The 57,171-nt window shown below is 68.1% G+C and carries 46 protein-coding genes, 3 tRNA genes, 2 pseudogenes and 1 CRISPR repeat array (1 of these 52 only partly in view); of the genes and pseudogenes, 23 read left to right on the forward strand and 28 right to left on the reverse strand.

Annotation, left to right across the window (positions count from 1 at the left end; genetic code table 11):
• Window positions 1-385: 385 nt before the first annotated feature.
• Window positions 386-1,546, forward strand: a complete 1,161-nt coding sequence (locus tag HNR28_RS14450) for a methyl-accepting chemotaxis protein (RefSeq protein ID WP_052355609.1) — start codon at window positions 386-388, stop codon at window positions 1,544-1,546.
• 248 nt (window positions 1,547-1,794) lie between these two features.
• On the opposite strand, the gene gnd is transcribed toward HNR28_RS14450, so the two are convergent.
• From gnd to csy1, 5 genes are all read right to left on the reverse strand, one after another.
• On the reverse strand, window positions 1,795-2,862 hold the full coding sequence (gene gnd, locus HNR28_RS14455; RefSeq protein ID WP_151023780.1) for a phosphogluconate dehydrogenase (NAD(+)-dependent, decarboxylating): 1,068 nt from the start codon (window positions 2,860-2,862) through the stop codon (window positions 1,795-1,797).
• 201 nt (window positions 2,863-3,063) lie between these two features.
• Window positions 3,064-6,455: direct repeats of the CRISPR family, unit length 28 nt; unit sequence TTTCTCAGCTGCCTGCGCGGCAGCGAAC.
• A gap of 130 nt (window positions 6,456-6,585) precedes the next feature.
• The gene (gene cas6f, locus HNR28_RS14460; RefSeq protein WP_151023779.1) at window positions 6,586-7,152 is read right to left on the reverse strand and encodes a type I-F CRISPR-associated endoribonuclease Cas6/Csy4; all 567 of its coding nucleotides are present in this window, start codon (window positions 7,150-7,152) and stop codon (window positions 6,586-6,588) included.
• Window positions 7,153-7,157: 5 nt separating this feature from the next.
• The gene (gene csy3 / locus HNR28_RS14465; protein ID WP_151023778.1) at window positions 7,158-8,186 is read right to left on the reverse strand and encodes a type I-F CRISPR-associated protein Csy3; all 1,029 of its coding nucleotides are present in this window, start codon (window positions 8,184-8,186) and stop codon (window positions 7,158-7,160) included.
• Between the two features lie 35 nt (window positions 8,187-8,221).
• Complete coding sequence (csy2, locus tag HNR28_RS14470) at window positions 8,222-9,265, reverse strand: type I-F CRISPR-associated protein Csy2 (protein WP_151023777.1); 1,044 nt, start codon at window positions 9,263-9,265, stop codon at window positions 8,222-8,224.
• Entirely contained in the window at window positions 9,262-10,635 is a 1,374-nt protein-coding gene (gene csy1 / locus HNR28_RS14475; protein ID WP_151023776.1) for a type I-F CRISPR-associated protein Csy1, read from the reverse strand. Before csy1 ends, csy2 begins: the two co-directional genes overlap by 4 nt.
• Before the next feature lie 179 nt (window positions 10,636-10,814).
• Here csy1 and HNR28_RS14480 point away from each other — a divergent pair.
• Both HNR28_RS14480 and HNR28_RS14485 read left to right on the forward strand, forming a co-directional pair.
• Window positions 10,815-11,097 (forward strand): annotated as a pseudogene (locus HNR28_RS14480) (type II toxin-antitoxin system RelE/ParE family toxin).
• Window positions 11,098-11,149: 52 nt separating this feature from the next.
• The gene (locus HNR28_RS14485) at window positions 11,150-11,461 is read left to right on the forward strand and encodes a HigA family addiction module antitoxin (RefSeq protein ID WP_043680630.1); all 312 of its coding nucleotides are present in this window, start codon (window positions 11,150-11,152) and stop codon (window positions 11,459-11,461) included.
• Between the two features lie 32 nt (window positions 11,462-11,493).
• Here HNR28_RS14485 and cas3f read toward each other — a convergent pair whose 3' ends face one another.
• The 3 genes from cas3f to HNR28_RS14500 form a co-directional block, all read right to left on the reverse strand.
• Window positions 11,494-14,889, reverse strand: coding sequence for a type I-F CRISPR-associated helicase Cas3f (gene cas3f, locus HNR28_RS14490; RefSeq protein WP_151023775.1), 3,396 nt, complete (start codon window positions 14,887-14,889; stop codon window positions 11,494-11,496).
• Window positions 14,886-15,893 (reverse strand): type I-F CRISPR-associated endonuclease Cas1f, encoded by a 1,008-nt coding sequence (gene cas1f / locus HNR28_RS14495; RefSeq protein ID WP_043680627.1) that lies wholly within the window; start codon window positions 15,891-15,893, stop codon window positions 14,886-14,888. Before cas1f ends, cas3f begins: the two co-directional genes overlap by 4 nt.
• A 114-nt stretch (window positions 15,894-16,007) precedes the next feature.
• Window positions 16,008-18,050 (reverse strand): OPT family oligopeptide transporter, encoded by a 2,043-nt coding sequence (locus tag HNR28_RS14500; protein WP_151023774.1) that lies wholly within the window; start codon window positions 18,048-18,050, stop codon window positions 16,008-16,010.
• Window positions 18,051-18,219: 169 nt separating this feature from the next.
• On the opposite strand from HNR28_RS14500, the gene HNR28_RS14505 reads away from it, so the two are divergent.
• The 7 genes from HNR28_RS14505 to cysG all read left to right on the forward strand — a co-directional run bounded on the left by HNR28_RS14505 (window position 18,220) and on the right by cysG (window position 28,208).
• Window positions 18,220-18,402 carry a type II toxin-antitoxin system HicA family toxin gene (locus HNR28_RS14505; RefSeq protein ID WP_084330515.1) on the forward strand — a complete coding sequence of 61 codons (183 nt, stop codon included), beginning with the start codon at window positions 18,220-18,222 and terminating at the stop codon, window positions 18,400-18,402.
• A gap of 24 nt (window positions 18,403-18,426) precedes the next feature.
• Complete coding sequence (locus HNR28_RS14510; RefSeq protein ID WP_043680621.1) at window positions 18,427-18,816, forward strand: type II toxin-antitoxin system HicB family antitoxin; 390 nt, start codon at window positions 18,427-18,429, stop codon at window positions 18,814-18,816.
• Window positions 18,817-19,103: 287 nt separating this feature from the next.
• Window positions 19,104-21,701, forward strand: coding sequence for a DNA mismatch repair protein MutS (gene mutS, locus HNR28_RS14515; RefSeq protein WP_151023773.1), 2,598 nt, complete (start codon window positions 19,104-19,106; stop codon window positions 21,699-21,701).
• A 103-nt stretch (window positions 21,702-21,804) separates the two neighbouring features.
• On the forward strand, window positions 21,805-23,016 hold the full coding sequence (locus HNR28_RS14520) for a cupin domain-containing protein (RefSeq protein WP_151023772.1): 1,212 nt from the start codon (window positions 21,805-21,807) through the stop codon (window positions 23,014-23,016).
• 146 nt (window positions 23,017-23,162) lie between these two features.
• A complete protein-coding gene (locus tag HNR28_RS14525; protein ID WP_043680615.1) occupies window positions 23,163-24,965 on the forward strand; it encodes an assimilatory sulfite reductase (NADPH) flavoprotein subunit in 1,803 nt (600 codons plus the stop codon).
• Window positions 24,966-25,041: 76 nt separating this feature from the next.
• Window positions 25,042-26,760 (forward strand): assimilatory sulfite reductase (NADPH) hemoprotein subunit, encoded by a 1,719-nt coding sequence (gene cysI, locus HNR28_RS14530; RefSeq protein ID WP_052355605.1) that lies wholly within the window; start codon window positions 25,042-25,044, stop codon window positions 26,758-26,760.
• Window positions 26,757-28,208: a siroheme synthase CysG gene (gene cysG / locus HNR28_RS14535; protein ID WP_052355604.1), complete on the forward strand. Its 1,452-nt coding sequence runs from the start codon at window positions 26,757-26,759 to the stop codon at window positions 28,206-28,208. Before cysI ends, cysG begins: the two co-directional genes overlap by 4 nt.
• Before the next feature lie 118 nt (window positions 28,209-28,326).
• Here the strand turns inward: cysG and HNR28_RS14540 are convergent.
• From HNR28_RS14540 to HNR28_RS14570, 7 genes and pseudogenes are all read right to left on the reverse strand, one after another.
• Window positions 28,327-28,537: pseudogene (locus tag HNR28_RS14540) on the reverse strand (BrnA antitoxin family protein).
• On the reverse strand, window positions 28,521-28,790 hold the full coding sequence (locus HNR28_RS14545) for a BrnT family toxin (RefSeq protein WP_043680612.1): 270 nt from the start codon (window positions 28,788-28,790) through the stop codon (window positions 28,521-28,523). Before HNR28_RS14545 ends, HNR28_RS14540 begins: the two are co-directional and overlap by 17 nt.
• Window positions 28,791-28,924: 134 nt before the next feature.
• Window positions 28,925-30,217 carry a methyl-accepting chemotaxis protein gene (locus tag HNR28_RS14550; RefSeq protein ID WP_151023771.1) on the reverse strand — a complete coding sequence of 431 codons (1,293 nt, stop codon included), beginning with the start codon at window positions 30,215-30,217 and terminating at the stop codon, window positions 28,925-28,927.
• Between the two features lie 135 nt (window positions 30,218-30,352).
• Complete coding sequence (bamC, locus tag HNR28_RS14555; protein WP_052356038.1) at window positions 30,353-31,468, reverse strand: outer membrane protein assembly factor BamC; 1,116 nt, start codon at window positions 31,466-31,468, stop codon at window positions 30,353-30,355.
• A gap of 11 nt (window positions 31,469-31,479) precedes the next feature.
• On the reverse strand, window positions 31,480-32,382 hold the full coding sequence (gene dapA, locus HNR28_RS14560) for a 4-hydroxy-tetrahydrodipicolinate synthase (protein WP_043680608.1): 903 nt from the start codon (window positions 32,380-32,382) through the stop codon (window positions 31,480-31,482).
• 81 nt (window positions 32,383-32,463) lie between these two features.
• The gene (locus tag HNR28_RS14565) at window positions 32,464-33,117 is read right to left on the reverse strand and encodes a site-2 protease family protein (RefSeq protein WP_043680606.1); all 654 of its coding nucleotides are present in this window, start codon (window positions 33,115-33,117) and stop codon (window positions 32,464-32,466) included.
• A gap of 102 nt (window positions 33,118-33,219) precedes the next feature.
• Entirely contained in the window at window positions 33,220-33,846 is a 627-nt protein-coding gene (locus tag HNR28_RS14570; RefSeq protein WP_043680603.1) for an L-threonylcarbamoyladenylate synthase, read from the reverse strand.
• Between the two features lie 194 nt (window positions 33,847-34,040).
• Here HNR28_RS14570 and HNR28_RS14575 point away from each other — a divergent pair.
• The 5 genes from HNR28_RS14575 (at window position 34,041) to HNR28_RS14595 (ending at window position 37,830) form a co-directional block, all read left to right on the forward strand.
• Window positions 34,041-34,116, forward strand: a tRNA-His gene (locus tag HNR28_RS14575).
• A gap of 169 nt (window positions 34,117-34,285) precedes the next feature.
• A complete protein-coding gene (locus HNR28_RS14580) occupies window positions 34,286-34,714 on the forward strand; it encodes a multidrug/biocide efflux PACE transporter (RefSeq protein WP_043680601.1) in 429 nt (142 codons plus the stop codon).
• Window positions 34,715-34,757: 43 nt separating this feature from the next.
• Complete coding sequence (locus HNR28_RS14585) at window positions 34,758-35,060, forward strand: hypothetical protein (RefSeq protein WP_244978318.1); 303 nt, start codon at window positions 34,758-34,760, stop codon at window positions 35,058-35,060.
• A 4-nt stretch (window positions 35,061-35,064) separates the two neighbouring features.
• The gene (locus HNR28_RS14590; protein WP_043680598.1) at window positions 35,065-36,519 is read left to right on the forward strand and encodes a phospholipase D-like domain-containing protein; all 1,455 of its coding nucleotides are present in this window, start codon (window positions 35,065-35,067) and stop codon (window positions 36,517-36,519) included.
• A 78-nt stretch (window positions 36,520-36,597) separates the two neighbouring features.
• Entirely contained in the window at window positions 36,598-37,830 is a 1,233-nt protein-coding gene (locus tag HNR28_RS14595; protein ID WP_151023770.1) for a trans-sulfuration enzyme family protein, read from the forward strand.
• Between the two features lie 7 nt (window positions 37,831-37,837).
• Here HNR28_RS14595 and HNR28_RS14600 read toward each other — a convergent pair whose 3' ends face one another.
• A complete protein-coding gene (locus HNR28_RS14600) occupies window positions 37,838-38,335 on the reverse strand; it encodes a hypothetical protein (protein ID WP_170288405.1) in 498 nt (165 codons plus the stop codon).
• Window positions 38,336-38,477: 142 nt separating this feature from the next.
• Between HNR28_RS14600 and HNR28_RS14605 the strand changes: the two genes are divergently transcribed.
• Window positions 38,478-39,122 carry a hypothetical protein gene (locus tag HNR28_RS14605; RefSeq protein WP_184142992.1) on the forward strand — a complete coding sequence of 215 codons (645 nt, stop codon included), beginning with the start codon at window positions 38,478-38,480 and terminating at the stop codon, window positions 39,120-39,122.
• Here the strand turns inward: HNR28_RS14605 and HNR28_RS14610 are convergent.
• From HNR28_RS14610 to HNR28_RS14620, 3 genes are all read right to left on the reverse strand, one after another.
• Window positions 39,031-39,510 (reverse strand): carboxymuconolactone decarboxylase family protein, encoded by a 480-nt coding sequence (locus HNR28_RS14610; RefSeq protein ID WP_043680587.1) that lies wholly within the window; start codon window positions 39,508-39,510, stop codon window positions 39,031-39,033. The genes HNR28_RS14605 and HNR28_RS14610 overlap by 92 nt on opposite strands.
• A 500-nt stretch (window positions 39,511-40,010) precedes the next feature.
• Window positions 40,011-41,723 (reverse strand): cation acetate symporter, encoded by a 1,713-nt coding sequence (locus tag HNR28_RS14615; protein ID WP_409360328.1) that lies wholly within the window; start codon window positions 41,721-41,723, stop codon window positions 40,011-40,013.
• Window positions 41,724-41,728: 5 nt separating this feature from the next.
• Window positions 41,729-42,037, reverse strand: coding sequence for a DUF485 domain-containing protein (locus HNR28_RS14620; RefSeq protein ID WP_151023766.1), 309 nt, complete (start codon window positions 42,035-42,037; stop codon window positions 41,729-41,731).
• Between the two features lie 224 nt (window positions 42,038-42,261).
• Here HNR28_RS14620 and HNR28_RS14625 point away from each other — a divergent pair.
• Window positions 42,262-42,338, forward strand: a tRNA-Arg gene (locus HNR28_RS14625).
• An 86-nt stretch (window positions 42,339-42,424) separates the two neighbouring features.
• Window positions 42,425-43,195, forward strand: coding sequence for a trans-aconitate 2-methyltransferase (tam, locus tag HNR28_RS14630; RefSeq protein ID WP_151023765.1), 771 nt, complete (start codon window positions 42,425-42,427; stop codon window positions 43,193-43,195).
• A 150-nt stretch (window positions 43,196-43,345) separates the two neighbouring features.
• Here the strand turns inward: tam and HNR28_RS14635 are convergent, their stop codons facing one another.
• From HNR28_RS14635 to HNR28_RS14650, 4 genes are all read right to left on the reverse strand, one after another.
• A complete protein-coding gene (locus tag HNR28_RS14635; protein WP_151023764.1) occupies window positions 43,346-44,503 on the reverse strand; it encodes a YncE family protein in 1,158 nt (385 codons plus the stop codon).
• A 112-nt stretch (window positions 44,504-44,615) separates the two neighbouring features.
• Entirely contained in the window at window positions 44,616-44,942 is a 327-nt protein-coding gene (locus tag HNR28_RS14640; protein WP_151023763.1) for a DUF3325 domain-containing protein, read from the reverse strand.
• A complete protein-coding gene (locus HNR28_RS14645; protein ID WP_151023762.1) occupies window positions 44,939-46,543 on the reverse strand; it encodes a PepSY-associated TM helix domain-containing protein in 1,605 nt (534 codons plus the stop codon). The genes HNR28_RS14640 and HNR28_RS14645 overlap by 4 nt, the downstream gene beginning before the upstream one ends.
• A gap of 149 nt (window positions 46,544-46,692) precedes the next feature.
• Window positions 46,693-46,974 carry a DUF3649 domain-containing protein gene (locus HNR28_RS14650; protein WP_151023761.1) on the reverse strand — a complete coding sequence of 94 codons (282 nt, stop codon included), beginning with the start codon at window positions 46,972-46,974 and terminating at the stop codon, window positions 46,693-46,695.
• A gap of 572 nt (window positions 46,975-47,546) precedes the next feature.
• Between HNR28_RS14650 and HNR28_RS14655 the strand changes: the two genes are divergently transcribed.
• The 4 genes from HNR28_RS14655 (at window position 47,547) to HNR28_RS14670 (ending at window position 51,213) form a co-directional block, all read left to right on the forward strand.
• The gene (locus HNR28_RS14655) at window positions 47,547-48,758 is read left to right on the forward strand and encodes a phospholipase A (RefSeq protein ID WP_244978319.1); all 1,212 of its coding nucleotides are present in this window, start codon (window positions 47,547-47,549) and stop codon (window positions 48,756-48,758) included.
• 12 nt (window positions 48,759-48,770) lie between these two features.
• On the forward strand, window positions 48,771-50,663 hold the full coding sequence (locus tag HNR28_RS14660) for an LTA synthase family protein (RefSeq protein WP_043680556.1): 1,893 nt from the start codon (window positions 48,771-48,773) through the stop codon (window positions 50,661-50,663).
• 41 nt (window positions 50,664-50,704) lie between these two features.
• Window positions 50,705-50,781, forward strand: a tRNA-Pro gene (locus HNR28_RS14665).
• Window positions 50,782-50,802: 21 nt separating this feature from the next.
• The gene (locus tag HNR28_RS14670; RefSeq protein ID WP_043680554.1) at window positions 50,803-51,213 is read left to right on the forward strand and encodes a DoxX family protein; all 411 of its coding nucleotides are present in this window, start codon (window positions 50,803-50,805) and stop codon (window positions 51,211-51,213) included.
• Between the two features lie 65 nt (window positions 51,214-51,278).
• On the opposite strand, the gene HNR28_RS14675 is transcribed toward HNR28_RS14670, so the two are convergent.
• From HNR28_RS14675 to HNR28_RS14685, 3 genes are read right to left on the reverse strand one after another with little or no spacing between them, the layout of a single operon-like run.
• A complete protein-coding gene (locus tag HNR28_RS14675) occupies window positions 51,279-52,643 on the reverse strand; it encodes an ATP-binding protein (protein ID WP_043680552.1) in 1,365 nt (454 codons plus the stop codon).
• Window positions 52,640-53,305: a response regulator transcription factor gene (locus HNR28_RS14680; RefSeq protein ID WP_043680550.1), complete on the reverse strand. Its 666-nt coding sequence runs from the start codon at window positions 53,303-53,305 to the stop codon at window positions 52,640-52,642. Before HNR28_RS14680 ends, HNR28_RS14675 begins: the two co-directional genes overlap by 4 nt.
• Window positions 53,302-53,724, reverse strand: a complete 423-nt coding sequence (locus HNR28_RS14685) for a PepSY domain-containing protein (protein ID WP_052355599.1) — start codon at window positions 53,722-53,724, stop codon at window positions 53,302-53,304. Before HNR28_RS14685 ends, HNR28_RS14680 begins: the two co-directional genes overlap by 4 nt.
• A gap of 159 nt (window positions 53,725-53,883) precedes the next feature.
• Between HNR28_RS14685 and HNR28_RS14690 the strand changes: the two genes are divergently transcribed.
• Complete coding sequence (locus tag HNR28_RS14690; RefSeq protein ID WP_184142995.1) at window positions 53,884-55,512, forward strand: acyl-CoA synthetase; 1,629 nt, start codon at window positions 53,884-53,886, stop codon at window positions 55,510-55,512.
• 108 nt (window positions 55,513-55,620) lie between these two features.
• On the opposite strand, the gene pstB is transcribed toward HNR28_RS14690, so the two are convergent.
• Window positions 55,621-56,409, reverse strand: a complete 789-nt coding sequence (gene pstB, locus HNR28_RS14695) for a phosphate ABC transporter ATP-binding protein PstB (protein WP_043680546.1) — start codon at window positions 56,407-56,409, stop codon at window positions 55,621-55,623.
• A 12-nt stretch (window positions 56,410-56,421) separates the two neighbouring features.
• On the reverse strand, window positions 56,422-57,171 hold the 3' portion of the coding sequence (pstA, locus tag HNR28_RS14700; RefSeq protein WP_052355598.1) for a phosphate ABC transporter permease PstA. 111 nt of this gene lie beyond the right edge of the window; the window shows 750 of its 861 coding nt (coding positions 112-861); its start codon lies off the right edge, out of view — the gene reads right to left on this strand; its stop codon occupies window positions 56,422-56,424.

Consider the following 57,171-nt stretch of genomic DNA (forward strand, 5'->3'; position numbering starts at 1 on the left):
TTGATCCGGTGGGCTGCCTGCCCTATCGAAATCCGTGGCCTCGGATCGCCGGAAATTCGGCCTGAAACAGGACAAATGAATTTTTCAGGGACGACCAATTCCATGGACAAACCCGGAGCATCTCGGGGTTTTCCCTGCGCCTCAAGCGCTTAGCGGCGGCGGTCGCAAATCGTCCAGGTGCGCCACAGCCTCCGGCTCTGCGGGGGGCCACCTTCCCGCCGCGTGATGATGAGTATTGACGCGCGGGAATGTCCGGCGGTCCGGCGGACCGATATAGTGGCTGCGCGCATCGCCCCCGGCGTCCGGCTCGCCGGCCCCCGTCCGGGCAAGCCCATAAATCGATAAAGACAGCGCCGGCCCGCGGGCCGCGTGCCGGAGACACGACATGAAGCACTTCTTTCTGACGCGCTCCCTGCGCGTCCGCCTGACGCTGTCCACGCTGACGCTGCTGCTGCCCGCCCTGCTGGCCGTCGGCGGCACCCTGTGGCTGGCGCCGCCGATGCCGGCCCCGCTGCGCGGCGGCCTGATCGGGCTGGGGCTGGCGGCCATCCTGCTCGCGGGGATGGTCTATCGCATCCTGCTGCGCATGATCCTCAATCCCCTGCTGGACGGCGGCCAGCTGCTGCACCGGATCGCCGCCGGGGACCTGACGTCCACCATCGAAGTCTGGACCCGGGACGAAATCGGACAGCTGTTCCAGAGCCTGAAGGACACGCAGGACAGCCTGCGGACCATGATCGCCATGGTGCTGGAGCGCACCGGCCACATGATCGAGGGCGCGCGCGAGATTGCGGCAGGCAACCAGGACCTGAGCGCGCGCACGGAGCAGCAGGCGGCCGCCTTGCAGCAGACCGCCGCCAGCATCGAGGAATTGGCCTGCACCACCCGGCAGAACGCGGACAACGCCCGCCAGGCCAACCAGCTGGCCGAAGAAGCCTCGGGCGTGGCCACGGATGGCGGGCACACCGTGGACGAGCTGGTCCAGACCATGGACGGCATCTCCGACAGCTCGCGGCGGATCGGCGAGATCGTCGGCGTGATCGACGGCATCGCCTTCCAGACCAACATCCTGGCCCTGAACGCCGCGGTGGAGGCCGCCCGCGCCGGCGAGGAAGGCCGCGGCTTCGCCGTCGTGGCCGCCGAAGTGCGGGCGCTGGCCCAGCGCAGCGCCGCCGCCGCGCGGGAAATCAAGACCCTGATCGAGCAATCCGCCCTGCGGATCGACGAAGGCTCGGCCCGCATGCAGCAGGCGGGCCAAACCATGCAGGAAATCGTCACGGCGGTCCGGAAGGTATCCGGCATCATGGGCGAGATCAGCGCCGCCACCGTGGAGCAGTCCGCCGGCATCGAGCAGATCCACCAGGCCATGTCGCAGATCGATGCCGTCACGCGGCACAACGCCCGGCTCGTGCAGCAGTCCGCCCGCGCCACCGGCCTGCAGGAGCGCATGGCCGACGAAGTGAAGGATTCCCTGGCCGTGTTCCGGCTGGGCGAACCGGTGGTGGAACGGGGGACGGGCTACCCCGCCCTGCCGGCGACGGCCTGAGAGCGGTTCCGGATGCCGCGGGCGCCCGGGCCGGAAATGACTGTTTTATCCACGCGGATTGTGGACAATCCCATGGACAAGTCCTGGGAGAGTCGTTTTCCTCTTTTCAGATCAATGGGATAGGTTCTCGGGCAGAAAAATGACCGTTCCATGACGAAGGCCGGCCGCGCGAAATTATCCACCCCGTCTGTGGATAAGCCCATGGACAAGCCCAGGGCTTTCCCCGATTCCAGCGGCGTGACAAAGGCTTACGATGGGTGGTTGATTTCCGTCCTCGGTTCCTCGTGGCCGCCAAAGCCCTTGCGCATCGCCGACAGGACCTTGTTTGCGAATTCCGCATTGCCGCGCGACTGGAAGCGCTCGAACAGCGCGGCGCTGAGCACCGGCACCGGCACGCCTTCGTCGATGGCCGCGTGCAGCGTCCAGCGCCCCTCGCCGGAATCGGACACCCGGCCCGCGTAGCCGTCCAGCCCCGGATCGGCCTGGAAGGCCCGCGCCGTCAAATCCAGCAGCCACGAACCGATCACGCTGCCGCGGCGCCAGAGCTCCGCGATCTCCGGCAGGTCCATGTCGTACTGATAGAGCTGCGGATCGCGCATCGGCGCCGTCTCCGCGTCGGCGGCATGGCTGCCCTTGCCCACGTTCGCGTGGCGCAGCAGATTGAAGCCCTCGGCGTAGGCCTGCATGATCCCGTACTCGATGCCGTTGTGCACCATCTTCACGAAATGCCCCGCTCCGGCCGGGCCGCAATGCAGATAGCCATGCTCCGCCGTGCCCGTGCCCGTACTCGTACTCGTGTCCGTACCCGCGCCGTTGCTGTTGCCGCGGCCCGGCGTGGGCGGGGCGGCGTCCCGGCCCGGCGCCAGCGCCGCGAACACCGGATCCAGCCGCCCGACCGCGGCGGCGTCGCCGCCGATCATCAGGCAATAGCCCCGGGCCTGGCCATGCACGCCGCCGCTGGTGCCGACGTCCAGATAATGAACACCCCGGTCCGCCAGCGCCTTCGCCCGCCGGATGTCGTCGTGATAGCAGGAATTGCCGCCATCGATCACGACGTCGTCCGCATCGAGCAGCGGCGCCAGCTGGTCCAGCACCCCGTCCACCAGGCTCGCCGGCACCATCAGCCACACCGCCCGGGGTCGCGGCAGCCGTTCGACCAGTTCGGCCAGCGAGGCCGCCCCGACGGCGCCGTCCGCCACCAGCCGGGCGACGGCGTCTTCCTGGGGGTCGTAGACAGCGCAACTCAGCCCCTTGTCCATGAGCCGCCGCGCCATCCCGGCGCCCATGCGTCCCAAACCTACCATGCCGATGTGCATTGGGTGGATCTCCGTGTTTCTCAGCTGCCTGCGCGGCAGCGTGCTTCTGCGAGATATTACCGTCATCGTCCAGGTTTTTCTTGGGAGGCCTGGGACCACGATGGGCGGGCGTCCAGCCAAGGAGGAGGGTGTTCCCGCTGTTCTGTGATTGCTTATGCGGGCGACGAGCTGATGGCAGCAGGGGTTCCGCTTCGGGCCAGGCTCTTCGGCTGCCTGCGCGGCAGTGAACCACGCCCAAGGGGTTTCAGCAGATGGGCGTCTGTTTCTCAACTGCCTGCGCGGCAGCGAACGATCTGTTCGAGCACGCCTGCGGCCGCCACCATTTCTCAGCTGCCTGCGCGGCAGCGAACCTCTGCCACGCGCGTCCGGTGAGCGCAGCCCATTTCTCAGCTGCCTGCGCGGCAGCGAACACCGAACGAGATCGTCTTGGGCACTCCGTCAATTTCTCAGCTGCCTGCGCGGCAGCGAACTTGCTGGCGGTTCACTGGTCCTCTCCGGGGTATTTCTCAGCTGCCTGCGCGGCAGCGAACTTCCCTTGCTGGCCATCGTGCTCACACTCGTCTTTCTCAGCTGCCTGCGCGGCAGCGAACAAGGCGAAAGCGCAGGCGCTGGCCCAGGCTTTTTTCTCAGCTGCCTGCGCGGCAGCGAACATGCATCGGGCCGGGAGCGGCACGTCGGCGAGTTTCTCAGCTGCCTGCGCGGCAGCGAACTGCACATACCTGCGCCACGCCCAAGACTTAGCTTTCTCAGCTGCCTGCGCGGCAGCGAACATAGCGCAGCGCATTGTTAACGGCGGCCAATTTTTCTCAGCTGCCTGCGCGGCAGCGAACTCTGTTCATGCTTATTTTGTTTTCATTGTCGATTTCTCAGCTGCCTGCGCGGCAGCGAACACCTTTTGCCTGCCTGGGCGCTGGCCGGGCTTTTTCTCAGCTGCCTGCGCGGCAGCGAACGGACCAGGGCAGCGGGCAGGCCTGGCGGATCATTTCTCAGCTGCCTGCGCGGCAGCGAACGATGGAGTGGGCGCGAATCTTAAACGGCGGCATTTCTCAGCTGCCTGCGCGGCAGCGAACGATGTCGGCCAGGTCATCATCAATTCTGCGAATTTCTCAGCTGCCTGCGCGGCAGCGAACCGGCAGGCGGCCGATGATGTCAGACATTGGCGTTTCTCAGCTGCCTGCGCGGCAGCGAACGTTGGTGCCCAGCATCGCCAGCATCGAATTGATTTCTCAGCTGCCTGCGCGGCAGCGAACGCCTTGGCCGCATTGTGCGACCTGGCCCACCATTTCTCAGCTGCCTGCGCGGCAGCGAACTTCCCAGTCCCTTCGTGAAAGGCGTAGCCGACATTTCTCAGCTGCCTGCGCGGCAGCGAACACAAACGCGCCTGAACGCCGGGCGGGCGAAGTTTTCTCAGCTGCCTGCGCGGCAGCGAACTCGATCCTGGGCTACGGCAGCGCGATCTTCGCTTTCTCAGCTGCCTGCGCGGCAGCGAACCCGTCAGCGCGTTATTCCAGCGTCGCGCATCTTTTCTCAGCTGCCTGCGCGGCAGCGAACGTATCGCGTGATCGATGAAGGTGGCCTCGCGTTTTCTCAGCTGCCTGCGCGGCAGCGAACCTGGACCCTGGGCGAAAAACGGAGATCGTCGCTTTCTCAGCTGCCTGCGCGGCAGCGAACGACGATGCACTGCTGGACGCCGACGCGTCGAATTTCTCAGCTGCCTGCGCGGCAGCGAACCTGCCATCCAGCAGCGTGACAGCAACGGGGAGTTTCTCAGCTGCCTGCGCGGCAGCGAACCTGCCATCCAGCAGCGTGACAGCAACGGGGAGTTTCTCAGCTGCCTGCGCGGCAGCGAACACCGGCCCGGCCGGTTTCGAGGGCGTGACAGGTTTCTCAGCTGCCTGCGCGGCAGCGAACCTGGGCACCAGCTACCAGCTTGCCGACGTCGATTTCTCAGCTGTCTGCGCGGCAGCGAACGCATCAGCGCAACCTGGAGGCCATCGACAAACTTTCTCAGCTGCCTGCGCGGCAGCGAACCGCATTGGCACGAGGATCATCTGGCGGGGCTTTTTCTCAGCTGCCTGCGCGGCAGCGAACTCCCTGCGTCTGCGTAACGCCGAACTCACGAATTTCTCAGCTGCCTGCGCGGCAGCGAACGGCGGCGTGATCGCGCTGACCTGGTTCGACGATTTCTCAGCTGCCTGCGCGGCAGCGAACCCAACGGTCGCTGGCTTCCAGCGTGTCCAGCGTTTCTCAGCTGCCTGCGCGGCAGCGAACCTCCCGCAGCGCATCACGCTCTGCCGCGTACTTTTCTCAGCTGCCTGCGCGGCAGCGAACGTGGCTGCGGCACGCGCATTGGCCGACACACATTTCTCAGCTGCCTGCGCGGCAGCGAACAAAAACGCGAAGCTGGGGCTCCTGCCCCGCATTTTCTCAGCTGCCTGCGCGGCAGCGAACACGCGGGGCTTTTGTTGGGAGCGACTATGCCATTTCTCAGCTGCCTGCGCGGCAGCGAACTGGTATTGGCGCAACTACCTGCTGTCCGATGATTTCTCAGCTGCCTGCGCGGCAGCGAACTCGAAGCCCGCATAAATATTGGGGTGACCGATTTTCTCAGCTGCCTGCGCGGCAGCGAACGGCTGTCCGGATCGATTCGTCCACAAATAGACTTTCTCAGCTGCCTGCGCGGCAGCGAACTATCCAGGTCGGCATTCCGGCGGACTGGGGTTTTTCTCAGCTGCCTGCGCGGCAGCGAACGTACTGGATCGCGGCGTCCTCGGCGGCGTCCAGTTTCTCAGCTGCCTGCGCGGCAGCGAACCGCCTCGGCCACGGCAGCGCCCCGCGCAGTCATTTCTCAGCTGCCTGCGCGGCAGCGAACGAAGCCAACGTTGACCCGTTCGATGGCTTCATTTTCTCAGCTGCCTGCGCGGCAGCGAACCCTTGGCTGTGCTCAAGCGCCGCGAGGGGCAATTTCTCAGCTGCCTGCGCGGCAGCGAACAGATGAAACGCGGCGCTGATCCACATCGCATATTTCTCAGCTGCCTGCGCGGCAGCGAACCCGCGTTCCTGGCGCAGGTGGGGCATGAGTCGTTTCTCAGCTGCCTGCGCGGCAGCGAACGGATCGCATCTTGACGTCCCCCCCGCCCTAAATTTCTCAGCTGCCTGCGCGGCAGCGAACGCCGCCTTACCCGACTGCCGAATAGCGAAAAATTTCTCAGCTGCCTGCGCGGCAGCGAACTGTCCGGGCTCGTCCATGGCTACATCCAAATATTTCTCAGCTGCCTGCGCGGCAGCGAACGGCCCAGCATGGGCTCATGCACTGATGTGTCGGTTTCTCAGCTGCCTGCGCGGCAGCGAACGGTTATGGGGTGGCGGGCGGGGTGCAGGACTGTTTCTCAGCTGCCTGCGCGGCAGCGAACCTACCGCGCGATGCGTATTCGTCGTCGGGACTTTTCTCAGCTGCCTGCGCGGCAGCGAACACGAAGCGTCGGATTTTTCGTAAGTGCGTCTCTTTCTCAGCTGCCTGCGCGGCAGCGAACCGGGATTTTCCTGGGCCGTGGGAGGAATGATGTTTCTCAGCTGCCTGCGCGGCAGCGAACTAGAAACAAAAACTCCTAACCTATTGATTTGTTAAAGATCTCCAGCAGGAAAGCACGAAACACCCAATTTCTTGAGTGTTTCGTAACCTACTGATTGATAAGGGGATCGCAAGAACTCCTCAGAAAAGGGTCAGAACCAGGGCAGTGTGGCCGTGCTGCTCAAGCCATAGGTATTGAACACACCGGCCACGGGCTGCGGTTCCGCGTCCCCCAAGGCCAGGAACAGGCAAAACCGCTGCGCCGTGCTGGCGCTGCGCAACTGCACATAGGGCAGGTCCGGCTGCCGTTCCACGCTGTCGGGGATGGCCTGCACCGCCTGCTCGTAGGTTTCCCCCTTTCTGCGCATTCGTCGATGACGGAGACGCTCCGCACTGGTCTTGAACTGGCGGCGCAGCAGACGGCGATGCTGGACATCCTGTGGCACGGCAGACAAAGCCCCCAACTCTACATGGTCACGCATCCCTCGCAGCCAGTCGGTGGACAGCAAGGTACTCAAGGCACTGTCGCTGCCATGCACCCGCATGATCCGCCCCAGGGTGCGCGGCTGCATGCTGTACTGAGGGAAACTGACTCCGATTGCATCTGCACCCAAGCCCACCAAGGCGCGGTGAAACTTGGCATACAAGGCCCCCAGCAGGTGGGCCTGGCTGAATTCGGGATCAGGCAGCAACCTGACGTCGATGTAGTGGGTGATCATGGGCATCACTTCCCGGCATCGCCGAACACGCCGCCCCGCACCAGCACCGCCATGACGAAATGCTGCTGCTCGATATCGGGGACCTTGTCCTTGAGCACCCAGTCATCGAACAGATTGTAGAAGTCGAGGCTCGGCTTGACCTTGGGCTGGCGATAAGCCTTGCCTTGCGTCGTGACGGAGCCATACGGCTCCACCGCGATGGGTCCCAGACCGTCCGCCCCGCTGTACCAATCATCGATGGTCCGGATGGCATTGCCCAGTTTCTGGGAATGGATGGCGGCTACGCCACCCACATCGTAGAGCGTCTTGCTCTTGTCACCCCGGCCCCGCTCCAGCACCAGTTCCTGGGAGGGGAAGACTTCCTGCCCCGCCCCGATCCGGGCGAAAGCCGTAACCTGCAGCAGGACATGACGCTTGCCCGCCAGACCGTCCGCGATCAAGGCCGCCACGGCATCCCGGTCCGCCTGCGCGCCACCCGCCTCGAAATTCCTCAGTCCCAAGGACAAGGCATCGAAAGTCCAGCTTTGCGTGACCCTCCCCCGCTCCAGCAGGGAGACGATCACGCTCACTTCTTCGGCACCGACCCGGTTGCGCCACAGGAAACGGCCATTGGCGAGGTTATGGGCATACCGGCGCGCCAGTTCGGTGAAGCCATTGGCCTCGATATAGCTACCTACCACCTGCGACAGTTTGGCCTCGTAATCCGCGTCATTGCAGGCCGAGGGCTTTCCGGTTCCCGGCAGCACGCGCAGCGTGAAGCTCACTTTCAGCGTATCGGCATCGGCCGGCAGAGCGGCCACGTCCACCGTCTGCGGATTCGGACTTTCAATCGCGGCATCCAGTTTGGCCTGATCCTGCTCGGCAGCCTTCAACCGATTGGAGATAGTGCCCCGCACGGACTTTTCTTTGATACCAACGGCAGGCCATTGCGCGGCAGCGTTGGCCTGATCGTCCCACGAGCCTGCGGCGAACAAGGCATCGGACGGGTCCAGCTTGCGCTCAAAAGCAAGGACGGAAGCGGTTTTCAACGGCATGGCAGTTCCTTTCCTGAGAAATTACTGGATTGCATTCAAAGGGTTTCCGCGCTCACCGGCGGATAAGAGGGAGATTCGTCGTCCCCATCCGCTGATGGAGACTCATAGCCACTGCAGCAGCGGTAGAGGCCGTCTTCATGGTGTTCGCCCCACCACAGCAGGTCCTGGACGCGCCGCAGTCGATGCGGACCGATCCACTGGCCAATGGAATACACGCCCTCCACGAACCGGAACGGTGTGGTCTGGTCGCGTGCATTGGCGACCTGCCCACCCGCGTATAGATCCGACAAAGCGGCATAGCCGACAGGTATGGGCACGATCCAGCCCGATCCCTCAGGCCGATCATGAGTCCAGATGACGCGATCTTTCTTGTCCCGACCACTACGGTAATTGAAACGTGACAGATCCAGCCAGGCGTCCAGCACGGTGACCTCCGGATCCTGCAGGCGCAGTTGCTCCAGACGCCGCTGCATCAGATCGTCCCGACCCACCAGGGTGAATCCCGGCAGCCACTGGCGACGCAAGCGCCGGAAAAGCGTGCGCTGATCCATTTCCTGATCCGGCCAGCCCATCAGCGCCGGCGTGACGCGGACGCCTGGCCCCGGTCTGGGCGGCAGCACCGTCCCCCCTGCAATCCGCATCGAGCCCACCAATTCCCGAATCATCCAGGCAGCTTTCCTGCGGAGGGATTCATCGCCGCAAAATAGCAGGTGGACCTCGCCTTCCTGCATGATCGCGCGAATCTGAAACACGAGGGTCAGTTCCAGATGGATGCGGCCTTCTTCAACGATGGCGGCCGTACTGCCATCCTTGGCCACCGGATTGCGGGTCAGGTGGAAGGTCCGGACATAGCCTTCCTGGACCTGCTCTTGATGCCAATGGCAGATCACCCCGATCTTTTCCAACTGCAATGGGATGTCCGCCGCCTTCAGTTTGCGGTTCAGCGCCCACATGAAGCCCAGGAAGGCCGTCATGGAAGGGAAACCATGCGTCAGGGGACTGGAAATCGCATTGGCATTCTGGACGCGCACGTGCGGTAGGACCAACAGCCCGTCAAATTCCCGATCTGCGAGGCTCATACGGTGCCCTCCCGCGTCGGAATGTAATGGGGCGCATCCAGATCGGTTCTCAGATCATGCAAGGCGCGCGCCCAGCCTGCTTCGCCCTCGTCGAGCAGCAGTTCCTTTTTCCAATAGCGCTGCTCGACCTCTCCCACGTACTTGAAATTCACCTCGAGCCGTTCATTCAGCCAGTTGCCAAAACGGTGACCGATACGGGCCGGCCAATCCATGTACAACCAGTCGCTGCGAAACTTGTCATCAGCCTCAGCACGCCAATGATCAAGCCAGAGCCGTTCCTCGTACACCAGCATACAGCGGGGGTCGGCTGTCCAGCCTTTGGGCTGGCCCCGACGGATTTCGCTGGCCATGGCCACCAGTTCGTCGATCAGATTGCCCACATAGGCATCCACTCGGTCACGGGTTTCCATATTGGATGGAGGATCCTTCTGCAAGAACCGCAGCAACGCCCTGACGTTCGCCCCCACATTCCCATACCTCATCAATACAGGGCCGAATACAGAGGTCACTCCCCAAAGTTGGCGAGGCACGTTCGGATCCCATTGAGGTGGCAGCGAACCCAGTAGGTAATTCATGCCATCACGCTTAGTATTTAAATAGGATACATTCTGTTTTTGTGCCCCGCCCAGTTTGCGCACAGCCAGCGCGGGATAGTGTCGAATGACGCTTTCGTGCTCCTTACCTTTCTGGCGCGCCTCGCGCGCCGCCTTGTTCGCATCACCAAGGTCTTCCTGCAAGGCTGTGTGGACGGACTGCGCCAATGACGTGGCATACAGGGGAGACAACAGATGGTACTGCGCATCATCGCCAGCATCCTCTCCCGTCAGCCAATACACCTGCTTGGCCAGTGCATGACTCGCCACCGTCTCTTCGCGCGCCTGTGTCAGGCCGATGAATGCCGACTGCCACTCGCACGCCTTGGCTTCGTCATCGCTCAGTGCCCGCACAGCAGCCGGGTCATCCTCTGACAACCAATCCAGCAGCGTACGGCCATCGACCTCCAGTTTCAGGAATTTATAGACATCCAGCGCCGCCGCATTGCCAACCACGTCGCTGGCAAACCCGGCTCCCAGCAAATGACTGCCCACCACCGCGTGAGGCTTCATCCCGGATGGCTCCACGAACAGGTTGGTGCCTCGCGCGTCGGGATGCACCGCCTTCAGGGCATGCGTTACCGCCTGGATCTGGCGGACACGCCGGGCGGCATCTTCCAGCCAGGTGACGGGCTGGTATTGGGCGATCAGGTCCTCCCGCTTGGGATCGTCCGTTGGCAACTTCGACAGTTTGGCTTCCAGGCGGTCTTGCAGAAAAGCCGCGATCACTTCACGGATGTGATGAATTTGTCTTGCGAGGTCTTGTGCTTTCGACATGAATCCCCCAACATAGAACTGTTTTAGGTACAATACCACTGTTTGTGAAACTTTTGAATAGGTAATCTACTGAGCAAGTAGCTGAGAAAACTGTTCGTGAGACTTTCTCGTAACAGTCATCCTTTCTGCCGCACAGGCAGCATCCCGAATCCCGGTAAACGGTATAAAATGGTGCACACATGACCATCCAATCCTTCCTCTGCGAGGAAAGCCGGAGTCTGTTCATGACTGGCAGCACCCGCCGCTTCGCCAACATCCAACGGGCGGCTGAACGCAAGCTGGCACAGTTGGACGCCGCGGCCACATTGGACTTTTTTGCGCAGCCCGCCCGGCAACCGCCTGGAAAGGTTGGCGGGAGATCGATTGGGGCGCTACAGCATCCGGATCAATGCCCAGTGGCGCATCTGCTTCATCTGGACAGACGAAGGCCCGGCAGAGGTCGAGATCGTGGACTATCACTGACGGAATACCTCGATGGCAAATGACACGTCGACAGGAACAGGAGGACTCCGACATGATCAAAAACGGCATGCGCCCCGTACATCCCGGCGAGGTCCTGCGCGAGGACTATCTGATCCCCCTGGGAATGAGCGCCAATGCGCTGGCTCGCCACCTGCTCGTCCCCGCCTCCCGCATCAACGACATCCTGCTCGAACGGCGCGGCATCACGGCAGATACCGCGCTGCGCCTGGCCCGTTATTTCGGCGGTGACGCGCAATCCTGGCTGAATCTCCAGGCCTCTTTCGATCTGCGAACCGCGGAACTGAACCCAGAGTTGCAGACGGCGCTGGCAACGCTCCGCCCCATGGAATCCGTTCCAGCATAAGCGGCGACCTGCCGATCCAGCTTCCAGTCCCGTCACCCCTTCACCGCAAACCCCAGCGCCGGATGCCAGAACCAGCCTTGCTCACTGGCGGGCAGCGTAGCGCGCGCATAGCGCTGGGCGAATGCGTCCAGGGACAGGCCCAGGGCCTCGGCCTGATCCGCCATGCAGCGCGCGAAATCCTCTTCCACACTCCAGCAACCGATCCCCTCGCCCCGAACCGCAGCGTCCGGCACATCCCAGCGCTGGCTGGCATCGATGCAAACATGAAGTTCCAGAAACCTCCGCTCGCCCTCCTCGACTCGGTACAGGCGGAGCACATCGTCCTCATCGGGCAACCAGACCACCTCCACATCGGGCTGGGGCTGATCACGGAACGGCTGCGCCTGCTGCAGGAAAGCGGTCAGCCGCGCATGGTCCCGCAACCAGAAGCTGGTGGCGTTCAATGCATGCACCCGCTCCGGCGGCAGCATCTGATGCTCCATCCGGACATGTTCGAGATCGACCAGATTACCGGCGGGCAGGCGATCCGATCCGGCGCGCGCAACGATTCGCGGCCGCGCGTCGATGGGCATGCGCTGATCGCCATCCAGCCAGGGCGCCAGCAGCGCCGTCAGACGGTGCGGCCGCAGGGGATAGTCCGGACTCTCGAAACCCGGTCGGCAGAAAGCAGGCTGGCCCGGCCTGTCGAAATGCTTCAGATTGCTGTCGCACACCAGCAGATTGGGCTGTGACACGGCCTTGTCACGGCGATGACGCCACACCCGGCCCGCGAGCTGAATCAGCGACCGCATCGAAGAGGGCTCGACCACGGCCCAGTCATAGTCATGATCGCGCCCGACTTCGGTCACGGGGGATCCCAGCACCACGAACAACTGATCCCGGGCCTCCACCGCGTCGATGCGCCGGCGCACGTCGGGCAGGTCGAACACGGCGGCCTCCTGACGCCGATCCAAGGCGGTATCCAACAAATGTTCGATCCGGGATCTCAGGAACAACGGAAACCGGGCGTGGTAGACGCACAGATGGACGTGCACTCCTGGAGGCGCCCCGAGGCGGAACAAAGCCAGGGCCACCTCGAACAACGGGTCGATATTCGCCATGCGGATCAGGCCGAAGCTGATCCGCTTGCCACTATGCGGGTCTTCGGTGCAATGCACGGCATGCAAATCCAAAGCGGCATCCCGCAGGAGGCCGGCAAAGGCGCCCCGACGGCTCGCCTGATCCAGCTTGCCCAATTCCCCAGGTAACGGCAGCAGGCGGACCATGCGACGTACCGCCTGCTCTCCCAGCCGCCGGGCACGGTCCGCAGCAAAAGTCTGGTGCGCCTGACCGAATCGTTCCGTATCCGGACAGTCCGCGTGGGTCTGCGCGAATTCATCGATCCAGAGGCAACACACGGAGGGCGCTTCCGACGGCCGGGCACCGCGATTGCGCTGGAACCAGCGGCGGCCCTCCAGGTAAGCCATAAACAAGCCCTGGATCAGTGCGGGCGGCAAGGTCGCCGAGGACACCAGGACACGCGCACCCAGCAAGCCCGCCCAGTGCACGAGACGAGCCAGCGCCGGCAGGTCGGACAGATCGAAGTCGTCCGGCTCATCCAGCACCAGGTCTCCCGTCATCAAACGCAGCATGGGCACGATCTGGCGGCCACCCCGCAAACCCTCCGTGGCCGGTGTCAGATGATCGACGGTGCAAACCAGCAGGGGCGCCGCCAGAAAGCGCCGGACCCCGGCATCCTTTCCCAGATGATCCAGCACCGGATGGCGGTCATCGCCGTCGTAGACGACATGGGTGGTCTCGTCCAGCAAGGATTGCCGGGAGGCGGAACCGCTGTCTTCGGCAAGCTGCGCGTAATACTCGAACAGCTCGCGGCTGGCCGCGCCCCCGACCCGGATGGCCAGTTCGTCATCCGGCAGGCCCAGGTCTTTCTGAAATACCCGGCCCGTCTGCAAGGTCAGGGTGCGCAGGCCGACGGCGAATGCGCAGCGCAGACCCAGCACGGGATCGGCCAGCGCATTCATGATCCGGGCGTTTCCCAGTGTCTTGCCGCAGCCGGTCGATGCCATGTTGACGATGAATGCACCCTGATCCGCCGCGCGCGAACGCACCCCGGCGGCGAGATCAGCCGCCTTGTCCTGCCAGCGGAACGCAGGATTCAGGCTGCGTTTTTTCAGCCCCTGGTGCCCGGCCAAATGGCGCAGATCCCGCGTCAGGACCGGCAGTGAATGCACGATCCGGCCCGCATGCAACTCGACGCCCAGCAGATGCTCGTCCAGCGGCTGCAACAATGCGCCGGTCTTGCGCCGGGTATTGGCGAACAAGGGAAAATCCTTCTCTCCCGTGGTTCGATCCTCTTCCGCTTCCAGGCTGGAATAGTGATGATCCCCCAGCATCAAGGCCAGGCGCGATACATGCATGATGTAGGGATCGCCCAGGCAGTCCTCGATCCCCGGCAAATCCCCCAGCAGATCCCGGGCGATGCGCGCGGCCCGCTTGCGCCATTTCAAGGTTCGCACCGGCAAGCCGTGGAGAAATTTCCAATAGGGTTCGATCTTCCTTTTGGATATTGCCGGCTGCTCGCCCCAAGGCTCGTTCCAGTCCGCGTCGATCTGGCTCAAGACGGCATCCAGGGTCCGGCCATTCACCCCTCGAGGTGATCGGCCATGCCATAAACGGGTCGACTCGAGGGACTCGCTTGCGCTGTACGGCAGGGCGGGCAGGCGGTGGTGCGTCAGCACCAGCCAGGCCACCGCCCGAGCCAGGGGAGGCAGACCCTTGTCCGATGAAGCGAACGGCTTGTTGTCGCGCGCAGCCGCATCCAGGCCGTCACGCAACAGGCGGCCTTTCCTATGATCCAGCCAGGGAGCCTCGAAACGCTCTCCGTCGACGTTTTCCCCGCCCCCATCGATCAAGCGCCGCAGCCACCCTGCGTCATCATCCTGGCCGACAAATGCCTGGAACAGGCGCACGGAGACCCACTCATGGCGATAGCGGTTCCTTTCCTGGGGTGCTTTGTGCTGCAAACGCTCTTGAAAGGACTGGGTCGCCTTGCCCAGGTCATGCAATAGCGCGGCCAGGGCGGCAATTCTGCGGATCGTCCGCAGGCTGTGCCAATCATTCTCGTCGTCGCGCCGCAGGACGTCGCTTGCGGTCGTGTTCGTCGGCACGGCGCCTTCGGCGTTGAACTGCCGGGCATCGCCGACGATCCACAGCAGTTCGCTATGATCCCGGCCCCGGATCCAGTGACAGGCCACGGCCGTGTTCTTGCGCGCCGTCTGGCGCAGCAGCTTCCTCAGGGTATCCAGACCTGCCCGGGTCATCGCGGTCTGCCAGGTCCGATCGCCCCGCCGCTCGGCAAATTGATCCAGGATCCGGCGTGTTTCCGTCAAAGCCCGCTTGCTGCATTGGGAAACCAGCAGGACATTCATGCCTTGCCTTCACGGCCCGAAGCGACTGGAGCAGCCTGGCGGGCGGCCGTCATGGCGATGTCCTTGACCGCATCGATCATGAAATCCAGGGACTCGCCGCGCGTCAGCGCCTCGATGCAGTTGCGGCGGAACTGCTGCTCATCATCGCCCCGCATGGCGGACAGGAAAGCCTGTGGCAGGATGCAGGCGTCCTTCACCAGATCCGCCACGTCGAACACCAGCCCACCGCGCCGTGTCTTGCCGTGCAGGACCGCCAGACCATGCGGCAAGCCCAGCACCCAGCATGCCGTGGCACCCAGCCCATAGGCAAGATAATTGCCATGATCCAGGAAACGGTTGGCGGGATCGACGCCGGACCCGCGTTTGGCGCGCGTAAAATCCTCGCCATAGCCAACCGCATCGACGGCCAGCTTGAACAGCGCCTTGGTCAGTCTGGCTTCCTCGGTCAGCAGATCGACTGTTTCACCGGCCTGATCCACACGCCGCGCGCTCTGCGCCAGCAAGCCGTCCAGCCGCTCGACATTCACATTGAAGCCGGACTCCCGCAAACCCGCCTGGCGCCACTCTGCGCCCAGACGTCGGATGCGGGCCTGCTGCAGAGCCTTGGCGGCGACCAGCCGACGGGCATCATCGAACCAGAATTCCACCCATGCCTGCAGGTATTCCGTCGGCCGGTATTCACTTTGCGGACTGAGCCAGGCGACCTCGACGTCGACTTCGTTGGCGGAGAACAAAGGCGTCCCGCCGCCTCCGCAGAAGCCCACCAGCACGCCGGCCTTGGCCAGTTCCCGCATCGCGGCCTGGGTGATGGAAGTCCCTGTTCCCAGCAAAATGCTGGTGGTGTTGGCGATCGGTATGTTCCAGTACAGGGAACGCTTGCCCGCGTCCGTCACATACTCGACGCGGCCTCCGTTGACCAGCACCCGGCAATGCTCCAGGCAGTAGATATTGGCCCGCTTGGAGTGCAGGATCGTCTTGAGGTCGGAAGCCGCGATATCATCCATGAATCCTTTTGTAACACAAAGGACGAGGGCCGCGTAGAAAACTCTGAGGGCCAGGCCATCCTGCAAGCGTCCGCGCAGCCTGCAGGCCAACGCGGCGTCCCTCCCTCCGACGCCTCACCCCCTCCCAACCGCCCCCGCCGCCCCCAGCACGCGCCGCACGAACACGACACACATGAGGACGAAAGCCAGCAGCCCGATGAGGGTGGCGATCGGCGCGAACCCGGGACCCGCCACGGCCAGTGGCGCATCGCCGCCGCCGGAGGCCATGGAACCGACGATCACGATGGCCAGCACCACGCCCACCAGGCTCTCGCCCACGATCAGCCCCGAGGCGAACAACGTCCCCGTGCGTTCGCTTGCCTGCTCGCAGCGGGCGCGGTCCGCACCGGCCTGCAGCGCCTGGGCGCGGACGCGGCCCCGCACGAACCACGAGATCAGGGCGCCGACGAACAGCGCCGTGGCCACCGTGGGCGGCAGGTAGACGCCCATGGCCACCGCCAGCGGCGGTACGCGAAACCGGCTGAACCGGCCGAGAATCCAGTCGAAGACGATCAGCGCGGCCCCCACCAGCACGCCGATGCGGATGTACGTCCAGTCGAGCGTATGGCTGAACAGGCCCTGCGCAATGGTGATCATGAGCGATGCCTGCGGCGCGGCCAGGGCCTGCGCGGGATCCATGCCCTCGCGCGGCAGGCTGCCGATGAAGCCGTACGCCTCGTAAAGCAGCCCCAGCACCGGCGGGATCGTCACCGCGCCGATCACGCAGCCGATGATCAGCGCCGCCTGCTGGCGCCACGGAGTCGCGTGCACCAGCCAGCCCGTCTTCAGGTCCTGCAGGTTGTCGTTGGAAATCGCCGCCACGGCCACGACGACCGAGGTGCAGAACAGCGCGAGCGCCGTCATGAACCGTACGGATTCCGGCCTGCCCAGCAGGTCCTGCGCCTGGCCGATGCCGATGAAGATCATGGACGAGGCCAGGATGGCGATCACGGCGATGCCGGAGATCGGGCTGGCCGACGACCCGACGAGGCCTGCCATGTAGCCGCAGGCGGCCGCCACCAGGAAGCCGAAGACGAAGGCGAGCACGACACCGGCCACGACCAGGGTCCAGGCGGCCAGCGTGGGCAGGCCCGAGTCCGCCACGAAGGACTGGAAGGTCGCGCCCAGCAGCAGGATCATGAGCAGCGTCAGCTTCAGCAGCAGCCTGGGCGGCAGGTCGGCGTCGGTGCGGTCCAGCCCCGACTCGCCCGGCCCTTGCTTGAACACCGACAGGGAAATCCGCATGCCCTCGACCATCGGCCGGATCAGCGTCAACAGCGTCCAGACGGCCGCCACGGCGATCATGCCTGCACCGATCAGGCGCACCTTGGAGACCCAGACGCCGGTGGCAAAACTGGCCAGGCTGGCGCCCTCGGGCACGGACGAAAGCCACGTCAGCCAGGGAACGGCCACGCCCCAGGCCAGCACCACGCCCAGCAGCATCGCCACGCCGCCGACGATGCCGACGAGATAGCCCGCCCCGACCAGCGCGAAGGACAGGCCCAGGGGCAACTGGAACACGGCGCGCCCGATGCTGAACCAATGGCTCACGCTGTCGCCAGCCACGCGCAGGCCGCTCGTCAGCAGGCTGAAGCCGCCCGCCAGCACTCCGCCCAGCATGATCTCGCGCAAGCCGCCGGCCGGCCGGGTTTCGCTGCCATCCTCACCGCCCGGCTTCTGCCCGACTTTCAGGATCTCGGCCGCGGCCACGCCTTCCGGATACGGCAGTTCGCTGTTGACCACCAGCGCGCGCCGCAGCGGCACGGTGAACACCACGCCCAGAATCCCGCCGCAGGCGCAGATCATGGCGGTCTGCAGCAAGGGGAACCCCGTCCAGTATCCCATCATCAGCAGCGCCGGCAGCACGAAAATGACGGCGGACAAGGTGCCCGCCGCGGACGCCTGCGTCTGGACGATGTTGTTCTCCAGGATATTGGAGTCCCGGAACGCCCGCAGGACCGCCATGGAAATCACCGCCGCCGGGATCGAGGACGCGAAGGTCAGGCCCACTTTCAGGCCCAGGTAGACGTTGGAGGCGGTGAACACCAGGGTGATCAAGGCGCCCAGGATCACCCCCCGCAGGGTGAGTTCCTTCAGCGATGCGTGCGACTTGGGCATGATGGTGTGCGATCCTCGGGGGAAAACAGTCATCCGCGCATTGTATCCACCCGCAGCAACCCGCTGTGAAACAGCCCTTTCAAACCGCCACCCGATCTTTGTTGAATACCGGCTTTCTCCAGTGCCTATCATCATTGTGTATTCTTGTGTGTTGTGTATAATTACACAAATGAACAGCACAGACCTTATCAAGCAACTGAAGGCCGACGGCTGGTATCTGGTGCATACCGTTGGGTCGCATCACCAGTTCAAGCATCCGACCAAGCCCGGCAAGGTCACGGTGCCCCACCCTAAGAAGGAACTGCCCCTACCGACACAACGCAGCATCCTCAAACAGGCCGGTCTCCGATAAACGACCCGGCCAGGAGAAACCCCCATGCTCTATCCGATCCACGTGCACAAGGACCGCGACAGTGCCTACGGCGCGTCCTTCCCCGACTTCCCCGGCTGCTTTGCCGGCGCCGACGAATTGCAGGATCTGCCCCGCGCCGCCCAGGAAGCCGTCGAGGCGCACTTCCATGGCGAAACCGAAGCGATCCCCGGGCCCAGCGCACCCGAAGCCTGGAAAGGTCACGAGGACTTCGAGGGCGGCTTTTGGATGATGGTGGATATCGACCTGTCCAAGGTCAACACCAAGGCCGTTCGCCTGAACATCAGCCTGCCGGAAAACCTGGTGCATCGCATCGATGCCATGGCCAAGGCCCAGCACTTATCGCGCTCCGCCTTCCTGGCAAAAGCAGCCGAGCGAGAAATGGCGGAAACTTGAAGTGAGGGCCCGAGTCCGGCACTCCTTCGCTGCTTGCGCAACAACGCACATTACCGCCACAACCAGCGCTGTCGCGCCCCCTGTTTTCTCAGCTGCCTGCGCGGCAGCAAACGGCATCATCCAGATTGCGGACGGCCTGGCGCATTTCTAAGCTGCCTGCGCGGCAGCAAACAAAGGGTCCCCGTGCCAGAACCATCGCTCACTGACACACCCCTCCCCCTGACACCCCCGCCCCATTGAACGATAATACGTACCTCCCCGTTCCACCCCCTGTCAGCATTCCGTCCATGTCCACCCCCGATCTCTCCGGCCACACCCCCATGATGCAGCAGTACCTCCAGCTGAAGGCCCAGGCCGGGTCGCATCTGCTGTTCTACCGCATGGGCGACTTCTACGAGATGTTCTACGACGACGCGGAACGCGGGGCGCGGCTGCTGAACCTGACGCTGACCAAGCGCGGCACGTCCAACGGCGCGCCGATCCCGATGGCGGGCGTGCCGCACCATGCCATGGAAAGCTACCTGGCGCGGCTAGTGGCGATGGGTGAATCCATCGCCATCTGCGAGCAGATCGGCGACCCGGGCGCCAGCAAGGGGCCGGTCGAACGCCGGATCGTGCGGGTGGTGACGCCCGGCACGCTGACCGACGACGCGCTGCTGCCGGCCGACGACGACCGCCGGATCGCGGCCCTGATCACGGGGCGCGGCCACGGGCGCGAGACCGTGGGGCTGGCCTGGATGAACCTGGCCAACGGCGACTTCAAGGCCTGCGAATCGACGCCGGAGCTGCTGGACGCGGAGCTGGGCCGCATCGCGCCCGCCGAGCTGGTCTGCGCGGAGCAGGCGGACACCGGGACGCTGGAGGCCTGCGGCCTGGACGCGGCGATCAGCCGGGTGCCGGACTGGCACTTCGAGGCCGACGGCGCGCGCGACACGCTGCTGCGCCATTTCGGCGTGAACGACGTGGGCGCCTTCGGACTGGACCACCTGCCGCTGGCGACGCGGGCGGCGGGCGCGCTGCTGCGGTACGTCGGGGCGACGCAGGCCCAGGCGCTCAACCATGTGCACAGCCTGGCGGCGGACGCGGGCGGCGACTACGTGGTGCTGGACCCGGCCACGCGGCGCAACCTGGAAATCACGGACACGCTGAACGGCGGCGACGGTCCGACGCTGTTCAGCACACTGGACCACGCCCGCACGCCCATGGGCAGCCGTCAGCTGCGCCGCTGGCTGCAGGCGCCGCTGCGCGACAACCCGCAGGCGCGCGCCCGACAGGACGTGATCACGCAGTTCCTGCGGGCGCCGGACGCCGATGGCGCGCTGCGCGCCCTGCGCGACGCGCTGCGGCCGCTGCCCGACCTGGAGCGCATGGCGACCCGCCTGGCGCTGGGCACGATCCGCCCGCGCGAACTCGCCAGCCTGCGCGAGGCGCTGGCGGGGCTGGACGCGCTGGCGCAGGCCACCGCATCCGCCTTCGGCGCCCGGGGGCTGCTGGCCGACTGCCTGCGCGACGTGCCCGTGGACCCGGCGCTGCACGCGCTGCTGGCGCGGGGCATCGCCGCCGAACCCGCCCCGATGGTGCGCGACGGCGGGGTGATCGCCCCGGGCTACGATGCCGAACTGGATGAACTGCGCCAGCTGGCGGGCGACAACGGCGCCTTCCTGCTGGAAGTCGAGGCCCGCGAGCGGGAGCGCACCGGCATCGCCAACCTGCGGGTGGAATACAACCGCGTTCACGGCTTCTTCATCGAGGTCACGCGCGGCCAGGCCGACAAGGTGCCCGACGACTACCGCCGCCGCCAGACGCTGAAGAACGCCGAGCGCTACATCACGCCGGAACTGAAGGCCTGGGAGGACAAGGTGCTGTCGGCCCGGGACCGCGGCCTGGCGCGCGAGAAACTGCTGTACGAGCGGATCCTGGCGCAGGCGGCGGAGCACGCCTCGGCCCTGGCGCGCAGTGCCGCCGCCCTGGCGCGGATCGACGCGCTGGCCGGGCTGGCCCACCACGCGCGCGCCCACGGCTGGGTGGCGCCGGAGCTGTCCGACGACGTCTGCCTGGACATCCAGGCGGGCCGCCATCCGGTGGTGGAACACAGCATCGAGTCCTTCACCCCGAACGACTGCCGCATGGACGAAGAGCGCCGCATGCTGCTCATCACGGGGCCGAACATGGGCGGCAAGTCCACCTACATGCGCCAGGTGGCGCTGATCGCGCTGCTGGCGCGCGCCGGCAGCTACGTGCCCGCCGCGCGGGCGCGCATCGGTCCGGTGGACCGCATCTTCACGCGCATCGGCGCGGCCGACGACCTGGCGGGCGGGCGCTCGACCTTCATGATGGAGATGATGGAGGCGGGCGTGATCCTGGGGGCGGCCACGCCGCGCAGCCTGGTGCTGATGGACGAGATCGGCCGGGGCACGTCCACCTACGACGGCCTGGCGCTGGCCTGGGCGATCGCCCACCGGCTGCTGACGCACAACCGCGCCCTGACGCTGTTCGCCACGCACTATTTCGAGATGACCCGGCTGCCGGAGACGGCCCACGGGGTGGTCAACGTCCACCTGGCGGCGGCCGACGCGCCCGACGGCGTGGTCTTCCTGCACGAGGTGCGCCCGGGGCCGGCCAGCCAGAGCTACGGCCTGCACGTGGCCCAGCGCGCGGGCATCCCGCCGGTGGTGATCCGCCACGCGCGCAAGGAACTGGCCGAACTGGAGGCCCGCAACCGGGCGGGTTCCCAGCTGGCGCTGTTCGTGCAGCAGGCCGAGGACGAGTCCGGCGGCGACCCGGACGCACCGCTGCGCGCCGCCTTGCAGGCGCTGGAGCCCGACAGCCTCAGCCCGCGCGAGGCGCTGGAGCTGATCTACCAGCTGCGCCGCGACTTTCTCTGATGGATACGCGCGCGGCCCGGACCGGAATCCAGTCCGCCGCGCATGCGCGGTGCCCGGTCCGCCGGCCCGCCCGCCCCCCGAGGACACCCCAGGACACCCCGCCATGCACACCCCGACCCCCGCTCCCGCGATCCCCGACATCGACCGGCCCACGCCGCTGCTGGGCGGCCTGACGCCGCAGGAATTCATGCGCGACTACTGGCAGAAGAAGCCCCTGCTGGTGCGCCAGGCCATCCCCGGCTTCCGGCCCCCGGTCACGATCCGCGACGTGCAGACGCTGGCCCGCCGAGAAGAGGTCGAGTCCCGCCTGATCACCCACGGCGAGCGCGGCTGGTCGCTGAAGCATGGGCCGTTTCGCCGGCTGCCCCCCGCCACGCAGCCGAACTGGACGCTGCTGGTGCAGAGCGTGGACCTGCACGACGACGCCTCGGCCGCGCTGATGCGGCAATTCCGCTTCATTTCCGACGCCCGGCTGGACGACCTGATGATCAGCATCGCCACCGACGGCGGCGGGGTCGGGCCCCATTACGACAGCTACGACGTGTTCCTGCTGCAGGGCCACGGCCGGCGCCGCTGGCGCACCAGCCGGCAGGCCGACCGCGCGCTGGTGCCGGGGCTGCCGCTGAAGATCCTGGCCGATTTCCAGCCGGACGCGGACGACGTCCTGGAACCGGGCGACATGCTGTACCTGCCCCCGCACGTCTGCCACGACGGCGTGGCCATCGGCAACGACTGCATGACGCTGTCCATCGGCTTCCGCGTCCCCAGCCAGGCCACCCTGGCCCGCGGCCTGCTGGAAGCGGCCGCCGACCAGATTTCGGCCCAGCACCTGGGCGACCCGGGGCTGTACGGGCACCCCTGCCTGCCCGGCCCGGACCTGGCCGCGCTCTACACCGACGCCGGCGCGCCCGCCACGCGCACTCCGGCGGCCCTGCCCGACTCGCTGGTGCAGGCCACGCTGGACACCCTGTCCAGGATCCGCCTGGACCACGCGGTGGCGGCCCGGTTCCTGGGCCAATGGCTCACCTCGCTGCCCGACAGCGCCCTGTTCGATCCGGCCGACGAACCCCTTTCGCTGAGCGCCGGGGTGCCCGCGGCGGGCCGGCTGGTCCTGGACCGCTGCACGCGGCTGATGTACTGCGACCGGCAGCTCTTCATCAACGGCGAGGTCGCGCCCCTGGCGGCCGCACCCGGCCTGGAGGCGCTCGCCGACCAGCGCGCGCTGGAGGCCGACGCGGTGCGCCGCCTGGCCCCCGGGACCCTGGCCCTGCTCGACGAATGGCTGGCGGAAGGCTGGCTCCACTGGGAAGCGTGAACCCGGTCCACGCCGCGCCTTGCAAGGCGCTCCTATTCGTCAGGCAATTTGCTTATGCCCGCATAAAAACATAAGCATCGGTTCGTTCACGATATGAAGGAAGCGTCCCAGAATGGACGCTTCCTTCATTTTCACAAGACCGTGCCATGCTCGCGCCGAACTACCTGCCCGAAGCCCATCATTCCCTGATCGCCGAACTGGCCGACACCCTGGAATCTTCCAGCCTGCACTGGCTCTCGGGCTATTTCGCGGGCGTCGCCCAGGCGCGCCAGCCCGCGCGGGAAACCGCGCCCCCGCTGGCGGTGGCCGCCGCCGCGCCCGACGCGGCGCAGCGCCTGACCATCCTCTACGGCAGCCAGACGGGCAATGCCAGGCGCATCGCCACCGCGCTGCACGAGCAGGTGCGCGCCCAGGGGCTGGAGGCGCGCCTGGTGCGGGCCGACCAGTACAAGACCAAGGAACTGAAGGACGAGCAGCTGCTCTACGTGGTCATGAGCACCCAGGGCGACGGCGATCCGCCGGACGATTCCATCGCCTGGGTCGAATTCCTGCTGGGCAAGCGCGCGCCGAAGCTGCCGCGGCTGAAATACGCCGTGCTGGGCCTGGGCGATTCCAGCTATCCCTCGTTCTGCGGCATCTCGCAGAAGATCGACGCGCGCCTGGCCGAACTGGGCGCGCAGCGCCTGCAGGACGCGGGCGCGGCCGACCTGGACATCGAGACGGTCGCCGCGCCCTGGCAGGCCCGCGCCCTGGAACAGGCGCGCGAGGTCCTGAAATCCGCCGCGCCGGCCGCCTCCCAGGCCACCGTGACGCCGCTGCGCCCCCAGGCCGAGAAGTTCACCCGCGACCATCCGTTCCAGGCGGAAGTCCTGCTGAACCAGCCCATCACCGGGCGCGACAGCGACAAGGACATCCGCCACCTGGAGCTGTCCCTGGACGGCAGCAAGCTGCAGTACGAGCCCGGCGACGCCCTGGGCGTCTGGCCCGTGCAGGACGACACCCTGGTCGCCCGCGTGCTGGAAGCCACCGGCCTGAACGCGATCGACCCCGTCGAGCACCAGGGCGTCCAGCGCCCGCTGGGCGAATGGCTGGGCCGCTACCGCGAACTGACGGTGCTGACCCGTCCCTTCCTGGCCGCCCTGGCGGAACGCGCGCAGAGCGGCGAGCTGGCGGCGCTGCTGGCGCCGGACGCCCGCGAGCGCCTGGCCGCCTACCTGGGCACGCACCAGTTGATCGACGCGCTGCGCCAGTGGCCGGCGCGCTGGACCGGGCAGGCCCTGGTGGCGGCCCTGCGCCCGCTGACCCCGCGCCTGTATTCCATCGCCTCCTGCGCGGCGGTGGCCGAGGACGAGGTCCACCTGACGCTCGGGCACGTCGCCTTCGAGCTGGAAGGCGAATCCCGCTGGGGCGTGGCCTCGCACTTCCTGGCCGAACGGGCCGAGGGCGACACGATCCCGGTCTTCATCGAGGAAAACACGCGCTTCCGCCTGCCGGCCGACGCCTCGCGCGACATCATCATGATCGGCGCCGGGACCGGGGTGGCGCCGTTTCGCGCCTTCGTCCAGGCCCGCGCCGAGGCGGACGCCCCGGGCCGCAACTGGCTGTTCTTCGGCAACCCGCACTTCACCAGCGATTTCCTCTACCAGGTCGAATGGCAGCAGGCGCTGAAGGACGGCCACCTGGATCGCATCGACCTGGCGTTCTCGCGCGACCAGGAGGAAAAGATCTACGTCCAGCACAAGCTGCTGGCCCAGGGCGCCGACGTGTACGACTGGATCCAGGCGGGCGCCCACGTCTACGTCTGCGGCGACGCCGACCGCATGGCCCGCGACGTGCACGCCGCCCTGCTGGAGATCGCCCGCGACCACGGCGGCCTGGACGAGGAAGGCGCCCGCCAGTGGCTGGACGACCTCGCCGCGCAAGGCCGCTACGCGCGCGACGTGTACTGAACGTCCCGCTCCCGTCCCATTCCCTGGCCGGGGTTCGCGCCCCGGCCAGTTTCCTATTCGACTCCGACACCACGACATGAGCATTTCCCCCCTGTCCCCCCTGGAAGACATCAAGACCCGCAGCCGGTTCCTGCGCGGCACCATCGCCAAGGAACTGGAAAACCCGGTCACCGGCGCCATCCCCGAAGCCGACACCAAGCTGCTGAAGTTCCACGGCAGCTACATGCAGGACGACCGCGACATCCGCGACGAGCGGCGCAAGCAGAAGCTGGAGCCGGCCTACGCCTTCATGGTGCGCGCGCGTCTGCCGGGCGGCGTGATCAGCCCCGACCAGTGGCTGGCGCTGGACGAACTGGCGCAGAAATACGCCACGCGCGGCCTGCGCATCACCACGCGCCAGACCTTCCAGTGGCATGGCATCCTGAAGCGCAACCTGCGCGCCTTCATGCAGGGCATCCACGACGCCCGCGCCACCACCATCGCCGCCTGCGGCGACGTCAACCGTCAGGTGATCAGCTCGGTCAACCCGCACCTGTCCAGCCAGCACGCGCTGACGCAAGCCTGGGTGCAGCGCCTGTCCGACCACTTCCTGCCGCGCACCAGCGCCTACGCCGAGATCTGGCTGGGCGGCGAGCAGGTCGGCGAAGCGGTCGACGAGGAGCCCATCTACGGCAACGATTCGGCCTACCTGCCGCGCAAGTTCAAGATCGGCATCGCCATCCCGCCGACCAACGACTGCGACGTCTTCGCCAACGACCTGGGGCTGGTCGCCATCATCGAGAACGGCGAACTGCAGGGCTTCAACGTCGCCGTGGGCGGCGGCATGGGCGCCACGGCGGGCGACCCGACCACCTACCCGCGCCTGGGCACGCTGATCGGCTTCACCCGGCCGGAACACGTGGTCGCCGTGGCCGAGGCCGTGGTCACCCTGCAGCGCGACCACGGCGACCGCAAGGAGCGCCAGCACGCGCGCCTGAAATACACCATCGACCGCCTGGGCGTGGACTGGTTCCGCGAACAGGTCGGCCTGCGCGCGGGCGTCCCCCTGGAGCCCCTGCGCCCCTATCGCTTCGCACACAACGGCGACCGTTACGGCTGGTCGCGCGGCGAGGACGGCCGCTGGCACCTGGGGCTGTACATCGCCTCCGGCCGCCTGTGGGACCAGGACGGCCTGCGCCTGCAGACCGGCATGCGCGAGATCGCCCGGGTGCTCCAGGGCGAATTCCGCCTGACCTGCAACCAGAACCTCGTGATCGCCAACGTGGACGAGGCCGACCGCGCCGCCATCGACGCCCTGGTCGAAGAATACGGGCTGGACGGCTACAAGGAACAGAGCGGCATCCGCCGCCACCACATCGCCTGCGTCGCCCTGCCCACCTGCGGCCTGGCCATGGCCGAGAGCGAGCGCTACGCCCCCGTCCTGCTGCCCAAGCTGGAGGCCCTGCTGGATGCGCACGGCCTGCGCGACGCGCCCATCCTGCTGCGCCTGTCGGGCTGCCCGAACGGCTGTTCGCGCCCCTACCTGGGCGAAATCGCCCTGGTGGGCCGCGCCCTGGGGCGCTACGACCTGCGCCTGGGCGCCGATTTCATCGGCGAGCGCCTGAACGTCCTGTACCGCGAAAACGTCGCCGAGGCGGAGATCCTGTCCAGCCTGGACGCCCTGTTCGGCCAGTACGCCCGCGAGCGCGTCGCGGACGAAGGCTTCGGCGACTTCCTGGTGCGCGTCGGCGTCATCCAGGCGGATCCGCGCGGCCCGCATGCCGCGGTTCCCGACCGCAAGGCGAGTGCCGCATGAACCACTTCCCGCTGTTCGCCGACCTGAAGGAGCGCACCGCCGTCGTCGTCGGCGCGGGCCTGGTGGCCGAGCGCAAGATCGCCCTGCTGCGCGCGGCCGGCGCCCGGGTGATCGTCAGCGCCCGCGCGGCCCATCCCCAGGTGCTGGCGCGCGCCCGCGCGGGCGAGATCGAGCTGCGCCTGGGGGAATTCGATCCCGCCCTGCTCGACGAGGCCTGGCTGGCCGTCGCGGCCACCAGCGACCGCGCGCAGAACCGGCGGGTGGCCGACGCCGCCGCGGCGCGGCGGCTGTTCTGCAACGTCGTGGACGATCCGGAGCTGTCCAGCGTCCAGGTGCCGGCCATCGTGGACCGGTCCCCCATCACCATCGCCATTTCCTCGGGGGGCGCGGCGCCGGTGATCGCCCGGCGCCTGCGCGAACGCATCGAATCGCTGTTCGACCCGGCCCTGGGCGCGCTGGCCGCGCTGGCCCAGCGCAAGCGGCCGGCCATCCGCCAGGCCCGGCCGCAGTTGCGGCCGCGCCGGGATTTCTACGACTGGCTGCTGGACGGTCCCGTCCTGGGCGCTCTGCGGCGCGGCCGCGCCGGCGAAGCGGAAGCCCTGCTGGACCAGGCCCTGGCCGCGCGCAATCCGCCCCCGGCGGGCAAGGTGCTGCTGGTCGGCGCCGGCCCCGGCGACCCGGGCCTGCTGACCCTGCGCGGCCTGCGCGCCCTGAACGAGGCCGACGTGATCCTGGCCGACCGGCTGGTGAGTCCCGCCGTCCTGGCGCTGGCGCGGCGCGACGCGCAGGTGATCGACGTGGGCAAGGCGCCCGGCGGCCCGCACGAATCCACCCAGGCGCGCATCCACGCCCTGATGGTGTCGCACGCCCGCCAGGGGCGCTGCGTGGTGCGCCTGAAGGGCGGCGACCCGATGGTCTTCGGGCGCGGCGGCGAAGAGCTGCAGCACCTGAAGCGCCACGGCATCGCCTACGAAGTCGTGCCCGGCATCACCGCCGCCCTGGCCTGCGGCGCCTACGCCGGCATCCCGCTGACGCACCGCGGCCACGCCCAGTCCCTGACCCTGGCCACGGCGCACCGGCAGGCGGGCGCATCCGGGCGGGACCGGCCCGCCGCTTCCGGGGACGGCGGCGACGGCCGGACCCGGGTGTACTACATGGGCGTGGAACGCCTGCCCGAGCTCAGCGCCCGGCTGCTGGCCGAAGGCCACGCCCCCGGCCTGCCCTGCGCCCTGGTGGAAAACGGCTCGCGCCCGGAACAGCGCACCCTGCACGCCACCCTGGGTTCGCTCGCGCACGCCGCGCAGCGCCACGCCATCCGGTCCCCCGCCCTGGTCATCGTCGGCGCAGTCGCCGCGCTGGGCCCGGACCTGGCGTGGTTCGGCGAAACCGTGCAGGCGGAGACGGCCTCGGCCGGCGATTCCGCCGCGCGGCAGCAGGCCGCCGCCTGAGCATTCTTCTTGTGGCACGGCCCGTAGAGGGCCGTGTCAGCCGTACGACGCGGGCTGGATCTTCGTAAAGCGATCCGTCAAATCCGGAAAGTTCGGGCTTTTTTCCACCGACCGCCGCCTACGCCCGTCCTTCGCCAGTCACGGCCTTCTTGAGAGCCTCATTCATCCTGGTCTGCCAGCCTGGGCCGCCCGCCTTGAAGGCATCGATCACCGCCTTGTCGTAGCGGATCGGTTCCCGGTTCGTAGGTATCCGGATCCGCGGCAATGCCGCGGTCGATCGCCGCGTCCTCCACGGACGTCGGCAGGATCAGCTTACGTTTGCTCGACATAGTTCCGTACCTCTCGTGAATCGGCCTTGCGCAGACTGATGACGTGCATCTTGTCTTCGCGCTGCGTGAACACCACGCAGTACAAGCGGTCGTCGATGACCGCATAGCCGATTTCCCGAACCTCGCCGTCATCCTGGCGCGTGTCGGGCTTGGCCATCACCTCCGGCCAGTCGATTCCCTGGGCCAGCGACAGCGAGATGCCATGCTTGCGCTGGTTGCTCTTGTCCTTGGCCGGATCGAAGGCGATTTCCATATTATTGTTGTTGTAGTTACGAAAAATATGACGGGCAAGCTATTTTTGTAGCTACGAATGCCTATTCGGGAACGGCGCAGGCGCGGCGGCGTCTTCCGGGTATCGAGGCTGAGGCATTGCATGGCGACCTCCGGCTACTTCAAGGCGTGCACCCCGGCCGCGGGCCGCCGACCCCGGGTTTTCCGGCCGCCGCGCTCGGCCTCTTCCAGGCCCGTCAGGGCCTGCTTGATCGCGCCGTAGGCGGGGCGCCCCTGCGCGGTGATCTTTTCCCGCACCGCCTCGAAGCGGCCGCGCCGCGCCAGGTCGAGGATCTCGCCGCGCACCACGCGGTAGTTCCGCAGGGCCTCGGCGAACCGCTCCCGCGCCGCCGGGTCTCCCGAACGGCGCAGGTAGCGCGCCCAGGTCTCGTCCATGAGCTGGTCGATCTCGCCGATGCGCTCGATCACGGGCTTGATTTCCTCGTGGCTGTCGGCGTTCTTGATAAGGATGTTGCAGGCCCGCATTTCCTCGGCGCAGGTCGTCAGCACGTCGAGCTCCCTGCGCCCGGGCAGCAGTTGCGCGGTGCCGCGCTTGAGCTGGCCGATCTGCCCCTGGACCAGGCGCAGGTCGACGTTGCTCTTGCCCACCCATTCGACGGACTGGCGCGCCGAGGCCGAGAGGGACTCGATGTCCTGGCCGATGCGGTGGCTCAGCCCGCTTTGCGTGCGCGCCGCTTCGGTCATCTGGCCGGAGGCTTCCAGCGTGCGGCTGGAATGCTGGCTGATGTCGGTCAGGGCCTGGCCGGCCTCCTGGGCGTGATCCACCCCCGCCTGGATGTCGGTCAGCACGGTGTCGAGGAATCCGCCGGCCTCGGCCGTGCTGGCCGAAATCGCCGAGATCATCTCGCGGATCTGCACGGTGGCCTCGTCGGTGCGGGCCGCCAGCTTGCGGACCTCGTCGGCCACGACGCCGAAGCCGCGCCCCTGCTCGCCCGCCCGGGCCGCCTCGACGGCCGCGTTCAGCGACAGCAGGTTGGTCTGCATGGCGACGTGCTGGATCAGCCCGAGGATGCCCTCGATCTCCTGGGTCCGGCGCACGACCTCGCGGAAGCGGTCGCTGAGGCTGTCGGCCGAACGCGCCAGCGCGGCGAGCCGCGCCGTGGTCTGGCCCAGCAGTTCGTCGCCCCGGCGCGCCAGCGCGTGCATGCTGTCCACGCCGTCGCGCGTGACCTCCGCCGACTGCACGACGGTCTCGACGCTGCGCGCCAGCGCGTCCATGCTTGCCCTCAGGCCGGCCAGGATGCCCGTCTGCTCGCGCGACAGGGTGACCACGTTGGTGAAGGAGGACATCATGCTGGCGTTGTTGACGGTGATGTCCAGCGCCTGCCGGTCCAGGCTCTGGATGTCCTGGGCGACGCGCCCGCTCATCCAGCGTATCCGCATGCTCATCTTCGTCTCCTGTGTTTTACTAACATATTAGCTTGAGAGACGGATGGCAACAAGTAAAAAAGCCTCGCCGGTCGGTGTTCCGGCGAGGCTCGCGTCGCGTGGCGGACGGGCGGGCGGAGCCCGCGAGGGTCCGGCCTACTCGGTTTCCTTCAGGTTTTTCGCCAGCACCGAGAGGATGCGGCGCGCCGTGGCGTCGGTCTTGGGCTGGCCGGCGGCGTCGCGCACGCTGACCTCGGTGCCGCCGCCCTGCTGGGCCAGGTGGATGCGCAGTTTCTGCGGCTCGGCGGTGTTGCGCGTGCCGAAGACGCGGCCGAAGAAGGTCTGCTGCTCGATCTGCTCGCCCGTGTCGGTGTCCAGGTAGCGGATGTAATAATCGCCCTGCTCTCGATTGCGGTCCTCGACCGTGAAGCGCGCCGCATCGATGGCCACGCCCACGCGGCGCCACGCCCGGTCGAAGGGTTCGGCCACGGTCAGCGAGGTCTGGTCCTGAGCGAGCTGGGCGGCGGCGACCGTGCCGGCGCCGGTCTCGGCGGCCTTGACCTTCTGCGCGGCCTGCTGCTGGTCGGTGCCCAGGTAGACCATCAGGCGGGCCAGCATGGCGGCGTTCAGGCCCGGATCTTCCTTGCCGAAGACCCACTTGAACGCGGTGCCGTCGCCCGTGGGGGTTTCTTCCATGTGCTGGTGGCTGATGTAGACCTCGGTCTTGCCGTTGACGCGCTCCAGGCGGGTCGTGAAGCGGTCGCGCTCGCCGCTGTCGAAGACCTGGTCGAGCACGCTGCCCAGGGCGCTGCGCAGCCAGCCCTCGGGGATCTTGGCGCGGTTTTCCGCCCAGTCGGTCTCGATCAGGCCGGCCTGCGCGTTCTGCGAATGGATGGTGAAGCCCTGCTCGCCCCAGAATTCGATGATCTTCGGGTACAGGTTTTCGGCGGTCTCGTTGACGACCAGCCAGCGCAACGTGCCGTCGCGCATGACTTCGATGCCGGGCGCCCGGGGCAGCACGCGGTCGGCCGGGTTGACGCTCTGCACGCCCTGGCTGGCGCGGTAGTCGCTCAGGCGGGCGACGCCTTCGGGGGCCACGTAGTGCGTGTTCTTGTTGGCCTGGGTCAGGTCGGGCGGAATCGACAGGGGTTCGCCCGTGACGGTGCTCTTGTATTCGACGGACTCGGTCTGGCCGGTCAGCTGGCCGAGGGTCGAGCAGGCGGACAGGGACAGCAGACCCGCCAGCACCAGGCTGGTCCGGGCGAGCGGCATGCGTTTCATCATCACAGGGAACCTGCCTCAATCAGGGCTTGGCGCACGGCGGTGCGCAACGAGTCGGACAAGGGTGTCAGGGGCAGGCGGTAGCCGAGCTGGGTCAGGCCCATTTCGGCGACGGCCCACTTGACGGGGATGGGGTTGGCTTCCAGGAACAGCACCTGGTTCAGGGCCGCCAGCCGGTTGTTCAGGCGGCGGGTTTCGGGCACGTCGCCGCGCAGCGCGGCGGCGCACAACTCGTGCATCAGGCGCGGCGCGACGTTGGCGGTGACGGAGATGTTGCCGCGTCCGCCCAGCAGGATCAGCGCGGCGGCGGTGGCGTCGTCGCCGCTGAAGACCTGGAAGCCTTCCGGCGCGGCCGCGATCAGCTGGGCGCCGCGGGCGATGTTGCCGGTGGCGTCCTTGACGCCGATGATGCCGGGCACCTGGGCCAGGCGCAGGATGGTCTCGTTGGACAGGTCCGCCACCGTGCGGCCCGGCACGTTGTACAGGATGCTGGGCAGGTCGCCGGACTCGGCGATGGCGCGGAAGTGCTGGTAGAGGCCTTCCTGGGTGGGCTTGTTGTAGTAGGGCACGACCGTCAGGCCGGCGGCCGCGCCGGCGGCATAGGCGTGGCGCTGCAGCTCGATGGCCTCGGCGGTGGAATTGCCGCCGGTGCCCGCGATCACGGGGATGCGGCCGTCGGCGTGGCGCACGGCGAGCTCGATGAGCTCGGCCTGCTCCTGGACGGTGACGGTGGGCGATTCGCCCGAGGTGCCGACGACCACCAGGGCGTCGGTGCCCTGCGCGACGTGCCAGTCGATCAGTTTCCGGAAGGCCTCCAGGTCCAGTTGCCCGTCGGGATGCATGGGCGTGACCAGGGCGACCATGCTGCCCTGAAAGACTGGGGTCGATGAATCCGAGCCGGCCATGATGAGGAATGCCTCCGCAAGACGCCCGGGATAGGCCCGGGCGAAACAAAAAGCCAAGTTTACCGGATTCGGACCGCCGATCTACAAAAATCCGCTGACGACCCACTGCCCCAGCTTCAGCAGCGGCAGCATCAGGGGCCAGAGCCAGCCGAGCATCATCAGCACGATCAGGATCACCAGGCCATAGGGCTCGATGCGGCCGTAGCGCCAGGCCAGCCGCGCGGGCAGCAGGCTGAAGACGATCCGCCCGCCGTCCAGCGGCGGCAGCGGCAGCAGGTTCAGCGCCATCAGGATCAGGTTGACCTGGACCCCGGCCTGGGCCATCAGCGCCCAGAAATCGCCCGGGCCGCCGATCAGGCCCAGCATCAGCATGGCGCGCAGGAACAGCACCCAGCCGATGGCCATCAGCAGGTTGGAGGCCGGCCCGGCGAGCGCCACCCACAGCATGTCGCGCTTGGGCCGGCGCAGGCGGCTCCAGTTCACCGGCACGGGCTTGGCCCAGCCGAACAGCAGCCCGCCGCCCATGAGCTTGGTGGCGAACAGCAGCACCAGCGGCACGACGATGGTGCCCATCGGGTCGATGTGCCGCAGGGGATTGAGGCTGATGCGGCCGGCCTGCTCGGCCGTGGGATCGCCGAAATGGCGCGCCACGTACCCGTGCGCCGCCTCGTGCAGGGTGATGGCGAACAGGACCGGCAGAGCGTAGACCGCGATGGTCTGGATCAGATTGTCCACGGGAACTCGGGCGAACGAAGCGCCGGCCGGCGGCCGGCAGATTCCGTAAGCATAACCGCTCGCCCGGATCGTCCGCGCCGCGCCATCGGCCGGCGCCCCCGCTCAGGCGATGCCGAGGGTGGCCGGGTCGCCGCGGCCCGCCCGCACGACCTTGGGCGGGTCTTCGGTGAGGTCGATGACCGTGGTGGGCTCGAAGGGGCAGGAGCCGCCATCGACGATGGCGGCCAGATCGTGCGCATAGCGGCCGACGATGTCCTGCGCGTCGTTCAACGGCAGGGTCTCGTCCTGGGGAATCAATGTGGTGGAAAGCAGCGGCGAGCCGGCGGCTTCGATCAGGGCGAGCGCCACCCGGTGGTCGGGCACGCGGATGCCGATGGTCTTGCGCGAGGGGTGCGAGACGCGCCGGGGGACTTCTTTCGTGGCTTCGAGGATGAAGGTCCAGGGGCCCGGCGTGGCCAGCTTCAGCAACCGGTACTGGGGATTGTCGACCTTGGCGAAGTGGCTGATTTCCGCCAGGTCGCGGCACAGCACCGTCAGGTGGTGGCGTTCGTCCAGGCCGCGCAGCCGGCGCAGGCGCCCGGCGGCGTCCTTGTCGTCCAGGCGCGCCACGACGGCGTAGCTGGAATCGGTGGGGACGGCGACCAGCCCTCCCTCGGCGAGGAGCTCGCCGGCTTGCTGGAGCAGCCTGGATTGCGGGTTTTCGGGATGGACGACGAAGATCTGTGCCATGAGCATTCCTTATGGGAGGGGTCCGGCCATCCCGGATCCGGCCCCGCCGGGGAGCCCGATCCCGGACGGCCCCGGTGAACCGCTGAAATCGAATCCGTAGCCGATAACATGACCTAAAACGCAGTGGCGATCAAGGGCCGGAGCGCCGCCTGCAAAAGGATTCCAGTCATGCTAGAATTCCCGTTCTTTGAGTGGTGACCGTAGCTCAGTTGGTAGAGTCCCGGATTGTGATTCCGGTTGTCGTGGGTTCGAGCCCCATCGGTCACCCCACCCCCCTTTCCCTGTGAAAAGCCGCGCCATGCGCGGGTTTTCACCGCGCGAAAGCCGGAACGGACTTCCGGACCTGGGGAGGCTTTGTCCCGGGTTCCCGGGCTGGCGGGGACGGCCCCGTCCGATCGCATCCACGCGGTGACGGCACCGCCGCAGCGAACCGCTTTCCATGCAGATCCACGACCGCCCGCTGGGCGAACGCGTCTTTCACGCACTGACGTTTGAAATCCTCGCCATCGGCATTTCCGCCCCCCTGGCCGCCTGGATCACCGGGCGCAGCATCTTCGACATGGGCGTGCTCACCGCCGTCGTCGCCACGATCGCGGTGCTCTGGAACATGCTCTACAACTGGCTGTTCGACCGCCTGCAGGCGCGCGTCGGCTTCGACCGCACCTATGGCGTGCGGGTGGCGCATGCCATCGGCTTCGAGGGCGGCCTGATCGTGATCGCCATTCCCTTCGTCGCCTGGTGGCTGGACATCTCCGTCTGGCACGCCCTGGTGCTGGACATCGGCTTCGTCCTGTTCTACCTGCCCTACGGCTTTCTTTTCAACCTGGGGTATGACAAGATTCGGCAGAATCTGATCACAGCCGACTGACAGGCCCGGCAGCGCGTCCGGGCCCCCCCCCCCGGAACGCAGCATGGACACCCCTTCCGACACGACCCCAGCGCCCCAGGCCCCCGAGTGGTCCCAGGCCCCCGACGGCTGGGACTGGTCCGCGCAGGACGCGGACGGGCGCTGGTACTGGTACCGCACCGAGCCCGTGCCCGGCATCGGCGGCGGCATCTGGCGCTCGAATTCCCGCAACCAGCAATTCGCCGCCGCCGGCCGGCCCAACCCGGACTGGCTCGAATCCCTGCGCCGCCGGCCCGGCGCGGCGCAGGCACCCGGCCCCGGCGGGCCGCCGCCCCCCGCCGATCCGGACACGCCGCCCCGGCCCTGAGCCCATGAGCGTCCTCACCGAGTTCCTGCGCGAATACTGGCCGCACCTGGCGGCCCTGCTGACGCTGGTCTTCAGCCTGGCCGTCGCGGCCCAGGCGGCCATGCAGAAGAACGACGTGCGCGCGGCCATCGCCTGGGTCGGCGTCATCCTGATGTCGCCGTTTCTGGGCGCCTTCCTGTACCTGGTCGCGGGCATCAACCGCATCCGCCACGACCAGATGTCCACCCACCGCAGCCGCCTGATCAAGGACTACGTCAACAGCGCGTACCCCGCCTTCGGCGACGTCGCCGCGGTGTCCGGCCCGCAGTTCGCCTCGCTGCGCGTGCTGTGCGACCAGGTCGGCCGGTTCCCGCTGCAAGGCGGCAACCACATCACCCTGCTCGACAGCGGCGACGAGGCCTATCCGGCCATGCTGCGGGCCATCGACGAGGCCCACCACTGCATCGCGCTGCAAAGCTACATCTTCGACCACGACCGCGCCGGCCTGCGCTTCGCCGACGCCCTGCGGCGCGCCCGCGAGCGCGGCGTCGAGATCCGGGTGCTGATCGACGCCGTGGGCGCGCGCTATTCCCACCCGCCCATCCTGCGCCTGCTGCAGCGCAACGGCATCCGCGCCGACCGCTACATGACCAATCCGCTGGGCCTGCGCTCGGCCTACGCCAACCTGCGCAGCCACCGCAAGATCCTGTTCGTCGACGGCCACCTGGGCTTCATGGGCGGCATGAACATCCGCGAGAGCTTCATGGCGTCCCTGGCGGGACGGCGCGCGGACAGCGACACGCACTTCCGCATCGAGGGTCCGCTGGCGACCCAGCTGTTCGCCGTCTTCGCCAACGACTGGGAATTCGCCACCAGCGAGCGCCTGCGCATCGAGGACTGGGTGCGCGTCTCGCCCCTGCCGCCGCCGCCCCGGGTGCCGGCGCGCTGCATCCGGACCGGCCCGGACCGCTTCATGGCGGCCACGCACCGCGTGCTGCTGGGCGCCCTGGCCGTAGCGCAGCATCACGTGCGCATCCAGTCGCCCTATTTCCTGCCCGACCAGATCCTGATCGGCGCGCTGAACACGGCGGCGCGGCGCGGCATCCAGGTGGACATCGTGATCCCCGGGCGCAACAACCTGCGCCTGGTGAACTACGCCATGACCGCCCAGCTGAGCCAGGTGCTGGAAGGCGGCTGCCGCGTCTGGCGCTACCGCAGGAATTTCGACCACTCCAAGCTGTTCACCGTCGACGACGCCTGGTCCTACGTCGGCTCGTCGAACCTGGATCCGCGCAGCCTGCGGCTGAATTTCGAGCTGGACATGGAGGTCTACGACCGCGGCCTGGCCAGCCAGATCGGACGGCGCATCGACGCGGCCATCGAGCAGTCCGAGCGCGTGACCCTGGACTCCCTGAACGCCATGCCCTACCTGAAGCAGCTGCGCAACCGGATCATCTGGCTGGCCAGCCCGTACCTCTGAATCCCCAAGGGCCCCGGGACCCCGCGCCCCGGGCGTATCATGGGCGCCTGTCCTCATTCCTGCGCAGGAGCCCGCTCCATGAATCCCTCCCAGCCCGAAGCCCCCGAAGCCGCCCCCGACGCGCCCTGGCGCGAACAGACCCTGCTGCTGCACGGCGACGCCGTCTGCGGCCACGGGGCCGACGTGGTCTCGCCGATCCACTACAGCGCCACCTTCCGCGCCGAAACCGCCGAGCAGTTCTCGGAAATGGCCACCACCGTGCGCCCGGCGGCCTTCTACACGCGCCACGGCAATCCCGTGAACAAGCGCGTCGAGGCCATCCTGGCCGGCCTGGAAGGCACCGAAAGCGCGCTGCTGACGGGCTCGGGCATGGGCGCCATCTGCACCACCATCCTGGCGCTGCTCAAGGCCGGCGACCACGTCGTGGCCCAGCAGCGCCACTACATGAGCACCTCCAAGCTGTTCGCGGAAGTCCTCACCCGCTACGGCGTGCAGGTCAGCTTCTTCGACCAGACGGACCTGGACAGCCTGCGCGCCGCGCTGCGTCCGGACACGAAGCTGATCATGGTGGAAACGCCGGTGAACCCCAGCCTGTCCATCACGGACCTGGCGGCGGTGGCCGATATCGCCCGGGCGCGCGGCATCCTGACGGTGGCCGACAACACCTTCGCCTCGCCGCTGAACCAGCGCCCGCACGACCTGGGCATCGACATCGTGGTGCACAGCGCCACCAAGTACCTGGGCGGCCACCACGACCTGATGGCGGGCGCCATCTGCTGCAGCGACGCGCTGGCCGAGACCATCTGGAAGATGCACGTCACCCTGGGCGCGGTGCTCTCGCCCATGGACGCCTGGCTGCTGCTGCGCGGCCTGCGCACACTGTCGCTGCGCATGGAACGCATCAATGCCAACGCCCTGGCGCTGGCGCGGTGGCTGGAGGCCCGCCCGGAAGTCGAGCGGGTCTTCTACCCCGGCCTGGAAAGCCACCCGCAGCACGCCCTGGCGGCGCGCCAGATGCGCGGCTTCGGCGCGGTGGTGGCGTATTCGATCAAGGGCGGCTACGCCGCCACGCAGCGCTTCGTGACCGGGCTCAAGCTGGCCACCCAGGCGGTCAGCCTGGGCGGGGTCGAGACCCTGGCCGTGCACACCGCGTCCATGTGGGCCAGCTCCATGACCGAGGCCGACATGCAGGCCGCCGGCATCGAGCCCAATTTCGTCCGCATGTCGGTCGGCGTGGAGCACGTGGACGACCTGAAGGCCGACCTGGCCCAGGCGCTGGAACGGTCGCAGGCGATCCGGGAACCCGCCTGAGCGCGGCTTACGCCGGCATCGGGGGGCGGTGGGGCACCGCCCGCTGGATGAACCGCTCGTGCGCGCGCCGGGCGGAGGCCGCCGCGGCCAGGGCCGCCAGGCCGCCCACCGCCGCGACGACCAGGGCGGCCAGTTCGGGGGACAGCTCCGTGGAACCCGCCCAGCGCTGCCAGAAGACGCCCGCCGACACCAGCACGCACAGCGCCGCGAGCGCGTTGCGCCCGCCCAGCCGCAGCCCGGCGCGCAGCGCGGCGCCCGGCGTCGCCGCCGTCCAGCCCCGGTAGCGGCGGAAATGCGTCAGGAACCGCGACAGGCTCAGGATCAGGGCGATCACCACGGCGGCCACCACCGCCAGCCCCATGGCCGACTCGACGGGCATCGAGATGCTATCGTGGGTCATCGGCATGGACTCCAGGTGCCGCCACTCCAGCCAGGCGGTGGTCGCCACGAAAGCCCCGGAGAACCCGGCCAGCTTCCAGTCAGATACAGAAATGTGTGCCGTCATGACATCCTCTCGTGAAAGACTCCCGCCTACCTTATCCGAAAGTCCGCCCGCCGCGACGCCGGACGGCGGCGATTCCGCCCAAAATGGGCGGACGGCGCGCGATCCCCGCTACGAGCGGGCCTTCGCCGCCCTCAGCTTCGTCATGAACCGGCACTTCATCGATCACCTGCTGCGGGCCATGCGCGAACTCGACATGGACGCCGAATCCCTGATCCTTCTCGGACTGGTGTCCCACCTGGGCCTGGTGCGCCTGATGGCGCCGGGCGGCGCGGGCGCGGGCGCTGATGCGGGCGCTGATGCGGGCACGGATGCCGCCCCCGTCCGCGGGGAACCGCAGCCCGTCCGCCTGCGGGATCTGACGGTGGTCTCGCGGCTGCCCCGGGAAACCATCCGCCGCAAGCTGCTCGGACTGCGGGACGCCGGCTACCTCGAACAGCGGGGACGCGGCTGGGTGCTGATCCCCGGACGCATCGACGAGCGGATGCGCGCGTTCAACTACCAGACCCTGCGGCGCCTGCTGGCGACGGTGCGCGAGCTGGAGGCCATCCTGGTGCAGGCGGGCAGGCGGCCCGCCGCGTTCGCGGGCGGGCTGGCCGGAAAGGCGGCGAGCCCGGAAGGCGCGGCGGGCCCAGGGCAGGGAATCGGCCGGCAAGAGACGGTCAGCCGGGGGGACGCGGCCGACCGGGGCGATGCGATCAGCTCAGGCCCGCCTTGTCCAGCCCGAACAGGGCGTCGGACGAACCCGGCACCGGCTGGAAGGCCACTCCCAGGCGGTTCCAGCCGTTGATCCCCACGATCAGGAAGCTCAGGTCGGCCAGCTCCTTTTCCGACAGCTGCTCGCGCACGCGCCGGAACAGCTCGTCGGACACGCCCTCGGGCGGCAGCCGCGTCAGCGCCTCGGTCCATTCCAGAATGGCCTTTTCCTTGGCCGTGAACAGCGGCGATTCGCGCCACACCGCGACGTGATGCAGGCGCAGTTCGCGTTCGCCCGCGATCTTGGCTTCCTTGACGTGCATGTCCACGCAGAAGGTGCAGCCGTTGAGCTGCGAGGCCCGCAGCGTCACCAGGTAGCCGATTTCCGCGAGGAAGGGATTGGCATGCAGCAGCTGGCTGAATTCGCCGTATTTGCGGGCGGCCTCGGGCGAGGCCTGGTAGTAGTTCAAGCGTTGTGTCATGGTGAATGAGATCCAGGAAAAACGTAATGAGCGGGCGCTTTTTGCCTTGGGACGGCCCGGCGGCAAAAAAAGGGCCCCACGCTGCGCAGCCTGCGGCCGCTTGCTGCCCCCCAAAGGGGGCTTTTTTGCCTTGGGGCGGCCCGGCGGCAAAAAAGGACCCCCACGCCGCGCAGCCTGCGGCCGCTTGCTGCCCCCCAAAGGGGGCCTTTTTGCCTTGGGACGGCCCGGCGGCAAAAAAAGGAGCGCTTTCCATTGTGCACCGTTTTGGTACTGATTGTCAGGCGAACCACGGTCGGCGAGCCACGGTCTGGTCCCGAGCCCGCCTCCGGCGCGGCGCGGCGCTTCCTGGCACAAAACCTGGCGCCAAAAAAGAACACCCCGGCGCCGGATCACGGTCGCCGGGGTGCGAGAGCACCCGGAAATCGCCGCAGGCTGCGCCTGTCGGCCTCGGGTCGGGTTGCGATGGCGGCGGCCGGATCGGACCGCCGTCCATCGCGGGATCAGTGCGCGCTGGCCGCCGCCGCGCCGATCCCGGTTTCGCTGCGCACGGTCTGGGCCTCGAAGCCGGCCCGGTCGATGCGGGCGCGTTCGCTGTGGTCGGTGACCGAGAACAGCCAGATCGACACGAAACCGATCGTCATGGAGAACAGCGCCGGGGACGCGTAGGGGAACAGGGCCGAGCCCGCCGGGTTGCCCAGCGTGGCCTCCCAGACCGACGGCGACACCACCGTCAGGCCCACGGCGCTGATCAGGCCGGCGAAGCCGCCGATCATCGCGCCGCGCGTGGTGCAGCCCTTCCACAGCACCGACATGAACAGCACCGGGAAGTTCGCCGACGCCGCCACCGCGAAGGCCAGCGACACCATGAAAGCGATGTTCTGCTTCTCGAAGGCGATACCCAGCACCACGGCGACGATCCCGAGGACCACCGTGGTGATCTTGGCGACCTTCATTTCCTGCTCGCGGGTGGCATGGCCGTCCTTGACCAGGGTCGCATAGATGTCGTGCGACACCGCCGAGGTGCCAGACAGCGTCAGGCCGGCCACCACCGCCAGGATCGTGGCGAAGGCCACGGCCGACATGAAGCCCAGGAACACGTTGCCGCCCACGGCGTCGGCCAGGTGCACCGCCGCCATGTTGCCGCCGCCGATCAGGGCGCCGGCCGTGTCCAGAAACTGCGGGTTGGTGGACACCAGCACGATCGCGCCGAAGCCGATGATGAAGGTCAGGATGTAGAAATAGCCGATCCAGGACGTGGCCCAGAACACGGACTTGCGGGCCTCGCGCGCATCGGGCACCGTGAAGAAGCGCATCAGGATGTGCGGCAGGCCGGCCGTGCCGAACATCAGCGCCATGCCGAAGGAAATCGCGCTGATCGGGTCCTTGATGAAATTGCCCGGCCCCATGATGGACTGCCCCAGCGCGCCGGACTGGACGGCGTCCTTGCCCGCGTTCAGGGCGGCCAGCGTCTTGACCTCCACCGCGGCGGCGAACAGGCGCTCGGGCGAGAAGCCGTAATGCGCCAGCACCATCAGGGCCATGAAGGTCGCGCCGCCCAGCAGCAGGGCCGCCTTGATGATCTGCACCCAGGTGGTGGCCGTCATGCCGCCGAACAGCACGTAGACCATCATCAGCACGCCGACCACGACCACGGCGATCCAGTATTCCAGGCCGAACAGCAGCTTGATGAGCTGGCCGGCGCCGACCATCTGGGCGATCAGGTAGAACGCCACCACCACCAGGGTGCCCGAGGCCGCGAAGGCGCGGATCGGCCCCTGCTTGAAGCGGTAGGCCGCCACGTCGGCGAAGGTGAACTTGCCCAGGTTGCGCAGGCGCTCGGCCATCAGGAAGGTCAGGATGGGCCAGCCCACCAGGAAGCCGATGGAATAGATCAGGCCGTCGTAGCCGTTGATCATCACGGCGGCGGAAATGCCCAGGAACGAGGCGGCGGACATGTAGTCCCCGGCGATCGCCAGGCCGTTCTGGAAGCCGGTGATGCCCCCGCCCGCGGTGTAGAAATCGGCGGCGGAACGGGTCCGGCCGGCGGCCCACTTCGTGATCCACAGGGTCAGGAGCACGAACAGGCCGAACATCGCGATGGCGGTCCAGTTGGTGGGCTGCCGCTGCAGCTCGCCCAGGTCGCCGCCCGCCGCCTGCGCGGTCGAGGCCAGGCCCGCCGCCAGGGCCAGCGCGCCCAGCGCGCGTATGGTCATGCGGTTCATTGCCCTGCCTCCTGGACGATCTCGCGGGTCAGGCGGTCGAATTCGCTGTTGGCGCGGCGCACGTACAGGCCGGTGATCAGCACGCTGAACACGATCACGCCGAAGCCGACCGGGATGCCCCAGGTCATGACGCCTTCGCCCAGTTTCAGTGCGAAGAGTTCCTTGTCGAACGCGATCACGCCGATGAAGCTGTAGTACACCAGCAGCATGATCACGGCCAGCGTCCAGCCGTAGCGCAGCCGCGTCCGCCGCAGATGCTGGTATTTCGGGTTCGACACGATGGCTTGTGTCCGCTTGTCTCCCATGTCGGTCTCCTGATGGGTCGTATGATGCAGTGCAAGATAAAAACCCGACCTTACGAGGGCCTTACAGGCGACTCGATCGATCGAACCATCAGGGAAAACACCGAGGCGCGGAATGCACGTTAGAATCCAGGGTTCGAGCACGCAACGCAGGCCCGCACGCAGCGCAGGCGAGCCGCCCCGGCCCGGACTGGGGCTACGCCCAGGTCCGCGGGCGCGCCACCCGACCGCCCTTAGCTCAGCTGGATAGAGCAACGGCCTTCTAAGCCGTAGGTCACTGGTTCAAATCCAGTAGGGCGGGCCAAAACATTGATGGCGCAAGGGATGGCGCAAATCCAGGCGAGGCAGCGGCGCGCCGGTCGTTCAGCCTTCCAGAAGGGAGAACAAAGCATGGCCTGGTCGGCAAGCCAATACACGATGTTCGAGGCCGAGCGCACCCGCCCGGTCAGGGATCTGCTGGCGGCGGTCCCGACGCGCGACCCAGCCCGGCTGGCCGACCTGGGCTGCGGCCCGGGCAATTCGACCGAAGTCCTGCGAGCGCGCTACCCGGGCGCCCGCATCACCGCCCTGGACAGCTCCGCCGACATGCTGGCGGCCGCCCGCAAGCGGCTGCCGGACATCGACTTCCTGCAGGACGACATCGCCGCCTGGACGCCCAGCGCGCCCCTCGACGTCATCCTGGCCAACGCCTCGCTGCAATGGATCCCGGATCATGCCGCCCTGTTCCCGCGGCTGGCCGGCTTCCTCGCGCCCGGCGGCAGCCTGGCCGTCCAGATGCCCGACAACCAGGACGATCCGGTCAAGACCCTGATGCGCAAGACGGCCGCCGATCCCCGCTGGGCGGACCGCGTCGGCGACGAGCGCAGCACCCGCTTTCCCAGCCACCCCGTCCCCTGGTACTACGACCTGCTCAAGCCGCATTGCGCGCGCGTGGACATCTGGCGCACCCGGTACTGGCATGTGCTGCCCGACGGCGTGGACGGCATCGTGGCCTGGTTCAAGGGCAGCGCCCTGCGCCCCTTTCTGGCGCCTCTGGACGCGGCCGAACAGGCGCTCTTCCTGGCGCAGTACCGCGACGAACTGGCGCGGGCCTACCCCACGCAGACCGACGGCTCGGTGCTGCTGCCCGTGCCCCGGCTGTTTCTCGTGGCGACCCGCTAGGGCCGATTCTCATGGCGACCCGCCAGGGCCGGTCCGCCCGGAGTTCCCGGCACGCCTGGACCCCGCGCCCAGCGCCGGGCAATTCCGATCCGGGACTCTTCCCGCCCATTCCCGACGGCGACACCGGGGCCGCGAGGCCCCGGAGCACGATCAGAAGTCGATGCGCGCCACGCTCTCGGCGCTGTCCTTGGGCGCGTCCCGGCCGTTCTTGACGGTCACGAACACGGCGCCGGTGCGCGGATCCAGCGCCAGGCTGTTCGGATGGGCCGGCAATTCGACCGTCCGCAGCAGGGCGTGCGAGCCACTGTCGAACACCGTCACCGTGCCCGATTCCCGGTTGGTGACGAACAGGCGCTGGCGCGGCGCGTCCAGCAGGAGGGCGACAGGGCCCTTGCCGGTCGGGATGCCGGCCAGCCGCCTGCCGTCGGCCGGGTCGAGCACGACGACGCGGTTGCCCTCGCCCCGCTTGCGGTAATCCTTCAGCCCGCCCAGCTTCTCGCGCATGCCGTCCAGTCGCTCCATGCCCTCGTCGGTCGCCAGCACGCGGCCGGTCCGCGCATCGAACGCCAGGTTCAGCAACTGGTCGCCGCCCGCCTCGGCGACCTTTTCCCGGCGCAGCGAGGCGGTGTCCACCGTGAACAGCTGTCCCTGCAGGTTGGACACGTAGAGCTTGCCGCCCGCCGCGTCGAGCGCCGCGCCGGTGGCCACGAAGCCGAAGCCCGGCACGACCTTCTCGACCTTCAGCGAGCGCGTGTCGACGACATACAGCACGCTGTCGCGGAAAGCGAGGCCGGGGGCGTACAGGCGATGGCGGGCCGGATCCAGCACCAGTTCCCGCAGATTGTACGGATAGCGCTGCTTGCCGTCCGGCGCCTTGACCTTCTTCGACGTCAGCTGCACCAGGCCGACGACCTTGCCGGTGGCCGTGTCGATGACGGTGATGGAGGCGTCGTTCGCATTGCCGACGTACAGGCGGCCGGCCGCGTCGTCCAGCGCCAGGCCGAAGCCCTTGCGCTCCAGGGGGATCTCCGCCTGCACGGCCAGGGTGGCGGGATCCAGCCGCAGGATCCGGGGCGCCGCCGCCCCCTCGCCGAACCCGCCGGCGGCGGCCACGAACAGCGCGTTCTGGCGCGCCGAGTAGACCAGTTCGTAGATGCCCTGCCCCACGGCCTGGCGCTGCACCCGCGGCTGGGCCGGCTCGCTCGCGGCCGCCGGCGCCGACGCGGCGCGGTCGCCCGTCTGGGCGCACCCGGCCAGCGCCGCCGTCAGGACGAGGGCCAGGAAAGAAGCCGATTTGAAACGTCGCATACGAAGTCCATCCCTGTGAATAAGCCAAAAGCAGGCAAAAGAAGAAACACCAGACAGCGGAAAAAACCGAAAACACGCAAAAACCGCCGCGCAAAAAAACGAACCGCGGCGCTCAACGATCTCCACCTCCCGGCCACCGCCAGCCGCGCCGATTCCATGCCACCAGCCCCAGGCAGACCAGCCCGGCGGCCAGGCTGGTGTGGCCGCTGTAGGCCGCCAGTCCGAATCCCCAGCCCATCCCGGCCACGGCCCGCCACAGGGCCGCGCCCAGCAGGCACCAGCCCGCGAACCGCAGGCGGCGGCGGGCGGCGGTCCGCAGGAGGCGGCCGAAGACGTCCCGCTGATGCCGCTCCATGGCCAGCGCCAGGCAGGCGAAACCCGCCCACGAGAGGCCGAGCAGCAGGCCATGCGCCCACAGCGGCGAGACGATCGTGTTCATGCGCTTTCTCCAGCCGCCGGGACGCCCCCGCGGCGACGGGACGGCCGGACCGCCGGGCGATGCCGCGCGACCTGGAGTGCCATCCGGGCGTGCAGCGCCGCCAGGGCCAGCAGCGTCAGGTCGAGGCCGGCGAACAGCCAGTCGCCGGCGCGCAGGCTGTGCCACAGCGGCCGGTCCGTCACGCAGGCGTTCAGGACGGGCAGCAGGGCCAGCAGCGCGGCGGCCGCGGCCAGCAATTCGATCCAGGCGCGCCGGGCCGGCCTCAGGCAGGCCGCGGCCAACGCCAGCGCCCAGATGATGAAGAAGCCATGGATCTCCCAGTCGGCGCGCCCCGCCAGGTCTACCGGCAGCAGGCGGTTGAACCAGAAGAACGCCGCCATCGCCACCGACAGGCCCGCGATGGCCGCGATGTTCAGGCGCTCGACCAGCCGGAAGCCGAAATGAGGCTTCTGCGGATCCGGCAGGCCCGTCCGGCGCTTCACCGTCCACAGCACCAGCCCCGACCCGACCATGGCGGTCCCCGCCAGGCTGACGAGGAAATACAGCCAGCGCAGCGCGGGGTCGGCGTAGCGGCCCAGGTGCAGGCCGTATAGCACGCCCTGCGCCGTCGCCATCGGCCCGGACGCGTCCTTGGCCCGCAGCAGTTCGCCCGACACCCCGTCGAACAGCAGATAGCGCGGCGTGGTGGCGATCTGTCCGGATTGCCGGCGCACGACGGCCACCCGCGCCTGCGCATCGCCCGGATGGGCGACCTGCACCCCGCCGACGCTGCCGGCGCCCCAGCGCCGCTCGGCCTGCGCCACCAGGGACTCGATCGACGCCAGGGCCGCCGGCTCCCGAGCGGGCTTGCCCGGCGGCAGGAAGAAGCGCATTTCGCTGGTCATCGCCGCCCGGTCCGCCGGCGTGGGCAGGGCCTGCATCGGCCAGGGCATGTACAGCACCATCAGGGTGATCAGGCCGCTCCAGGTGATCATGAAGTGGAACGGCAGGCCCAGCACCGACAGCGCGGCGTGCGCGTCCAGCCAGCTGCGCTGGCCCTTGCCCCAGCGGAAGGTGAAGAAATCCGTGAAGATCTTCTTGTGCGTGATCACCCCGCTGACGATGGCCACCAGCATGAACATGGCGCACAGGCCGGCGATCCACCGCCCCCACAGGGGCGGCATGTAGTGCAGGTTGAAGTGAAAGAAATAGAAGAAATCGCCGCCCCGGGTGTCGCGGGCCGACAGGCGCTCCCCGGTTTCGGCGTCGAACGTCTCCGTCCGGAAGCCGCGGCCGGCCGCATGCGGATCGCGCCAGAAGGCGAACGCCGCCGGATCGCGCGGCGAGGGCAGCGTCACGCTCAGTTGCGGCGTACCGGGCGTGCGGGCCAGGATGCCGCCGACGATGCGGGCGGCCGCCGCGCCCGCCGGCGGCGGGACCGCGGCTGCCTGCAGCTCCGGCCGCATGTAGCGGCTGATCTCGTCGCGGAAGAACGAGACGGTCCCGGTCAGGAACATGGCGTAGAGGATCCAGCCCGCCAGCAGCCCCGTCCAGATGTGCAGGTCGGACATGGTCTGGCGGATGCCGCGCGGCCTGGCGGCAGGCTTGATTGCAGGCTTCATCGCGGGCTTCATCGCGGGTTTCACCGCGGGCTGGAGTGCGGGTTTTATTGCAGGCTCGGCCGCGGGCTCGATGGCGGACTCGGCCGATGGCCGGGCGGCCCGCACCGGCATGCCTTCGGGCGATGCGCGGCCGTCCCGGAACAGGCCGCTCATGACGCGCCCCCCGCGGGCCAGGCATGCCAGGCCAGGGGCAGCAGGACGCAGGCCGCCGCCAGCAGGCCGGCCCAGGCTCGCCGGGCCGAGCGCACGGCGAAAACCCAGACGACGGCTCCGGCATGGCACAGGAAGCTGAGCATCATGCCCAGGAAGGCCGCCTCGGACCGGGCCAGCGGCGCGGCCAGCACCGCAACGGAGCACAGCGCCGCCAGCGCATAGCCGCCGCACACGGCCGCCACGACGCGGGAGATCACGGGAAGGGGGATGCGCGTCATCGCCTGGAGGTCCGCATCGGAAGCCCGCTCAAAAGTCGAATCAAAAACGAAAGTCGCATCAAAAGCCCCATCAGAAGCTCGACTCAAGAGTCCAATCGGAAGCCCCAATCAGAAGCCCGCATCAAAAACCCGAATCAGAAGTCCACCGGGACCGACAGCACGCAGGGCGGCGGAGCGGAGCGGCGTGGCATGGCATGGGCGCGGCGGCGGACCGGTTGAACCTCCGGATTATATTGATAACGATTATCATTTGCATAGAACCAGGTTCAGATATTGGATTCAGCAGCCGGATCAGGTCCGGAGATCGGGTCCGGAGATCGGGTCCGGAGATCGGGTCCAGGAGATCGGATCCGGAGATCGGATCCGGAGATCAGATCCAGGAGATCAGGGTCAAGGATCCGGCTCGGGAATCGCCCGCCGGCCGGATTCCGGGCAGCCGGGGGCGCGGCCCGCGGGCCGGCGGAACCGCCCCGGATACACCGAGAAACGTGTCCGCGGGCTGCAGATGCTAAAGTTCCGGGCAAGAACTTGCCTTTGGTTTCAACATCATGCCTTGTCTCCCTCATACAGGCTTGCGCCATGCCTTTTCCCTCGCCATCGGCTGCCTCTGCCTGACGGCCGGCAGCGCCCACGCGGGCCTGTCCTACCGCCTGACCAGCCCGCAGGCCAGCCCCGGCGCCGTGATCGAACTGGAAGGCCTGCTGACCAACGACACCGGCACGGCGCTCTCCAGCCCGGTCGCCCGCGAGCTGACCGGGCAGTGGGTGGATGCCCGGGGACGGGTCACGCCCGTGCGCTTCCAGCTGCGGACCTCGCCCGACGCCATCGACCTGCCCGCCAACACCTTCACCCGCATGGCCTGGAGCGGGCGGGTGCCGGCAGGCGCGCACGGCCTGCTGACCCTGCGCCTGGACGGGGCGGCCGATACCCTGCTGGCGCTGCAGGTGGGCGCGACCGACCTGCCCGCCATGGCGTCCGCGGCACCCGCGGGCGCGGCCACGGCGGGGGCGGCGACCGAACCCGCGGCCGCGCCGGCGACGGCGGCGCCCGCCGGCCTGTCGCCCTTCGACACCTTCCGCAACGCGATCTCGTCCTACGAGCCGATCTATTTCGCGGTGGGCAACCGCGACGGCGCCAGCGCCCGCTTCCAGGTGAGCTTCAAATACCGCCTGTTCAGCCCGGACGACCCGGCCCGGCCGGGCTTCATGGACAACTGGTATTTCGGTTACACCCAGACCGCCCTGTGGGACCTGCATTCGGATTCCATTCCCTTCGTGGACACCACTTACAACCCCAGCCTGTTCTGGGCGCGCGACTCGATCTGGGCCACCGGCGACAAGCGCTGGTCCCTGGGGCTGAACACGGGCTTCGACCATCAATCCAACGGCAAGGAGGACGAGGCGTCGCGCTCGCTGAACGACCTCTACGTGCAGCCGGAAGTCAACTACCGCTTCGACGGCGGCAGCACGCTCAGCTTCCGGCCGCGCTTCAAGTATTACGTCTGGACCGACCACGACATGGGCTATCCGGATTCCCTGGGCTACGTCGACTGGAAACTGCGCTGGGCGCAGGACGACGGCCTGATCCTGTCGGGCCAATACCGCCAGGGCACGGCCGGGCGCCACTCCACCCAGCTCGAAGCCGCCTGGCCGCTCAAGCGCACCTTCCTGCACATGAACGGCCATCTGTACGTGCAGTATTTCCGGGGCTACGGCGAAACGCTGCTGGACTACAACAAGAAAGCCGACCCGCAACTGCGCATCGGCATCGCGTTCGTGCCCTGAGGAATCCATTGCATGCTCACCCAGATCGGGGTTTTCGTCCTCGCGTCCCTGGCGCTGCTGACGCTCAGCCGCCTGCTGCTGACCGCCTGGCTGTGGCCGCGGGTGCGGGCGGCCGGCGGGCCCTGGCCGATCCTGCGCTGGGGCCTGCGCATCGACCTCAACCAGATCGCCATGTGGGCCGGCATCCCGCTGCTGCTGGCGCCCTGGCTGGGCGACCGCCCCGCCGCCATCTTCCTGACGGGGCTGTGGCTGCAGGCCGTCTGGCTGCTGTTCGTGCTGCTGGAGGTGTCCACGCCCCAGTTCATCGCGGAATACGACAGCCGCCCCAACCGCCTCTACATCGAATACCTGAAATATCCCAAGGAAGTCTTCGGCATGCTGTGGAAGGGCTACAAGCCCGTGCTGCTGGGCGCCGCCCTGGGCCTGGGCCTGGCCGCCTGGCTCGGCCATGCGCTGTTCGCCCGGGCGCAGCCCGACGCCCTGCCCGCCTGGCCCTGGCGCGTCCTGGCCACGCTGGTCTTCGCCGCCGCCATCGCGCTGGCCATCCGCGGCACGCTGGGCCATCGCCCGATCAACCCGGCCTCGGTGGCCTGGTGCGGCGACAGCCTGCTCAACACCCTGCCCCTGACGTCCCTGTACAGCGTGCTGTTCGCCCTGTACGCCATCAAGAACGAGCGCTCGGCGGCCGACGTCTACGGCGACCTGCCCGATCCGGAGCTGCACGCGATCATCCGCGAGCAGGCCGGCATCCCGCCCGGCCCGCCCGAGATCCCCACGCTGCACCGCCAGCCCGCCAGCCAGCGGCCCGCGCGGCCGCGCAACCTGGTGCTGATCGTCGAGGAAAGCCTGGGCGCCCAGTACGTCGGCAACCTGGGCGGCGCGGGCCTGACGCCCTGCCTGGACGCCCTGGCCGCCGAGGGCTGGAACTTCGCCCGCGCCTATGCCACCGGCACCCGCTCGGTGCGCGGCCTGGAGGCCGTCACGGCGGGCTTTCCCCCCACCCTGTCGGACGCCGCCCTGCGCCTGGGCGACGCCCAGAGCCGGTTCTTCACCCTGGCCCAGCTGCTGAAGCGGCACGGCTACCGCTCGCGCTTCATCTACGGCGGCGAGGCCCACTTCGACAACATGAAGAGCTTCTTCCTGGGCAACGGCTTCGACGAACTGCACGACCTGCCGACCTTCGAGTCGCCGGCCTTCGTCGGCACCTGGGGCGCCAGCGACGAGGACATGTTCGACAAGCTGCACGCGCTGCTGTCGCAGGGCGGCGGGCAGCCCACCCTGCACCTGGCCTTCTCCGTCAGCAACCACACGCCCTGGGAATATCCGGCCGGCCGCATCCCGGTGGACGGCGACCCCGCCACGGTGCAGAACACCGTGCGCTACGCGGACTGGGCCATCGGCCGCTTCTTCGAGCAGGCGCGCGCCAGCGCCTACTGGGACGACACGGTCTTCCTGATCGTCGCCGACCACGACGCGCGCGTCGGCGGCGCCCAGCGCATCCCGCTGCGCCATTTCCACATCCCGGCCCTGATCCTGGGCGCGGGCGTCCAGGCGCGCCGCGACGAGCGCATCGTCAGCCAGATCGACCTGCCGACGACCCTGCTGTCGCTGATCGGCATCGACGACGCCCATCCCATGATCGGCCACGACCTGACGCGCGCGGACGCGGGCGGACGCGCCATGATGCAGTACGAGGAACACTACGGCTACCTGCGCGGCGACACCCTGGCGGTGCTGGAGCCGCACCAGTCCGCGCACTTCTACCGCTATGCCGCGCCGGACACCTACACGCCGCTGGATCCGGACGCGGAACTCGGCCGCATCGCCCTGGCCCATGCGCTCTGGCCCACCTGGGCCTACCGCCACCGCGCCCACACGCTGCCGGAACTGCGGCTGCCCGGCTAGGGATTTGCCCCTAGGCCCCATGGTAGAATTTGCGGTCCAGTCGGGGCGTAGCGCAGCCTGGTAGCGCATCTGCTTTGGGAGCAGAGGGTCGCATGTTCAAATCATGTCGCCCCGACCAACCACGATCAAGGAAACCGCCATGTCTTCTTCCACGTACGACGACCTGGGCAAACTGATCCTGCGCCTGGGCCTGGGCATCCTGCTGTTGCTGCACGGTCTGTCCAAGCTGGACGGCGGCGTGGGCTGGCTCGTGGACATGCTGGGCCAGCGCGGCCTGCCCGGTTTCGTGGCCTATGGCGTCTACATCGGCGAAGTCCTCGCCCCGGTCCTGATCATCCTGGGCGTGTTCACCCGCCTCGGCGGCCTGATCGTCGTGATCAACATGCTGTTCGTCTTCGGCCTGGTCCACATGCACCAGCTCTTCGAGCTGGGCAAGAGCGGCGGCTGGGCACTGGAACTGCAGGGCATGTTCATGGTTGCCGCCATCGCCATCGCCCTGTTCGGCGCGGGCGCCTACAGCCTGGGCGGACGCAACGGCCGCTGGAACTGATTCCCGCCGGCGCCCGGGCGGCCCGCCGGCCCCCGGATCACTGCAACCAACCTCCCATCCCCGCCTCAGGCGGCCGGCAGGGTGATCACCACCCTCGCGCCGCCCAGGTCGCCGGCCTCGATCCGCGCCCAGCCGCCGTACAGGTCGGCCAGGTCGCGCACGATCCCCAGCCCCAGGCCCGAACCGGGCGTGCGCTCGTCCGCCCGCCGGCCGCGCTCGAAGACCATCTCGGCGCGCTCGGGGCTCAGGCCCGGGCCGTCGTCCTCCACCCGGATCGACAATTCCCCGTCCGTGCGTCGGGCCGTGACGCGCACCCGCCGGCGCGCCCATTTCCCGGCATTGTCCAGCACGTTGCCCAGCATTTCCTGGAAATCCTGCGCCTCGCCGCGAAACGCCAGCTCGGCGGGCACGCCGCTCAGGTCGTAGGCCAGCCCGCGCTCGGCGTGCACGCGGTCCATCACCCGCACCAGGCCCTGCAGCAGGGGCAGGATCGGACTGCGCAGGCCGGTCACGCGCACCGCCGCCGCGGCCCGGGCGCGGGCCAGGTGATAGTCCACCTGGCGCCGGGCGGCCTCGACCTGCTCGGCGACCAGGCGCGGCAGCGCCGGATCGCCCGCCTGGGCGGCGTTGGCCATGACCGCCAGCGGCGTCTTCAGGGCGTGCGCCAGGTTGCCGGCCTGCATGCGCGCCCGCTCCAGGCCTTGCGCGTTGCGGCTCAGCACCAGGTTGAAATCCTCGACCAGCGGCTGGACTTCCATCGGGAACTCGCCCTCGATGCGGTCTGCCCGGCCCTCGCGCAGGGCCGCCAGGCGCTCGCGCAGCCGCCCCAGGGGCCGCAGGCCGAAGCCCACCTGCATCCAGGCGGCCGCCACCATGCCCAGCGCCAGGATGCCCAGCGCCACGGCCAGCATGCGGTCGAAACGGCTGACCGGCTCGGCCCACAGGGCCTCGTCGGCCCCCACCGAAAGGATCAGCGTGTCGATCGGGCCTTCGGCGGGATGGACCTCGCGCAGCCGCATCTGCAGCGGCTTGCCGCCCGGGCCGGACACCTGCGCCACCGCGTCCTGCCCCGGTTCCACGTCGCCGGCCGCGGCCGGCAGGTGGGCGTCCCACAGCGAACGCGAACGCAGCAGCTGGGCGAACCGCGTGCCGTCCGAAGGCACGGAAATCTGCCAGTACAGGCCGGAGAAGGGATGGCCGAAGCGCGGGTCGGTCGGCAGGGCGGACAGCGACACCTGGCCCTGCTCGTCGACCTGCAGCGAGGCGGTCAGGTGGTTCAGGTGGATGTTCAGCTCGGACTGCAGCTGCGCCTGGATGTGCTGGCGGAACAGGCGCTGGATGCCCCAGCCGGCCAGCGCCACGCTCAGCAGCGTCCAGACCAGGGTGACGGCCAGCAGGCGCAGGCGCAGCGACGGATGCGGCGCCGTCATCGGGCGTCGGCGGACAGGCGGTAGCCCAGGCCGCGCACCGTCTGGATCAGGCCCGGGGGGATCTTGCGCCGCAGGCGGGCGACGAAGACCTCGATGGTGTTCGAGTCGCGGTCGAAATCCTGCGCGTAGATGTGCTCCACCAGCTGGCTGCGGGACACGACTTCGTCCTGGTGCATCAGCAGGTAGGCCAGCACCCGGTATTCGTGGCTGGTCAGGTCCAGCGGCGCGTCGTCCAGCAGCACGCGGGACTGGCGCGTGTCCAGCAGCAGCGGCCCGCAGCGGATGTCGGCCGTGGCGTGTCCGCCGGCGCGGCGCAGCAGCGCGCGCACGCGGGCCTCGAGTTCTTCCTGGTGGAAGGGCTTGGTCAGGTAGTCGTCGGCGCCGGCGTCGATGCCGGCCACCTTGTCGTGCCAGTTGTCGCGCGCCGTCAGGATCAGCACGGGCATCCTCCGCCCCGCCTCGCGCCAGGCCCGCAGCACCGACAGGCCGTCGCGCCCCGGCAGGCCCAGGTCCAGCACGGCCAGATCGTAGGGCTCGCTCAGGCCCTGGTGCTCGGCGTCCAGGCCATCGGCCGCCACGTCGATCACGTAGCCGGATTTTTCCAGCGCCGCCTTCAGCTGCGCGGCCAGCACCGGCTCGTCCTCGGCCACCAGCAGCCTCATGGGTGTCTCCCGTCGCGGTGCAGCGGGCGCGTGCCCACCCACAGCGTTTCGCCCGTGCGGGCGTCGATCTTCAGCTTGGTCAGCCGGCCCTGGTCCTGCAGGATCTTGAGTTCGTAGATCCAGCGGCCCTCGGACCCGCCCTTTTCGGACTTGCCGCTTTCGGTTTTGCCGCGGCCGGGGGCGCCGCCATCGCATTCGCAGCGCTCGTCCTCCTGCTCGAACTCGACCTTCAGGACCTGGCCGGGATAGTCGCGCGCCGCCCGCTGCAGGACGTCCTGCAGCGGCAGCACTTCGCCCAGGGCCTGCAGCCGCTCGGCCATGTCCCGGTCGTGATTGTGCGCCCCGGCGCCCGCGGTCCAGAGCCCCAGGGCCAGCGCGCCCGCCAGCACCCAGCGGCGGCGCGTATCGGCAGACTGCATATCGGCAGACTCCTCGTTCGATCCACGGGCCTACGATATCAGGAAGCGCATGAACCGTGAATGAATGGCACGCGGGAGGGCGCCGCTGTACCATGGATTCCCAGGCCCCCGCCGGCGGCGCGGGGCGCGCAACGAAAAGACGGAAGACGAGGAGACATCATGCTGCACGCGCAAGGCGACTATCGGCAGACCCGGGACGCATTCACCTGGGCCGTGCCGGAGCGCTACAACATCGGGGTGGACGTCTGCGACCGCTGGGCCGACGGCAGCGGCCGCCTGGCCCTGATCGTGGACCGCGGCGACGCTCCGGCGCGGCACTACACCTTCGACCAGCTCAAGCACTGGTCCGACCGGCTGGCGCGGGCCCTGCGCGCCCGGGGCGTGTCGCGGGGCGACCGGGTGGGCATCCTGCTGCCGCAGTCGCTGGAAACGGCGCTGGCGCATCTCGCCGCGTACAAGCTCGGCGCCATCGCCGTGCCCCTGTTCACGCTGTTCGGCACCGACGCCCTGCAGTACCGCCTGGGGAATTCGGGCGCCCGCGCGCTCGTCACCCACACCGAGGGCCTGGGCAAGATCGCCGCGATCCGCCAGGATCTGCCCCAGCTCGGCTGCGTGCTGGACGTGGACGCGGACGCGGGCGAGGCCTCGTTCTGGGCGGCGATCGAATCGCAGGACGGCCTGGGCTTCACGCCCGTGGACACCGCCGCCGACGATCCGGCGATCATCATCTACACTTCGGGCACCACCGGCAAGCCCAAGGGCGCGCTGCACGCCCACCGCGTGCTGCTCGGCCACCTGCCGGGGGTGGAGATGTCGCACAATTTCTTTCCCGAGCGGGCCACCCTGATGTGGACCCCGGCCGACTGGGCCTGGATCGGCGGGCTGCTGGACGTCCTGATGCCATCCTGGCACCACGGCGTGCCCGTGCTGGCCTGCCGCTTCACGAAGTTCGATCCCGCCGTCGCCTGGCAGCTGATGTCCAGGCACAAGGTCAGCCACACCTTCCTGCCGCCCACGGCGCTGAAGATGCTGCGCACGCTGCAGGATCCCGAACGCCCTGGCCGCCTGGGCCTGGCCTCGGTGGCCAGCGGCGGCGAATCCCTGGGGCCGCAGCTGATCGAATGGGGCCGCCGGGCGCTGGGCGTGACCATCAACGAGTTCTACGGCCAGACCGAATGCAACATGATCGTCTCGTCCTGCGCCGCCCTGTTCGAGCCGCGCATCGGCGCCATGGGCCGGCCAGTGCCGGGCCACGAAGTGCGCATCATCGACGAGGCCGGCCGGGTCCAGCCGCCCGGGACCGAAGGCCACATCGCCGTGCGCCGGCCCGATCCGGTGATGTTCCTGCAATACTGGCAGAACCCCGAGGCCACCGCCGGCGCCTTCATCGGCGACTGGCTGGTGACGGGCGACCGCGGCCTGTGCGACGAGGACGGCTATCTCGGGTTCAAGGGCCGGGGCGACGACGTGATCACCAGCGCCGGCTACCGCATCGGCCCGGGGCCGATCGAGGACTGCCTGCTGGGCCACCCGGCCGTGCGCCTGGCGGCGGTGATCGGCGTGCCCGATCCGCAGCGCACGGAAATCGTCAAGGCCTGCATCGTGCTGAACGAAGGCTACACGGGCGACGCCGCGCTGGTCGCGGAGATCCAGGACTACGTGCGCCGCAAGGTCGCCGCGCACGAATACCCGCGGCTGATCGAGTTCATGGACAGCCTGCCCATGACGACCACGGGCAAGGTGCAGCGCGGGGTATTGCGGGCGCAGCATGATGATTTCAAGCCGTAGCAGCCCCCTCGTCGCTTGCAGCGACTCGGACTGTCCACCTCGCGGCTTGCAAGCCGCTCGGATTCGATCGGCTCAGGATGGTCCGCAGGGACCATCCTGAGTCCGATCTCATCCAAACCGTCCTGTGATGTAGTCCTCGGTTTCCTTGCGGGCGGGCTTGATGAAGACCTGGTCGGTGGGGCCGAATTCCATCAGCTCGCCCAGGTACATGTAGGCGGTGTAGTCCGAGCAGCGCGCCGCCTGCTGCATGTTGTGGGTGACGATGACCACGGTGTAGTCGGACTTCAGTTCCGCGATCAGTTCCTCGATCTTGGCCGTGGAGATCGGGTCCAGGGCGGAGCACGGCTCGTCCAGCAGCAGGACCTCGGGCTTGATCGCCACGCCGCGCGCGATGCACAGGCGCTGCTGCTGGCCGCCGGACAGGCTGTTGCCGCTCTGCCCGAGCTTGTCCTTGACCTCGTTCCACAGGGCCGCCTTGGTCAGGGCCCATTCCACGCGCTCGTCCATCTCGCCCTTGCTCAGGCGCTCGAACAGCCGCACGCCGAAGGCGATGTTGTCGTAGATGCTCATGGGAAACGGCGTGGGCTTCTGGAACACCATGCCGACCTTGGCGCGGATCAGGGAGATGTCCAGCCGGGAATGGAGCAGGTCCTCGCCATCCAGCTCGATGGCGCCTTCGGCGCGCTGGCCGGGGTAGAGCTCGAACATGCGGTTGAAGGTGCGCAGCAGCGTGGACTTCCCGCAGCCCGACGGGCCGATGAAGGCCGTGACCTTGTTTTCCGCGATGTCCATGTTGATGTCGCGCAGGGCGTGGAAGCCGCCGTAGTAGAAGTTCAGGTTGCGCACGGCCAGCTTGGTGCGCTCCCGGGCGGCGGACGAAGACGGATTCAGGATCATGGTCGAAATCGTTTATTTGCGGAACAGGCTGCGCGCGGCGATGTTGATCCCCAGCACCAGCAGGGTGATCAGCGCGGCGCCCGCCCAGGCGAGCCGGTTCCAGTCCTCGAAGGGACTGGCGGCGTACTGGAAGATCACCACCGGCAGGTTGGCGATGGGGGCGTTCATGTTCAGCGACATGAACTGGTTGTTCAGGGCGGTGAAGAGCAGCGGCGCGGTTTCCCCGGCGATGCGGGCCACGGCCAGCAGGATGCCGGTGACGATGCCCGAGCGCGCCGCCCGGTAGCAGATGAAGACGACGACGCGCCACTGCGGGCAGCCCAGGGCGGCGGCGGCCTCGCGCAGGCTGTTGGGCACCAGGCCGAGCATGTTGTCCGTGGACCGGACCACCACCGGGATGACCAGGATCGCCAGGGCGAAGGCGCCCGCCCAGCCGGAATAATGGCCGACCTGGGCCACGTAGACGGCGTAGATGAACAGCCCGATGATGATGGACGGCGCCGACAGCAGCACGTCGTTCAGGAAGCGCGTGGCCGGGGCCAGCCAGCCGCGGCGGCCGTACTCGGCCAGGTAGGTGCCCGCCAGCACGCCGATGGGCGTGCCGATCAGCGTGCCCACGGCCGACATCAGCACGCTGCCGACGATGGCGTTCAGCAGGCCGCCGTCGGCCCCGGGCGGCGGGGTGCTTTCCCACAGCAGCGCCGGCGACAGGGCGGAGCCGCCCTTGAGCAGCAGCGTGAGGATGATCCAGGCGAGCCAGAA

This window comes from Castellaniella defragrans (assembly GCF_014203015.1).
Taxonomy (GTDB): domain Bacteria; phylum Pseudomonadota; class Gammaproteobacteria; order Burkholderiales; family Burkholderiaceae_B; genus Castellaniella; species Castellaniella defragrans.

Bases quoted from the DNA above. Each gene is read 5' to 3' on its own strand.
- HNR28_RS14510 (WP_043680621.1), top strand. From the start codon at position 18,427: ATGCTCTATCCGATCCACGTGCACAAGGACCGCGACAGTGCCTACGGC.
- HNR28_RS14595 (WP_151023770.1), top strand. From the start codon at position 36,598: ATGAATCCCTCCCAGCCCGAAGCCCCCGAAGCCGCCCCCGACGCGCCC.
- HNR28_RS14675 (WP_043680552.1), bottom strand. From the start codon at position 52,643: ATGACGGCGCCGCATCCGTCGCTGCGCCTGCGCCTGCTGGCCGTCACC.
- HNR28_RS14590 (WP_043680598.1), top strand. From the start codon at position 35,065: ATGAGCGTCCTCACCGAGTTCCTGCGCGAATACTGGCCGCACCTGGCG.
- HNR28_RS14500 (WP_151023774.1), bottom strand. From the start codon at position 18,050: ATGCCCAAGTCGCACGCATCGCTGAAGGAACTCACCCTGCGGGGGGTG.
- cysG (WP_052355604.1), top strand. From the start codon at position 26,757: ATGAACCACTTCCCGCTGTTCGCCGACCTGAAGGAGCGCACCGCCGTC.
- HNR28_RS14680 (WP_043680550.1), bottom strand. From the start codon at position 53,305: ATGAGGCTGCTGGTGGCCGAGGACGAGCCGGTGCTGGCCGCGCAGCTG.
- HNR28_RS14485 (WP_043680630.1), top strand. From the start codon at position 11,150: ATGATCAAAAACGGCATGCGCCCCGTACATCCCGGCGAGGTCCTGCGC.
- HNR28_RS14690 (WP_184142995.1), top strand. From the start codon at position 53,884: ATGCTGCACGCGCAAGGCGACTATCGGCAGACCCGGGACGCATTCACC.
- HNR28_RS14505 (WP_084330515.1), top strand. From the start codon at position 18,220: ATGAACAGCACAGACCTTATCAAGCAACTGAAGGCCGACGGCTGGTAT.
- HNR28_RS14660 (WP_043680556.1), top strand. From the start codon at position 48,771: ATGCTCACCCAGATCGGGGTTTTCGTCCTCGCGTCCCTGGCGCTGCTG.
- HNR28_RS14650 (WP_151023761.1), bottom strand. From the start codon at position 46,974: ATGACGCGCATCCCCCTTCCCGTGATCTCCCGCGTCGTGGCGGCCGTG.
- dapA (WP_043680608.1), bottom strand. From the start codon at position 32,382: ATGGCCGGCTCGGATTCATCGACCCCAGTCTTTCAGGGCAGCATGGTC.
- pstB (WP_043680546.1), bottom strand. From the start codon at position 56,409: ATGATCCTGAATCCGTCTTCGTCCGCCGCCCGGGAGCGCACCAAGCTG.
- csy2 (WP_151023777.1), bottom strand. From the start codon at position 9,265: ATGAGCCTCGCAGATCGGGAATTTGACGGGCTGTTGGTCCTACCGCAC.
- HNR28_RS14585 (WP_244978318.1), top strand. From the start codon at position 34,758: ATGGACACCCCTTCCGACACGACCCCAGCGCCCCAGGCCCCCGAGTGG.
- tam (WP_151023765.1), top strand. From the start codon at position 42,425: ATGGCCTGGTCGGCAAGCCAATACACGATGTTCGAGGCCGAGCGCACC.
- HNR28_RS14525 (WP_043680615.1), top strand. From the start codon at position 23,163: ATGCTCGCGCCGAACTACCTGCCCGAAGCCCATCATTCCCTGATCGCC.
- HNR28_RS14615 (WP_409360328.1), bottom strand. From the start codon at position 41,723: ATGACCATACGCGCGCTGGGCGCGCTGGCCCTGGCGGCGGGCCTGGCC.
- cas6f (WP_151023779.1), bottom strand. From the start codon at position 7,152: ATGATCACCCACTACATCGACGTCAGGTTGCTGCCTGATCCCGAATTC.
- cas1f (WP_043680627.1), bottom strand. From the start codon at position 15,893: ATGGATGATATCGCGGCTTCCGACCTCAAGACGATCCTGCACTCCAAG.
- HNR28_RS14600 (WP_170288405.1), bottom strand. From the start codon at position 38,335: ATGACGGCACACATTTCTGTATCTGACTGGAAGCTGGCCGGGTTCTCC.
- cas3f (WP_151023775.1), bottom strand. From the start codon at position 14,889: ATGAATGTCCTGCTGGTTTCCCAATGCAGCAAGCGGGCTTTGACGGAA.
- HNR28_RS14570 (WP_043680603.1), bottom strand. From the start codon at position 33,846: ATGGCACAGATCTTCGTCGTCCATCCCGAAAACCCGCAATCCAGGCTG.
- HNR28_RS14645 (WP_151023762.1), bottom strand. From the start codon at position 46,543: ATGAAGCCTGCAATCAAGCCTGCCGCCAGGCCGCGCGGCATCCGCCAG.
- HNR28_RS14545 (WP_043680612.1), bottom strand. From the start codon at position 28,790: ATGGAAATCGCCTTCGATCCGGCCAAGGACAAGAGCAACCAGCGCAAG.
- HNR28_RS14580 (WP_043680601.1), top strand. From the start codon at position 34,286: ATGCAGATCCACGACCGCCCGCTGGGCGAACGCGTCTTTCACGCACTG.
- HNR28_RS14550 (WP_151023771.1), bottom strand. From the start codon at position 30,217: ATGAGCATGCGGATACGCTGGATGAGCGGGCGCGTCGCCCAGGACATC.
- csy3 (WP_151023778.1), bottom strand. From the start codon at position 8,186: ATGCCGTTGAAAACCGCTTCCGTCCTTGCTTTTGAGCGCAAGCTGGAC.
- HNR28_RS14450 (WP_052355609.1), top strand. From the start codon at position 386: ATGAAGCACTTCTTTCTGACGCGCTCCCTGCGCGTCCGCCTGACGCTG.
- cysI (WP_052355605.1), top strand. From the start codon at position 25,042: ATGAGCATTTCCCCCCTGTCCCCCCTGGAAGACATCAAGACCCGCAGC.
- HNR28_RS14605 (WP_184142992.1), top strand. From the start codon at position 38,478: ATGAACCGGCACTTCATCGATCACCTGCTGCGGGCCATGCGCGAACTC.
- HNR28_RS14670 (WP_043680554.1), top strand. From the start codon at position 50,803: ATGTCTTCTTCCACGTACGACGACCTGGGCAAACTGATCCTGCGCCTG.
- HNR28_RS14640 (WP_151023763.1), bottom strand. From the start codon at position 44,942: ATGAACACGATCGTCTCGCCGCTGTGGGCGCATGGCCTGCTGCTCGGC.
- gnd (WP_151023780.1), bottom strand. From the start codon at position 2,862: ATGCACATCGGCATGGTAGGTTTGGGACGCATGGGCGCCGGGATGGCG.
- mutS (WP_151023773.1), top strand. From the start codon at position 19,104: ATGTCCACCCCCGATCTCTCCGGCCACACCCCCATGATGCAGCAGTAC.
- HNR28_RS14635 (WP_151023764.1), bottom strand. From the start codon at position 44,503: ATGCGACGTTTCAAATCGGCTTCTTTCCTGGCCCTCGTCCTGACGGCG.
- csy1 (WP_151023776.1), bottom strand. From the start codon at position 10,635: ATGTCGAAAGCACAAGACCTCGCAAGACAAATTCATCACATCCGTGAA.
- HNR28_RS14620 (WP_151023766.1), bottom strand. From the start codon at position 42,037: ATGGGAGACAAGCGGACACAAGCCATCGTGTCGAACCCGAAATACCAG.
- bamC (WP_052356038.1), bottom strand. From the start codon at position 31,468: ATGCCGCTCGCCCGGACCAGCCTGGTGCTGGCGGGTCTGCTGTCCCTG.
- HNR28_RS14685 (WP_052355599.1), bottom strand. From the start codon at position 53,724: ATGCAGTCTGCCGATACGCGCCGCCGCTGGGTGCTGGCGGGCGCGCTG.
- HNR28_RS14610 (WP_043680587.1), bottom strand. From the start codon at position 39,510: ATGACACAACGCTTGAACTACTACCAGGCCTCGCCCGAGGCCGCCCGC.
- HNR28_RS14520 (WP_151023772.1), top strand. From the start codon at position 21,805: ATGCACACCCCGACCCCCGCTCCCGCGATCCCCGACATCGACCGGCCC.